The organism is Marinicella sediminis (assembly GCF_002000055.1).
Taxonomy (GTDB): domain Bacteria; phylum Pseudomonadota; class Gammaproteobacteria; order Xanthomonadales; family Marinicellaceae; genus Marinicella; species Marinicella sediminis.
In genome coordinates, this window is the sequence record NZ_MVBD01000014.1 from 1 (window position 1) to 57,671 (window position 57,671).

The 57,671-nt window shown below is 49.6% G+C and carries 57 protein-coding genes (1 of these 57 running past the window's edge); 15 read left to right on the forward strand and 42 right to left on the reverse strand.

Features of this window, described 5'->3' with window-relative positions; genetic code table 11:
• Positions 1 to 1,032 precede the first annotated feature (1,032 nt).
• The 4 genes from B0475_RS15415 to B0475_RS15430 form a co-directional block, all read right to left on the reverse strand.
• A complete protein-coding gene (locus B0475_RS15415) occupies positions 1,033 to 1,608 on the reverse strand; it encodes an ECF-type sigma factor (protein ID WP_077412787.1) in 576 nt (191 codons plus the stop codon).
• A gap of 27 nt (positions 1,609 to 1,635) precedes the next feature.
• Positions 1,636 to 3,468, reverse strand: a complete 1,833-nt coding sequence (gene glmS / locus B0475_RS15420) for a glutamine--fructose-6-phosphate transaminase (isomerizing) (RefSeq protein ID WP_077412788.1) — start codon at positions 3,466 to 3,468, stop codon at positions 1,636 to 1,638.
• Position 3,469: 1 nt separating this feature from the next.
• Complete coding sequence (gene glmU / locus B0475_RS15425) at positions 3,470 to 4,819, reverse strand: bifunctional UDP-N-acetylglucosamine diphosphorylase/glucosamine-1-phosphate N-acetyltransferase GlmU (protein WP_077412855.1); 1,350 nt, start codon at positions 4,817 to 4,819, stop codon at positions 3,470 to 3,472.
• A 188-nt stretch (positions 4,820 to 5,007) separates the two neighbouring features.
• On the reverse strand, positions 5,008 to 5,289 hold the full coding sequence (locus B0475_RS15430; protein WP_077412789.1) for a hypothetical protein: 282 nt from the start codon (positions 5,287 to 5,289) through the stop codon (positions 5,008 to 5,010).
• Between the two features lie 292 nt (positions 5,290 to 5,581).
• Here B0475_RS15430 and B0475_RS15435 point away from each other — a divergent pair, with 292 nt between their 5' ends.
• Genes B0475_RS15435 through B0475_RS15450 form a run of 4 tightly spaced genes read left to right on the forward strand, consistent with a single transcriptional unit; the run spans position 5,582 to position 8,649 of the window.
• Positions 5,582 to 5,935, forward strand: a complete 354-nt coding sequence (locus B0475_RS15435; protein WP_109862413.1) for a GntR family transcriptional regulator — start codon at positions 5,582 to 5,584, stop codon at positions 5,933 to 5,935.
• Positions 5,928 to 6,827, forward strand: a complete 900-nt coding sequence (locus B0475_RS15440) for an ABC transporter ATP-binding protein (RefSeq protein ID WP_077412791.1) — start codon at positions 5,928 to 5,930, stop codon at positions 6,825 to 6,827. The genes B0475_RS15435 and B0475_RS15440 overlap by 8 nt, the downstream gene beginning before the upstream one ends.
• Entirely contained in the window at positions 6,824 to 7,495 is a 672-nt protein-coding gene (locus tag B0475_RS15445) for an ABC transporter permease (protein ID WP_077412792.1), read from the forward strand. Before B0475_RS15440 ends, B0475_RS15445 begins: the two co-directional genes overlap by 4 nt.
• A gap of 8 nt (positions 7,496 to 7,503) precedes the next feature.
• Positions 7,504 to 8,649: an acyltransferase family protein gene (locus B0475_RS15450; protein ID WP_077412793.1), complete on the forward strand. Its 1,146-nt coding sequence runs from the start codon at positions 7,504 to 7,506 to the stop codon at positions 8,647 to 8,649.
• Here B0475_RS15450 and B0475_RS15455 read toward each other — a convergent pair.
• From B0475_RS15455 to B0475_RS15470, 4 genes are all read right to left on the reverse strand, one after another.
• A complete protein-coding gene (locus B0475_RS15455) occupies positions 8,629 to 8,967 on the reverse strand; it encodes a DUF1304 domain-containing protein (RefSeq protein WP_077412794.1) in 339 nt (112 codons plus the stop codon). The two genes, B0475_RS15450 and B0475_RS15455, sit on opposite strands and share 21 nt — an antisense overlap.
• 71 nt (positions 8,968 to 9,038) lie before the next feature.
• Positions 9,039 to 9,539, reverse strand: a complete 501-nt coding sequence (locus tag B0475_RS15460) for a GNAT family N-acetyltransferase (protein ID WP_077412795.1) — start codon at positions 9,537 to 9,539, stop codon at positions 9,039 to 9,041.
• Positions 9,532 to 10,359: an SDR family oxidoreductase gene (locus B0475_RS15465; RefSeq protein ID WP_077412796.1), complete on the reverse strand. Its 828-nt coding sequence runs from the start codon at positions 10,357 to 10,359 to the stop codon at positions 9,532 to 9,534. Before B0475_RS15465 ends, B0475_RS15460 begins: the two co-directional genes overlap by 8 nt.
• Before the next feature lie 263 nt (positions 10,360 to 10,622).
• On the reverse strand, positions 10,623 to 10,841 hold the full coding sequence (locus B0475_RS15470) for a TIGR02450 family Trp-rich protein (RefSeq protein WP_077412797.1): 219 nt from the start codon (positions 10,839 to 10,841) through the stop codon (positions 10,623 to 10,625).
• A 463-nt stretch (positions 10,842 to 11,304) separates the two neighbouring features.
• On the opposite strand from B0475_RS15470, the gene B0475_RS15480 reads away from it, so the two are divergent.
• Positions 11,305 to 12,198: an alpha/beta hydrolase gene (locus B0475_RS15480; RefSeq protein WP_077412799.1), complete on the forward strand. Its 894-nt coding sequence runs from the start codon at positions 11,305 to 11,307 to the stop codon at positions 12,196 to 12,198.
• 54 nt (positions 12,199 to 12,252) lie between these two features.
• On the opposite strand, the gene B0475_RS15485 is transcribed toward B0475_RS15480, so the two are convergent.
• The gene (locus tag B0475_RS15485; protein ID WP_077412800.1) at positions 12,253 to 13,359 is read right to left on the reverse strand and encodes a M12 family metallo-peptidase; all 1,107 of its coding nucleotides are present in this window, start codon (positions 13,357 to 13,359) and stop codon (positions 12,253 to 12,255) included.
• Between the two features lie 383 nt (positions 13,360 to 13,742).
• Here B0475_RS15485 and lexA point away from each other — a divergent pair, with 383 nt between their 5' ends.
• From lexA to B0475_RS15500, 3 genes are read left to right on the forward strand one after another with little or no spacing between them, the layout of a single operon-like run.
• Positions 13,743 to 14,363, forward strand: a complete 621-nt coding sequence (gene lexA, locus B0475_RS15490; RefSeq protein ID WP_198538332.1) for a transcriptional repressor LexA — start codon at positions 13,743 to 13,745, stop codon at positions 14,361 to 14,363.
• Positions 14,363 to 15,652 carry a putative DNA modification/repair radical SAM protein gene (locus tag B0475_RS15495; RefSeq protein ID WP_077412802.1) on the forward strand — a complete coding sequence of 430 codons (1,290 nt, stop codon included), beginning with the start codon at positions 14,363 to 14,365 and terminating at the stop codon, positions 15,650 to 15,652. Before lexA ends, B0475_RS15495 begins: the two co-directional genes overlap by 1 nt.
• Positions 15,649 to 16,536 (forward strand): TIGR03915 family putative DNA repair protein, encoded by an 888-nt coding sequence (locus B0475_RS15500; protein WP_077412803.1) that lies wholly within the window; start codon positions 15,649 to 15,651, stop codon positions 16,534 to 16,536. Before B0475_RS15495 ends, B0475_RS15500 begins: the two co-directional genes overlap by 4 nt.
• Here the strand turns inward: B0475_RS15500 and B0475_RS15505 are convergent.
• The 8 genes from B0475_RS15505 to B0475_RS15540 all read right to left on the reverse strand — a co-directional run bounded on the left by B0475_RS15505 (position 16,526) and on the right by B0475_RS15540 (position 26,826).
• Positions 16,526 to 17,362 carry an acyl-CoA thioester hydrolase/BAAT C-terminal domain-containing protein gene (locus B0475_RS15505; protein WP_077412804.1) on the reverse strand — a complete coding sequence of 279 codons (837 nt, stop codon included), beginning with the start codon at positions 17,360 to 17,362 and terminating at the stop codon, positions 16,526 to 16,528. The genes B0475_RS15500 and B0475_RS15505 overlap by 11 nt on opposite strands.
• A 106-nt stretch (positions 17,363 to 17,468) precedes the next feature.
• Positions 17,469 to 19,025 (reverse strand): exonuclease domain-containing protein, encoded by a 1,557-nt coding sequence (locus tag B0475_RS15510; protein ID WP_077412856.1) that lies wholly within the window; start codon positions 19,023 to 19,025, stop codon positions 17,469 to 17,471.
• Between the two features lie 211 nt (positions 19,026 to 19,236).
• Positions 19,237 to 21,135: a NosD domain-containing protein gene (locus B0475_RS15515; RefSeq protein WP_077412805.1), complete on the reverse strand. Its 1,899-nt coding sequence runs from the start codon at positions 21,133 to 21,135 to the stop codon at positions 19,237 to 19,239.
• A gap of 319 nt (positions 21,136 to 21,454) precedes the next feature.
• A complete protein-coding gene (locus tag B0475_RS15520) occupies positions 21,455 to 21,826 on the reverse strand; it encodes a hypothetical protein (RefSeq protein ID WP_077412806.1) in 372 nt (123 codons plus the stop codon).
• Positions 21,827 to 21,849: 23 nt separating this feature from the next.
• The gene (gene pip / locus B0475_RS15525; protein WP_157893012.1) at positions 21,850 to 22,797 is read right to left on the reverse strand and encodes a prolyl aminopeptidase; all 948 of its coding nucleotides are present in this window, start codon (positions 22,795 to 22,797) and stop codon (positions 21,850 to 21,852) included.
• A gap of 601 nt (positions 22,798 to 23,398) precedes the next feature.
• Positions 23,399 to 25,285 carry a NosD domain-containing protein gene (locus tag B0475_RS15530; RefSeq protein WP_077412808.1) on the reverse strand — a complete coding sequence of 629 codons (1,887 nt, stop codon included), beginning with the start codon at positions 25,283 to 25,285 and terminating at the stop codon, positions 23,399 to 23,401.
• Positions 25,286 to 25,440: 155 nt separating this feature from the next.
• Entirely contained in the window at positions 25,441 to 26,469 is a 1,029-nt protein-coding gene (locus B0475_RS15535) for a hypothetical protein (RefSeq protein ID WP_077412809.1), read from the reverse strand.
• Between the two features lie 30 nt (positions 26,470 to 26,499).
• Positions 26,500 to 26,826, reverse strand: a complete 327-nt coding sequence (locus B0475_RS15540; protein ID WP_077412810.1) for a hypothetical protein — start codon at positions 26,824 to 26,826, stop codon at positions 26,500 to 26,502.
• Positions 26,827 to 27,313: 487 nt separating this feature from the next.
• On the opposite strand from B0475_RS15540, the gene B0475_RS15545 reads away from it, so the two are divergent.
• Positions 27,314 to 27,991, forward strand: a complete 678-nt coding sequence (locus tag B0475_RS15545) for a zinc metallopeptidase (protein WP_077412811.1) — start codon at positions 27,314 to 27,316, stop codon at positions 27,989 to 27,991.
• Between the two features lie 143 nt (positions 27,992 to 28,134).
• On the opposite strand, the gene B0475_RS15550 is transcribed toward B0475_RS15545, so the two are convergent.
• The 20 genes from B0475_RS15550 to lptM all read right to left on the reverse strand — a co-directional run bounded on the left by B0475_RS15550 (position 28,135) and on the right by lptM (position 50,875).
• Positions 28,135 to 33,141: a choice-of-anchor Q domain-containing protein gene (locus B0475_RS15550; protein WP_077412812.1), complete on the reverse strand. Its 5,007-nt coding sequence runs from the start codon at positions 33,139 to 33,141 to the stop codon at positions 28,135 to 28,137.
• A 61-nt stretch (positions 33,142 to 33,202) separates the two neighbouring features.
• A complete protein-coding gene (locus B0475_RS15555) occupies positions 33,203 to 35,740 on the reverse strand; it encodes a serine/threonine-protein kinase (RefSeq protein WP_077412813.1) in 2,538 nt (845 codons plus the stop codon).
• Positions 35,737 to 36,294, reverse strand: a complete 558-nt coding sequence (locus B0475_RS15560) for an ECF-type sigma factor (protein WP_157893013.1) — start codon at positions 36,292 to 36,294, stop codon at positions 35,737 to 35,739. The genes B0475_RS15555 and B0475_RS15560 overlap by 4 nt, the downstream gene beginning before the upstream one ends.
• A 311-nt stretch (positions 36,295 to 36,605) precedes the next feature.
• Entirely contained in the window at positions 36,606 to 38,267 is a 1,662-nt protein-coding gene (locus B0475_RS15565) for an FG-GAP repeat protein (RefSeq protein WP_077412815.1), read from the reverse strand.
• 565 nt (positions 38,268 to 38,832) lie between these two features.
• Positions 38,833 to 39,879: a hypothetical protein gene (locus B0475_RS15570; RefSeq protein ID WP_077412816.1), complete on the reverse strand. Its 1,047-nt coding sequence runs from the start codon at positions 39,877 to 39,879 to the stop codon at positions 38,833 to 38,835.
• A gap of 234 nt (positions 39,880 to 40,113) precedes the next feature.
• Positions 40,114 to 40,515 carry a GFA family protein gene (locus B0475_RS15575; protein ID WP_077412817.1) on the reverse strand — a complete coding sequence of 134 codons (402 nt, stop codon included), beginning with the start codon at positions 40,513 to 40,515 and terminating at the stop codon, positions 40,114 to 40,116.
• 5 nt (positions 40,516 to 40,520) lie between these two features.
• Entirely contained in the window at positions 40,521 to 41,084 is a 564-nt protein-coding gene (locus B0475_RS15580) for a hypothetical protein (RefSeq protein ID WP_198538333.1), read from the reverse strand.
• A gap of 129 nt (positions 41,085 to 41,213) precedes the next feature.
• Complete coding sequence (locus B0475_RS15585; protein ID WP_077412819.1) at positions 41,214 to 41,636, reverse strand: F0F1 ATP synthase subunit epsilon; 423 nt, start codon at positions 41,634 to 41,636, stop codon at positions 41,214 to 41,216.
• Positions 41,637 to 41,647: 11 nt separating this feature from the next.
• A complete protein-coding gene (atpD, locus tag B0475_RS15590) occupies positions 41,648 to 43,063 on the reverse strand; it encodes a F0F1 ATP synthase subunit beta (RefSeq protein ID WP_077412820.1) in 1,416 nt (471 codons plus the stop codon).
• Between the two features lie 12 nt (positions 43,064 to 43,075).
• Positions 43,076 to 43,936: a F0F1 ATP synthase subunit gamma gene (gene atpG, locus B0475_RS15595; protein ID WP_077412821.1), complete on the reverse strand. Its 861-nt coding sequence runs from the start codon at positions 43,934 to 43,936 to the stop codon at positions 43,076 to 43,078.
• Positions 43,937 to 43,975: 39 nt separating this feature from the next.
• Entirely contained in the window at positions 43,976 to 45,523 is a 1,548-nt protein-coding gene (atpA, locus tag B0475_RS15600) for a F0F1 ATP synthase subunit alpha (RefSeq protein ID WP_077412822.1), read from the reverse strand.
• Positions 45,524 to 45,561: 38 nt separating this feature from the next.
• Positions 45,562 to 46,089: a F0F1 ATP synthase subunit delta gene (locus tag B0475_RS15605; protein WP_077412823.1), complete on the reverse strand. Its 528-nt coding sequence runs from the start codon at positions 46,087 to 46,089 to the stop codon at positions 45,562 to 45,564.
• A 1-nt stretch (position 46,090) separates the two neighbouring features.
• Positions 46,091 to 46,561, reverse strand: a complete 471-nt coding sequence (locus B0475_RS15610) for a F0F1 ATP synthase subunit B (RefSeq protein WP_077412824.1) — start codon at positions 46,559 to 46,561, stop codon at positions 46,091 to 46,093.
• A 39-nt stretch (positions 46,562 to 46,600) separates the two neighbouring features.
• Positions 46,601 to 46,876, reverse strand: coding sequence for a F0F1 ATP synthase subunit C (gene atpE, locus B0475_RS15615; protein WP_077412825.1), 276 nt, complete (start codon positions 46,874 to 46,876; stop codon positions 46,601 to 46,603).
• 40 nt (positions 46,877 to 46,916) lie between these two features.
• Positions 46,917 to 47,780 (reverse strand): F0F1 ATP synthase subunit A, encoded by an 864-nt coding sequence (gene atpB / locus B0475_RS15620; protein ID WP_077412826.1) that lies wholly within the window; start codon positions 47,778 to 47,780, stop codon positions 46,917 to 46,919.
• Between the two features lie 10 nt (positions 47,781 to 47,790).
• Positions 47,791 to 48,168 carry an ATP synthase subunit I gene (locus tag B0475_RS15625; protein ID WP_077412827.1) on the reverse strand — a complete coding sequence of 126 codons (378 nt, stop codon included), beginning with the start codon at positions 48,166 to 48,168 and terminating at the stop codon, positions 47,791 to 47,793.
• A 207-nt stretch (positions 48,169 to 48,375) separates the two neighbouring features.
• Entirely contained in the window at positions 48,376 to 49,275 is a 900-nt protein-coding gene (gene xerC, locus B0475_RS15630) for a tyrosine recombinase XerC (RefSeq protein WP_077412828.1), read from the reverse strand.
• Positions 49,253 to 49,939, reverse strand: coding sequence for a DUF484 family protein (locus B0475_RS15635; protein ID WP_077412829.1), 687 nt, complete (start codon positions 49,937 to 49,939; stop codon positions 49,253 to 49,255). The genes xerC and B0475_RS15635 overlap by 23 nt, the downstream gene beginning before the upstream one ends.
• Positions 49,932 to 50,708, reverse strand: a complete 777-nt coding sequence (dapF, locus tag B0475_RS15640) for a diaminopimelate epimerase (RefSeq protein ID WP_077412830.1) — start codon at positions 50,706 to 50,708, stop codon at positions 49,932 to 49,934. The genes B0475_RS15635 and dapF overlap by 8 nt, the downstream gene beginning before the upstream one ends.
• Entirely contained in the window at positions 50,705 to 50,875 is a 171-nt protein-coding gene (lptM, locus tag B0475_RS15645) for an LPS translocon maturation chaperone LptM (protein WP_077412831.1), read from the reverse strand. The genes dapF and lptM overlap by 4 nt, the downstream gene beginning before the upstream one ends.
• 72 nt (positions 50,876 to 50,947) lie before the next feature.
• Between lptM and B0475_RS15650 the strand changes: the two genes are divergently transcribed.
• The 4 genes from B0475_RS15650 to B0475_RS15665 are packed head-to-tail and all read left to right on the forward strand — an operon-like array spanning position 50,948 to position 54,089.
• Positions 50,948 to 51,607 carry an alpha/beta hydrolase gene (locus B0475_RS15650; RefSeq protein WP_077412832.1) on the forward strand — a complete coding sequence of 220 codons (660 nt, stop codon included), beginning with the start codon at positions 50,948 to 50,950 and terminating at the stop codon, positions 51,605 to 51,607.
• A complete protein-coding gene (locus B0475_RS15655; RefSeq protein WP_077412833.1) occupies positions 51,604 to 52,359 on the forward strand; it encodes a biotin--[acetyl-CoA-carboxylase] ligase in 756 nt (251 codons plus the stop codon). Before B0475_RS15650 ends, B0475_RS15655 begins: the two co-directional genes overlap by 4 nt.
• A 26-nt stretch (positions 52,360 to 52,385) precedes the next feature.
• Positions 52,386 to 53,045, forward strand: coding sequence for an SPOR domain-containing protein (locus B0475_RS15660; protein WP_157893015.1), 660 nt, complete (start codon positions 52,386 to 52,388; stop codon positions 53,043 to 53,045).
• 9 nt (positions 53,046 to 53,054) lie between these two features.
• Positions 53,055 to 54,089, forward strand: a complete 1,035-nt coding sequence (locus tag B0475_RS15665; protein WP_077412835.1) for a glycosyltransferase family 4 protein — start codon at positions 53,055 to 53,057, stop codon at positions 54,087 to 54,089.
• Positions 54,090 to 54,449: 360 nt separating this feature from the next.
• Here the strand turns inward: B0475_RS15665 and B0475_RS15670 are convergent, their stop codons facing one another.
• The 4 genes from B0475_RS15670 to B0475_RS15685 are packed head-to-tail and all read right to left on the reverse strand — an operon-like array spanning position 54,450 to position 56,243.
• A complete protein-coding gene (locus B0475_RS15670) occupies positions 54,450 to 54,764 on the reverse strand; it encodes a hypothetical protein (protein WP_077412836.1) in 315 nt (104 codons plus the stop codon).
• Between the two features lie 55 nt (positions 54,765 to 54,819).
• Complete coding sequence (locus tag B0475_RS15675; RefSeq protein WP_077412837.1) at positions 54,820 to 55,236, reverse strand: DUF6678 family protein; 417 nt, start codon at positions 55,234 to 55,236, stop codon at positions 54,820 to 54,822.
• Positions 55,237 to 55,273: 37 nt separating this feature from the next.
• Positions 55,274 to 55,699 carry a hypothetical protein gene (locus tag B0475_RS15680; RefSeq protein ID WP_198538334.1) on the reverse strand — a complete coding sequence of 142 codons (426 nt, stop codon included), beginning with the start codon at positions 55,697 to 55,699 and terminating at the stop codon, positions 55,274 to 55,276.
• A gap of 22 nt (positions 55,700 to 55,721) precedes the next feature.
• Positions 55,722 to 56,243, reverse strand: a complete 522-nt coding sequence (locus B0475_RS15685) for an HD domain-containing protein (RefSeq protein WP_077412839.1) — start codon at positions 56,241 to 56,243, stop codon at positions 55,722 to 55,724.
• A gap of 195 nt (positions 56,244 to 56,438) precedes the next feature.
• Between B0475_RS15685 and B0475_RS15690 the strand changes: the two genes are divergently transcribed.
• Both B0475_RS15690 and B0475_RS15695 read left to right on the forward strand, forming a co-directional pair.
• Positions 56,439 to 56,882 carry an SRPBCC family protein gene (locus tag B0475_RS15690; protein WP_077412840.1) on the forward strand — a complete coding sequence of 148 codons (444 nt, stop codon included), beginning with the start codon at positions 56,439 to 56,441 and terminating at the stop codon, positions 56,880 to 56,882.
• Positions 56,882 to 57,214, forward strand: a complete 333-nt coding sequence (locus B0475_RS15695; protein WP_198538335.1) for an ArsR/SmtB family transcription factor — start codon at positions 56,882 to 56,884, stop codon at positions 57,212 to 57,214. Before B0475_RS15690 ends, B0475_RS15695 begins: the two co-directional genes overlap by 1 nt.
• Positions 57,215 to 57,376: 162 nt before the next feature.
• Here the strand turns inward: B0475_RS15695 and B0475_RS15700 are convergent, their stop codons facing one another.
• Positions 57,377 to 57,671: the end of a glutathione S-transferase family protein gene (locus tag B0475_RS15700; protein WP_077412842.1), read on the reverse strand. The gene runs 326 nt beyond the window's last position; the window shows 295 of its 621 coding nt (coding positions 327-621); its start codon lies off the right edge, out of view; the stop codon is at positions 57,377 to 57,379.

A 57,671-nucleotide genomic window follows, 5' to 3' on the forward strand; every position in this document is an offset into this window, starting at 1 on the left:
TGTTGCCACTGCTGTTTATTCAAAGGATCGGATTTTTTCATGTCATCACCAGGCCACACGCAGCCCGCGGAAAAACGTTGCACAGTATAACCCAATTGATGGGCTAAACATGGGACTTCACTCACAGATAACGCCTTTTTAAGCAGTTACACAAAAATCCCATGTTGTTCAGAACTGAACCGCCGTTCTGAGTTGTTGGTACACACCATCCCTGACTCATCCCTGGGTAATGACTTCCTGTGATCCTTATCTCATGAAGCGCCCGGTGTGTGACGGGCGCTCACGGTCTTCCCTGATTCATCCCTGATCATTAACCATCCCTGCATTCCTTATGACAGCAGCCCTGGCTGGAGCCATTGTTGACTGTCATACCTTTATAAACGCAAAAACCTGGCAAAGCTTGTCAAAAATGTGAAGGTTTTTTACTGATTCTGGTCTGTACTGTATTTTTGCTGGCTGATCAACACAGCAAGCCTGTGCAACAACAGGGTGCCGGCCATTGATCTTTACCAGAGAGTGAATTCGGCGAGGTACGCCAATTCAGCTGATTCGGGTCCTTGTCTCATCCCTGAGCATTGTTTCCCTGTCTTCCTTAATTGACCTTTAACACATCCGCTGAAATGCGGACATTGATCCCGCATCCATGGCTCATCCCTGAGCAACATCTGTCCTTAATAGTCCCTTCGACAACAAAAGAAGAAGAAGGAGAAACTTTTGCTGTCTTACTTTGATAAACGCAATGCACAGAAAAACCTTGTCAAAAAAAATGATTTTTTATCAAAAGTGACGAAATGCAAATCTTCAGACCGACCCTCAGACGAGTTTAGCCGCTGGGAGAATAGGCGTCATGCGGTCTTGTCCCTGATTCACAGATGTGCCGGACATGCCATCCTGCACCCACTTAAGCCAGGCGTTCAGAACCGGTCAGCAGGCCCTGATGAAAAGATTGATCAATCCAGCTGTTTTTGTGGTTATCGCGAATAAACCTGACGTGTCAGACATTGACTCAATTTGCAGCCTGTCGGGGATGGCTTACTTGAATTGCATGAGAATCCAGGTCCTGGCAAATTGCCAGTTTCTGGAGATGGTAGATTCTGAAACTTCCATCACAGCAGCCATTTCAGGTATGGTCAATCCACCAAAGATTTTGTATTCAACCACGCTGGCTGCGTCTTCATCAATGGCTGACAACTGGGTGATCAGGTCATCCAGTTCAATCCAGTTGACGTTTTGCTGATCAGGCTCTTCAATGAATTCCTGAATCCTGTCCAGGGTGAGGTGTTGATGTTCTCCGCCCCTTTTATGACTGTGTTCTGCACGGTACTGATCGATGATCACACTGCGGATGACCTTGGCTGCTATGGCCAGAAACTGACTTTTGTTTTTCCAGTCCAGTGCTTTGTGATGATTCAGCTTGATGAATGCTTCGTTGACCACTTCAGTGGTTTGCAGTGCACTGGCAGATTTTGATTTCAATTGAAAATGGGCCAGTTTGTGAATATATGGATACAGGGATTCAATCAGCTTGTTCTCCACAGCACGGTCACCGTGCGACCACTGATCCAGCAGTAAAGTGATTTCTTCCTGAGGTATCCGGGATTGATTCATCTGATTACCATTCTGTTAGCCATATAATTATTCGACCGTGACCGACTTGGCCAGGTTCCTGGGTTGATCCACATCGGTGCCACGCAACACAGCTACATGATAAGACAACAGCTGTAAAGGGACGTTAAAAACGATGGGCGAAGTAAAAGAACCACTGGCTTCGAGTTCGATCAGGTGATTCACCCTGTTGGCCAGACCATGTTTTGACTTGTGATCAACAAAAGCATACAACTCACCGCCCCGGGCCCTGACCTCTTCAATGTTGGATTCCAGTTTTTCCAGCAGCTCATCATTGGGACAAACCGCGATCACCGGCATGTTCTCATCCACCAGCGCCAGTGGCCCGTGTTTCAGTTCACCGGCAGGATATCCTTCTGCATGGATGTAAGAAATCTCTTTCAATTTCAGAGCACCTTCCAGGGCAATCGGGTAATGCACCCCACGACCCAAAAACAGCGCATGATCACGGCGCACAATTTGCCGGGCAATCACCTCAATCTGGTCATTCAGCATTAAGGATTGGTTGATGATTCCTGGCAGGGTCCTCAATTGTTTGGCCAGATTGGTTCGAACAGCAGGATCGACCCCTTTGATCTCTGCCAATTTGAGGGTCAACAGCGCCAAAACTGTCAACTGTGTGGTCAGTGCTTTGGTCGACGCCACCCCGATTTCCGGGCCGGCATGGGTCAGGAAACACACATCAGTTTCTCTGTCCAGAGAAGAATTGGCCACATTACACACCGCAAAAGTGGATAAATAGCCCGCAGTTTTGGCAAACCTCAGGGCGGCCAGCGAATCTGCTGTTTCTCCAGATTGTGAAATGGTCAGAAACAAGGTGTCATCGGGCACCACGGGTTTACGGTAACGGTATTCACTGGCGATCTCTACCTGGGTGGGTATCTGGGTGATGGCTTCCAGCCAATAGCGGGCCACCAATCCGGCATGGTAGGAGGTACCACAGGCGATGATGTGTATGTTTTTTACTTTTTTCAAGATATCAGCGATGGGTTCATCAATGAAATATTTACACACCTGATCATTGTACAACCGACCAGCAATGGTGTTGGCTACTGCTGTGGGTTGCTCATGAATCTCTTTAAGCATGTAATGAGCAAAACCATCTTTACTCAGCGCATCAGATGACAGGTTGACGGTTTTCAGAGGCCGTTCAACAGGTTGTCCGGCGTGGTCATAAATCTCACAGCTGTGCTGGGTGATTTCTACCACATCACCTTCTTCCAGGTAATAAAACTGATCGGTTTCATTGATCAATGCCTGAACATCAGACGCCACATAATTTTCGTTATCACCCAAACCAACCACCAACGGACTGCCTTTTCTGGCTGCGATGATGCGGTCCGGATCGGACATACAGGTAATGGCCACGGCATAGGCACCTTCCAATTCTCCAATGGCCTGATGACTGGCCGCCGAAAAATCCTTACCCTGGGCCTGATAATAATGAATCAGGTGCACCAGGGTTTCGGTGTCCGTTTCAGATTTAAACACGTAACCGGCAGCCACCAATTTATCACGCAATGGGCGGTAGTTTTCAATGATGCCATTATGCACCACCGCAATGGCGTTATTCGAATCATGTGGGTGGGCATTGGCCGATGTGGGCTCACCATGCGTGGCCCATCGGGTGTGTCCAATTCCCACATGTCCACTCACTGGATGTTCAATCAGTTCCTGTTTGAGCTGAGACAGTTTGCCGGCCTGTTTACGTATCGCAATCTCATTTCCGGAGATGATGGCGATGCCGGCTGAATCATAACCCCGGTATTCAAGGGTCTGTAATCCATGAACAATGATGTCAACCACATTTCTATGGGCGCTGACTGCTACAATTCCACACATGTTATCTTTTTCCTGGTTTTTGCCAGTTGTCGACGGTTTTTTGCCGGCTTCTGGATAAGGTCAGTTGGTTATCCGGGGTGTCTCTGGTGATCGTTGAACCAGCCCCAATGGTGGCATTTTTGCCAATGGTGACCGGTGCCACCAGTTGACTGTCTGAACCAATAAACGCACCATCACCAATGGTGGTGGTGAACTTATTTACGCCATCATAATTACAAGTAATGGTGCCGGCACCCATATTGACACCTTCACCTATTTCAGCGTCGCCGAGGTAGCTGAGGTGACTGGCTTTGCTGTTTTGACCAAGCCGGGCCTTTTTGGTTTCCACAAAATTTCCAATCTTGCAGCCGGCAGCCAGTTGGGTACCAGGTCGCAAACGGGCAAAAGGCCCCATAGAACAGGCACCGGTGGTGGTCACGCCATCAAGCATGGTATGCGGTTCCACCACTGTTCCTGCCGCCAACCGGCAATTTTTCAGCACTGAATAAGCGCCAACCCTGACGTTGTCTCCGAGGGTCACTTTACCTTCCAACAGCACCCCTTTATCGATCACCACATCCTGGCCGCAATCCAGCTGACCACGCACATCTACCGAATGAGGCTTCAATAAACGCACACCCTGTCGCATCAGCTGCTCACGAATGCGTTGTTGCATCAGGTCTTCCAGCTCTGCCAGTTGAGCCATGTCATTGGCCCCTTTCACGGCATTGGCATCGGCCAGTTGTACCGCCTCGAAAGGTGTACCATCTTCTGCAGCCAACCCAATCACATCGGTCAGGTAGTATTCAGCCTGTTGGTTGTTATTGGACAGTCGAGCAAGCCACTGATCGAGTTTCGCCGCCGGTGCCTGAATGATGCCAGAATTGATTTCTTTGATGGCCAACTGCTCTGTTGAAGCATCTTTTTGTTCAACAATGGCCTCAATGTGTGCCCCATCACGAATGATGCGGCCATATCCTGTGGGATCACCCAAAGTAGCCGTGAGAACAAACTGACTGGCTGTGATGGCGGACAAATCTTCCGGCATCACCAATGGCGCATCTCCATAAAGTACCAACACATCTTCATCATCCCGAAAGAATGGCGTTGCTTGCCGGACCGCATGACCGGTTCCCAGCTGTTGTTGTTGCTCTGCCCAGTTGACCTGTTCATGTTGTAAATGTTGAATCAACTGATCTCCCTGATGACCAAACACCACGGTGATCTGAGCTGGTTTGAGTTGTTTGGCCAGCGACAAAACGTGATCCACCATTGCCAGTCCGGCTACTTCGTGGAGTACTTTGAGTTTGGCTGATCGCATCCGGGTGCCGGCTCCGGCAGCCAGGATAACCACATGCAATGGGTGGCTCACAGACACACTCCTGATGACTCTTGTGACAGGTTGAGTTGAAAAAAAGTTGACTTCAAAGCTTAAAACGGTTGTTTAAAAACAGTCATTATAAGTCATCTCAGCCGGAAGCCAAAGTGATAGCGGAATCAGCCAGCCGCAGGCAGGACAGCTGACCCTTGTGCAGGGTCAGAATGCACGGTCTGATTAACTTAACGAGGCCTCTGTCGGTACACCTGAATCACAATCTCAGTGAGGTCACTGTCTGCATCAGCCAGTAACTGCTCCAGAACCTTTTTTCTGGATGTGGTGTCCAGTCGCTCATAATAACGGAATGTACCTGGCATCTCGTTTTTCAGGTAATCAGTCAGGTCCTTGGTGGACTGGAAAGCAGGCAGCGGTTGTCCGGTGGCAAACAGACCTGTGTCATTGGTTTCTTGTGCCTGACTCAGGCTGCCAGACAGCAAGCAAACCAAAATAATCAATGTTCTCATGGTAAACCCTCTTAATTTAAACGCCTTTCTAATATGGATCATCACATTAGAGTAAAAAATCTAATTGCCCGGATCGGTTGCCCATTTTCTGCCTGAGGCCACCAACAGTCATTCTCTTTCCAGCAAACCCTGGAGAACAGTGAAGTCAATCATCCCGATTGAATCAGTTGCAACACATACAATAAAAACACTTGACACTTCGATCACTGTGTATATACTGTGCATACATAATATATACAGTAGTTACTCTATGGATGCTCACTTAATACTCTCTCAGAAAGACGGCCGACCCATGTACATACAAATCATGGAACAAATCAAACGCCTGGTAGCACAAGGTGATTGGCCCGCTGGCGAGAAAGTGCCATCCATCAGGGAATTGGCCGTGGCGACTCAAGTCAGTGTCATCACGGTTAAAAGGGCATACCAGGAACTGGAGCGGGCCGGCGTGATCATCACGCGGCACGGTATTGGTTCATTTGTGGCAGGCCACAAAGATTTAGGAGATCAAATCATGAAAGATGAAATAGACCAGCACCTGCTGAAGGCCATTCAACAAGCCAAAAGTTACGGAGTGACCATTGAGACATTGCTTGAACGCATCAAAACCTTGTCAGACGATCCCAGCGGAGGCGATCATGAATGATTACACTTTTCAATTTGATAAGGTGTCACGCCGCTACCCCCACTTTCAATTACAGGACATTAACCTCAAGCTGCCCACCGGCGGCATCATGGGCCTGATTGGCCCGAACGGCGCGGGTAAATCGACACTGATCAGGATCCTTATGGGCCTGATTGCTGCCGATGAGGGAACAGTGACTGTGTTGGGGCAACCCATCCCTGAGCAACAACAAGCGGCCAAACGCCATATCGGCTTTGCTTCAGAAGACATGCGACTGTATAAGAATGCCACCCTTGACTGGCACATGAGCCTGATCGGCCGTATTTACCCGGAGCAATGGGACAGCAAGTACGCCAATCACCTGCTGAAAGCTTTTGATCTGATTGCTGAGCAAAAAATCAAAGGCATGTCCCATGGTCAACGGGTCAAATCCGGCCTGCTGCTGATGCTGGCCAGGCATCCGAAGTTTCTGATCCTTGATGAACCCACCACTGGACTTGACCCCGTGGCCCGCAAGGAGGTACTGAATGAAATGATTGCGGTATTACAGGACGAGGAGCGCAGCATCCTGTTCTCTTCTCACAACACCCAGGATGTTGAGCAAATATCTGATCAAATCACCTTCATCGACCGGGGCACGCTGGTCAGTTCCAATGACAAGGAAAGCTTCATCGAGGAATGGCGTCGGGTACGCATGCGGACACCTGAAAACCTGATGCTACAAGCTGATGGCAACATCAAAGAGCTGATCAGACAGGGGGCCAACACAACCCTGTTGGTCCGGGGACTGACTGATCAGATGGTCACCGACTGGCAACAACAGGGGGCCACCATTCAACACATTGATTACCTGAGCCTGGAAGAAATATTTGTCGCTGAGGTTGAAGCCAAAAGACAAGGAGATAATTCATGAACCACATCATCAAAACCCTGGTCTTCAAAGACATCCAACTCAATCGCTTGCCATTGTTTATTTATCTGCTGCTTGGACTGAGCAGCCTGGTGATGCTGTCATCTGAAACACCAATACTGTTCTATGCCGGTGTGACCATCCTGCTGTCCGCCATCATCATCACCGGTGCGCAAATGGTCATCACCACCGTGACCAATGAACGCACCGATCAGGTTATGCCATTCATCATGAGCTTGCCCATTTCATTTCGCCAATACACCCATGCCAAGGTGTGTGCCAACCTGGGTGTTTTTCTGGTGTTCTGGCTACTGATGCTCGGCGGTCTGATGGTGGTGATCTTTGGTCAACCGCAGGTACCTGACGGCCTGGCAGTCTATGCGGTCATTCTGTTGCTTGAAATGTTGGCTGTGTTTTGCCTGGTACTGGCAGTGGGGCTGATTTCAGAATCACATGCCTGGACCATAGTGGTGATCTCGCTGACCAATGTGGCCTTGTCCATTTTCATGTTCTGGACCGCCAGTTTTGAGGGCATCCAGCAACACATGCAAACCGATGCAGTGGTGTGGAATCAGACCGCCGTCACCTTTGTGATCACAGAAGTGTTGATGATTGTGGCCTGCCTGATCCTGACTTATGTGATTCAGGGTCGTAAAAAAGACTTTGTTTAATCAAGGAGATGATGATGCACCAGACAGAAAATTTTCGCCGACTGCACCACATGGACAACCTGCGGGCCCTGGCCATGCTGTTGGGTGTGGTGTTCCACGCCAGCCTGGCTTACAGCCCGATGCTGCACTTTTTCTGGCTGTCATCAGACACCGAAAAGTCTGCCTCTATTGATGTGTTTGCCTGGTTTACCCACTTGTTCCGCATGCCACTGTTTTTTTTGATTGCTGGCTTTTTCGCTGTGTTCCTGTTGCACAAGCGGGGACTGACCGGTTTTTTGAGGAATCGGCTGCTGAGGGTGCTGACCCCGTTGTTGATCTTTTTACCCTTGGTGTTGTGGACCATGTACCTGGCCATCATCTGGGCCAGCCAAAACGTGGAAAACCCCTCTCCGGTACTGAATTTCATCTTTATGGCCATGGATTCCGAACAATCCTCTGAGCAACCCATCAGTACCGCTCACCTGTGGTTTTTGTATTACCTGTGTTTTTTCTATCTGATCACCGCGGTGTTCTGGAAGCTGGGTTTATACCAGTTGAAACAGACTGCGCTGTTGTTCAAACCCTGGGTGATGGTTGTACTGGTGCCGTTGTTGTTTGTTCCAGGGTTTTACCTGGTCAATGCCCCTCATCCGGCGCCGGAAGGTCTGCAGCCTTTATTCTGGCCGTTCATCCTCTACGGCTTGTTCTTCCTCATCGGCTCACTGTTGTACCATCATCAGCAGGCGATTGATCAACTGACTGGCTATCGCTGGTGGCTGCTGCTGGCCGGCCTGGCCAGTTACGGGTATTTTAACCACCGCGTACCGGCGGCTGAAGGAGATGTATTGATGGCCTTGTCAGAAAGCATCACTGCCTGGTATCTGACCTTGTGGTGCGTGATTGCAGGACAGCGATACCTCAATCAGCACAACCGTACATTTCGCTACATCGCTGATGCATCATACTGGATTTACCTGATTCACCTGCCATTACTGATGGTTATTCAATACGCCATGCTCGATACAGCCTGGAACCTGTGGTTGGAATTTAGCTTATCGGTCTTGCTGACCATGGTCATTGGCTTGCTCAGTTATGCCCTGCTGGTCAGGCACACGCCGATTGGCTGGATGCTCAATTGTAAAAGACCCAGGGCTTCAAAGCAACAACAGCATTAAGCCTACCGCTGCAGGCAGAGCCTGAATGAAAAAGATTTTTGGATTGGCTGTGACCGCGCCAAATACACCGGCAATCAACACACAAAGCAGAAAAAACAATTGCAGGTGGGTGCCGGCAGGTCCCAGCCACAAACCCCAGATCAACCCGACGGCCAGAAAGCCATTGTACAAACCCTGATTGGCCGCCAACACCCGGGTTTGTTCTGCCTGCTCGCGACTTTGCCCAAAGGCTTTTAACCCCAGTGGACTGGTCCACAAAAACATTTCCAGCACCATAAACCACAGGTGCAGCAATGCCACCAACCCAACCACAATCATCGTCACATCAACCACTGGTATTCCCCGGATAAAGTCAATCCATTAAACCCGGGAAGCCACGGGTTGTCAATTCAACGGCTGTTCAGATCCAGCACCTGTAAACTCACCATTTTGCCGTTATGGGTTTGCTGCGCCATTTCCTCAAACCCAAACCGTTGATGAAAACGTGCCGAGGGGCGGTTTGGGGGGTGCAGGTTGTATTCACAGGCCAACTGAACAATGCCCTCATGCTGTGCTGCCTGACACAGGTCCTGGTATAACTGAACACCCAACCCTTTGCCGGCCTGATTGCTGTTGATGACGATGCGGTCTATGTACCAGAAATCAGTCAATTGGGTGCTGAACCAGCGGTAATTGTCACTGGCATAATCAGCACCGGCCGGTAATACCAATAAGAAGCCAACAGGGACGTCAGGTTCCTCACAGATCACCCGATGGTAACAAGCCTGCTGATCCAGGTACACCAATTGCTGGTGATTCAGAGGACTGGTCCAGCGAACTTCCGCATCATTGAGGCTCAGAATCAAAGACAGGTCTGATGCGATCGCTGGCCGGATCACCACATCACTCATCAAGGTACAGATCGCGCATCAATTCTGTGGCGTCAGGAGCAAATTTATAGCGCTCAAAATCGTTGACACCCTGAGCCCTGAGGATGGCTTCATCCACCCAACTTTGCCCTGAAAATGACAGGTCATTGCTGTTGATGATGGCCAGAGCTGCCTCCGCCATGATCAACGGGGTCCTTGATTGCTGCATGATTTTTTCATCCAGGGCATATTGAACCGCCGCGGTGGCGATGGCCGTTTGAGGCCAGAGGGTAGAAGCCGATACCCCATCATCACGCAGCTCTTCGGCCAAACCGAGGGTCAGCAGCGTCATGCCATATTTGGACAAAGTGTAAGGAATGAACGGCTTGAGCCAATGCTTTTTCAGGTTCAGCGGCGGTGAAAGGCTGATGATGTGCGCCTGATCACTCTTTTTCAAATGTGGAATAGCGGCCTGTGCACAAACCAGTGACCCCCGTGTGTTGATCTCATGAATCAAATCAAAGCGCTTGACCGAAGTGTCCTGCAAACGGGTCAGCGAAATGGCACTGGCATTGTTGACCAGCACATCCAGTCCACCAAATTGTCTCACCGTCTGCTCCATGGCCTCCTGCACCCGGTCTTCATCACGCACATCAAGCTGAATAGCCAGGGCTTGACCGCCCGCGGCTTCCACCTCCTCGGCCACGCTGTGAATGGTACCTGGCAATTTGGCATGGGGTTCAGCGGTTTTTGCAGCAATCACCACATTCGCACCTGCAGCGCCACACAGCAGGGCTATTTCCCGGCCAATGCCCCGGCTGGCACCAGTGATGAAAATGGTTCTGTTTTTGAGTGATGACACAATGCCTCCTGATGATGAAAGTTATGAAACCAATATCATACCTGTTTTGATCTGTTGGGGGGAGGTTGGTGCCATTGAACGGTGGGTTTTATCAGGGGGTCAGCATCCTGTTGCGGTTTATTTCAACCGCTGGTAAGTGCTGCCCTTCAGCCGGGTCATGTACTGATCGCTGATCAGTTTTATTCATCCCCGACGACTGACTTCAGTCTTCAAGTCAGCTTTTGATGAACCCGAGCCGCTAACACGGTCAGGCCAACGCCCTTCTAATGCCAGCCGACACGCCACTGACTGTTGTCTTTGAGCTGCTGCCAGTCAATTTTAAACAGTTTGTGGGTGAGGATGGCTTCAATCTGACAAAACACGGGCTTACCCTTGGCATTGAGCTCGGCATTGACCACCATGAAATGTCGTTCTTTGAAGTCGGGAGTGAGTGAAGTCCATTTGCTGTTGAGTAGCTTTCTTGGATTGATTTTCTGTTGCATAAAGCACCTCATGTGATGAGCATTAAACACACAATCATTTCAGGGCTTTGAGCCATGGTTGGCCACTTCAGGATGACCACCTTGCTGAACAGTTGATCGAAATAACCAACCAAACCCCCTGAAAGTCATTCGAAACCTCACTCAATATCATAGGGTTTCAAGCCACATAATTCCAGCAGAAAATCAGCCATTGCATGTTCCTGAAAAAATCACCCGGTCCGGAGAAACCGGTTGTCAGGCGAGGCTGTGTTATCATGACTTATTTATCCACATCAATTCCATGAATCCATTGGAAAGGCTCCTGACTGTTCACAAGCAAACCATTCAGCTGTTCGGTTTGTTGACGGGTGCACTCACCTCTCCCATAACTTCGCAACTCATCATCAACTTTTATGCCTTGGTTTTTTACAGTTAAGACCATTCACTGCCCTGAATTTCACAGTCGCTTTGTTACATTGACCCGATGATTGTTTTCACCTCTATTTGGTTTAGGGCCCTGATGACCATGCTGTTGTGGATTGGTCTGACATGGTGTCATTCAATACAAGCCAATGGGCTGGCACTGTGGCCATTGAACACCAGTCTGAAAATCTCCCATCCGATTGAATCAAGCAAAAACATCCGCTATGGTCCGCTCAAACATCAGAAGTTGAATGTCTATGGCCAGAATGCGGATACCATTAAACCTGTGGTGATGTTTATTTATGGTGGCGGTTGGAACAAAGGCAAAAAAAATCACTACCATTTTGTTGCTGATGCCCTGGTCAGGCGCGGTTACCTGGTGGTCATCGCCGATTACATCAAATTTCCGGAAGGCCGCTTTCCGACATTCATTGAAGACATCGCCCAGGCGGTGGCCTGGACCAAAACCCACATTGCACAGTATGGCGGAGATCCAGAGCAGCTGTTTCTGACGGGTCACTCGGCAGGCGCCCATACCGGCGCACTGCTGATCAGTGATGCCAGTTACCTGAATGCGGTTGGTCTGCAACCCACAGACATCATGGGATTTGCCGGTCTGGCGGGCCCTTACAACTTCACCCCGGAGTATCACCGCTTCGTCAAAACATTTGGTCAGGCCAATTTTAAGCGCATGAAAGTCAATAACCACGTCAATGGCGATGAACCACCGGTGCTGTTGTTACACAGCCGCAATGACCGGGTGGTAGGCCAATTCAATTTCGACACCTTCAGAAACCAACTTCAGGCTCGGGGTGGCCAGGTGAAAGCGGTGTTGTTTGATGATCCGGGCCATGTCGGCATGGTCATGAAAATTCACCCGTGGTTTGCCGATGATGTCAATCTGACAGATCACATGGATGACTTTTTCCAAAGCCTGATGAACAAGGCACCATAAAATCGTGCTGACCAGACCCAGGTCATTATTCGGTCACAATTTGACTGATTTGCCTCACTGATTTGGCAACGTCAGATCAAAACCATTGTCAAAAATCAAATCGTTCACCCGTGCCCTGAAGTCGGCCGCGATGGGAACGGTTTGTTCCAATGATCTGGCGTTGTCACGTTCATCTTCTGTGCCAGTTGGCAAATTATTGAACAACACATCCGGATTGGAGAAATAGGGTCTTCTGGTACAGCCACTGCCACATTGGGCAGAATAAGACAACACCGTCCGGTATGAGCCATTGTGGTAGTGCCCATATGACCAGGGGAAAGACGCATTGGCCGGTGGGGTATTGCTGTTTTCCGGGTTGTGTTGCAGCCCAAGATTGTGACCAAATTCATGGGCGAATGACAAATTACCCACCGCACAGCCCCTGGCTGTAACCTGGAAGGCAAAACTTTCAAAACCCGGGCCCGGAGTGTTCATGACGTAACCACGGCCACAAGAACCACCGATGTTGTTGGCCAGCAAGGAAACCAAATCTGCCCCCACTGAGTCCCTGATCGCAGCCACAGTGGGGTCAGCCCTGACCCAGTTGAGGTCATCTGATGAACTGCCTGAATCATTGTAAGCAACCAGCTGAGCCCGAACCAACACACCTTCAGCATCAACCCCACTGTTGGAAAAAGACAGGTTCATGGCATCCACCGCAGCCTGTGCGGTGGCCTGAATACCGGCATCACCACCTGACGCATCTCTGGCCTCAGGCGTGTATACCACAAGTACATCAAATGAATCAGTGATGCCTCTGGTTGAAGTTGCCTCCGGCTGTGCAGCCGATACCGCTACATTAACCGGAACATCACCATCACACTCATGAAATGCTGCTGACTGCAAAGCAGCCACCCGCAACTGGCCCTCCCCGCTGGGAGATAACTCATAAACCGTGGACTTGGAATACAAAGCGCCGGCATAAAAACCATTCACCGCACTGATGATGAGCTGTTCTTCAGGTTGACCTTTTAAATGCCCGGACCAACTGTAACGCTGATCGCTGCGGATTTTCAAATCTTCGAACACCACCGTCACCAATACACCATCCGGTAATGTCACATCAAACTCTGCCACCCGGTTTGTCAATAACTGGTGATTCAGCTCAACCAGTGAAGCCACTTATTCAGTGGGGCTCAAGGAGCGGGAATCAACTGGAATAATCTTGCCAAACAGTTGCTCTGCGATGACCGCCGGTGTGGCACCCATCAATATCATCAACATCATTTTTTTCATGCTTGTTTCATCTGATACCTGATTGTCTCAGCCAGCCTTGGTCAAAGCATGCAGACTGTTTCATCAGTGACTTGGTCAAATAAAACCCCATTATGCGAGGTAAATGGTTCGTTGAACAGCGGTTTTCAGCAAAATCACATGATTCAAAGCAGAACGCTCAACGCAAACCCCCTTTGGTTCACGGAAACAACCCGACAGGTGGCCGTTTTTTATATCAGGTCAACAATGATGCCTTGTTTTTTCCCTGTATGTTCCCTATAATCAAACACATGTTGACCACCCGCGAACAAGACACCCTGGCGTTCATTGAACGTTACCTCAGGGAACATCAGAAGCCGCCCCGTCTGGTAGACATTGGCGAAGGCCTGGACATCAAAGCCATGGCCCACATTTCCCGCCTGCTAAAGGCACTGGAACAGAAAGGCTATATTCAGCGCAGCCGTGCCAACCGTGGTATTCATTTATTAAAAACCAGTGACCAACCATTGACTGGCCTGAGCATCAGTATGGAGCCCGGTGAATTGCCCGTGCTGGGCCGCATTGCAGCGGGTTCTCCGATCGAAGCAGTCAGTGATGATGAAAGCATCGACATCAATGCCATGCTTGCCGGTCAGGATCATTTTGTGCTTAAGGTTGAGGGCCAATCGATGCAGGATGTGGGCATCATGGATCAGGATTGGGTGGTGATCCGGGCCTGCCAGACGGCGCGAAATCATGAGATTGTGGCGGTGATGATCAATGGCTGGGAAACCACCCTGAAACGCATACAATACATCGATGAGCAAACCATCCGTCTGATTCCCGAAAACAGCACCATGGATGCGATGGAGTACCACCCGGATCAGCTGGCCATTCAGGGCGTTCTGGTGGGGCAGTTCCGCCGTTACTGATGAAACTGATTGATAAACTTGCGGTATTGGCCGATGCTGCCAAATACGATGCTTCTTGCGCCTCCAGTGGAACCAGCCACAGAAACTCCCTGGATGGCAAAGGCATCGGCTCAGCCGGCGGCACAGGGATTTGTCACAGCTACACACCAGATGGCCGTTGTGTGTCTCTGCTGAAAATCCTGCTGACCAACTTTTGTATTTATGAATGCAGTTACTGTGTCAACCGGGCATCCAGTCAGGTACGTAAAGCACGATTCAGTGTCGCTGAAGTGGTGAAACTGACATTGGATTTCTACCGCCGCAATTACATCGAAGGGTTGTTCCTCTCATCCGGTATCATCAACAACGAAGATTACACCATGGAACAACTGATCCTGGTGGCCAAAGACCTGCGCCTGAAACATGGTTTTCGTGGCTACATCCACCTGAAAACCATTCCGGACGCTTCACCTGAGTTGCTTAAAGAAGCCGGGCGCTATGCCGACCGCCTGAGCATCAACATTGAATTGCCGACGCAGCAGAGCCTACAGAAACTGGCCCCGGAAAAAAGCCTGCAAGGCATCACCAGTACCATGTCACGGCTCAAATCAGGCATTGAAGAGGCCAAAGAACAACACAAAAACCACACCCGGATCAGCAACCAAAAGACCCGCAGCCGGCTGGTGTTTGCGCCGGCAGGCCAGAGCTCTCAAATGATCATCGGTGCCGATGATTCCACCGATGGCACCATCCTCAAAACCACCGACCGGCTGTACAGCCGTTATCGCATGCGGCGGGTGTACTATTCGGCCTTCAGCCCGATACCGGATGCTTCATCGGCACTGCCCCTGCAGGCTCCACCATTGGTGCGGGAACACCGCTTGTATCAGGCGGACTGGTTGTTGCGGTTTTATGGCTTCCGTACCGATGAAATCGTGCCCACACAAGGCACTGATGCCGGCATGCTGGACCTGCACATTGACCCCAAACTGGCCTGGGCGATCCGCCACCGTGACTGGTTCCCGGTGAACATCAACCGGGCACCGCTGGAATTGCTGTTGCGGGTGCCCGGTATTGGTGCGCGCACCGCGTACAAAATCACCACGGTGAGAAAACACCGTCTGCTGAGGCTGGCTGATCTGCAAAAACTGAGGGTTCCTTTGAAAAAATGCCGGCCTTTTATCGAAACCCTGGACCACACCCCAAACAGCCAATTGCTCGAACATGACAACCTCAGGGCACAGTTTGTACCACCGGTCCAGCAGGAGCTCGCCTTGTTCCAGTCCACTGCATCGATGGTGTTTTCATGAACATCGACGGCGTGAGGGATTTCAAAACCTGGCGACAACACGCCAGGGATTTACTCAGGCAGCAGGTCCATCCGACGACCATCAACTGGGCTGGTGACCAACAGACTCAGCTGGCATTTGCCGAACCCATACAGATTCAGGAATCAACCAGTGCTTACCCACCCACCAAAACCCAGGTCCCGGCCAACTTTCTGAAGCTGGCCCGGGCTGCTGCCTGTTACCGCGACGATGACCGCTGGGCTTTGCTCTACAGCCTGTTGTGGCGCCTGACCCATGATGAGCCGCACTTGCTGCACCTGATCACTGATCCTGAAGTCCGTCGCTTGCGCCACATGGCCCAGGCCGTGCGCCGGGATGCGCATAAAATGCATGCCTTTGTGCGCTTTAAAAAACAGCAGATTGACGGGCAGGACTGGTATGTTGCGTGGTTCGAACCCAACCACCTGATTGTGCCTGACACGGCAGACTTTTTCATCCGCCGCTTCAACACCATGAACTGGTCCATCCTGACTCCGGATGCCTGTGCCCACTGGGATCAGCAACAACTGAAGTTAACCGAAGGCTGCGAAAAACCCACTGACATCGATTGCACTGGTGATGACATGGATGATTACTGGCGCCAGTACTATCGACACATCTTTAATCCGGCACGCTTGAAAACCCGGGCCATGCAAAGTGAAATGCCAAAGAAATACTGGCACAACCTGCCTGAAGCTGAACTGATCAATGAACTGACCCAGGGCTCAGGACAACTGACCGAACAGATGCTGCGCAATGCCACCCGGCACCCCGATCACTTGCGCCAAAAATCAAAACGCCTGCGCGAACAACAGGACCGCATCAGAGCCAAAAATGAGATCCTCAATCATCCCATCACTGAATGAACTGCTGGCGCAGGTATTCAATAATCCTGGGAAATTGAGTCAGCACCGAAGCATGATCACCGGACAAAGACCAATGTTCATAATCATGGCCAAACCGATGCTTTTTCAACCGTTCCATCACCAAATCAGACATCCGGGTTGACGGCCAGACCTCATCCTCCTGTGCTGATATCAGGATCACCGGTCCATTGATCCGTTCTACCGCAATCAACGCTGGATGATCATCACCAACATCCTCCAGCAAAACGGTGAATACCTGATGAATATCCCCAGTCATTCTTGGCACCACAATATCTGGTGTGGCTTTGACAAACTGGACTTCCTCACCCAGGTACATCCAGGATGAATGTTTCATCTCATAAGTCAATCCGGGAAAACTCACATGAGACGGCACCAGGGCAATCACCGCACCAATGTCCTGATAACGACTGGCCAGATTCAACACCAGCTCACCACCTTTGGAACCGCCAATCACTATGATTTTTTGGCCATCGATTTTTGCATTACCGGCGGTATCAACAATCAAAGCATGAATGGCATCAAGGGAAATACGGTCCAGTTGCTGTGAGGTGTTGGGCATACCAAAATAGCCCACCGCCAGAAAGGCAAAGCCGGCATTGATGAAATCATCCCTGACCGCTTTCCAGTGCTCACTGGCCCAGGCATTACCGCCTTCACTGCCACCAAACCCGACCACCAAAGGCTGTTGGTCACCATCACCCAGATACAGTTGTGCATCCAGCTGCCCATGTCCTTTCGGTGGGTTGGCACGGATCATCATCACAGTCATCAAACCAAGCAGTGTCCAAATCAGTCTGTTATTCATCAATAGGTGTCTCCAGTCAGGTTTTAATCAATCTAATTAAACATACATTTTAGAACAACAGTATGTGGTTGTAACCTCCCGGAAGTGATGGTTTACCCAAAATTTTTCACTCTGCTGATCTGAGCAGTGGATGCACATGAATGTGGTTCAGGCGGCGCTTTTCCGGGTCCAGTAAGAAACGCACCAGAATAAAGTAGATGTCCAGATCAAAAGCATCCAGACCCTCATCACACTCAAGCTGATGGCTTTCGGGCAACCTCGCTGCAGGCTGTTTTCTGACGACAAAACCTGCCTCCCTGAGCTGCTCTTCCGAATCAATGCCTCGTAAATAGACCCATTGATTGACCAGGTGAAATTGTGATGGCCTGTGTTCATCCGTAGACCGTTCTTCAACCAGTACCGCTTCCGGCCAGGGCCAGATTTTCTGTTGATAGCCATTGAGCGCACGAGCCAGTCGTTGGTTGTGATCAGCGTATGTTTCCTGACCACAACACACCCCCTGGCATTTTTTCAGCTGGTGCCTGAAACAGGACTTTTGGTTGCTGACTTTTTGGTTTTCGATGCCCAACACCTGATGACACAGCATGAAATGATCCGCCAATTTATGCAGCTTGTTGTGCACCTGTCGGCGGCTGCGGAACAGGCCATAGCTGTTTTGCACCAAATGGTCGGAGTCTTCCACATCAACCGCCACAATTTCCGGATAATCATAGCCCTCAGGGTGGTGTCTGATCACCAGGCGGTAGAGCTTGCGGACCCGTCGCAATCGCGAGTTATACAGCGGTTTGAGGGCTTTGACTTGTTGGCTTTCCAATAACTGGGCACCCAGGTCAGAGACCGTGCACTGATAGGTGATTGAGGCGATCGAGGCGCTCATTTTCAAGTCCTTGTGGTTCTGGTGGTCCTGGGAAAAATGACTCAACACCCGTTGTCTGATGTTGACGCTTTTACCGACATACAACAACACCTCCCGGGCATCATAAAAATGATACACCCCTGGTGATTTCGGCAAGGCATCCACATCGCTTTGCCTGATCTGTGATGGCAGGCTGTGTTCTTTGAGCAATTGCTGACAGGCCGCCTCAATATCCGCTGTGGTATGAATCTGTGTGGTTTTTAAGAAAAACCGGTGAATCATTTGTGCATCATCCAGCGCCCGGTGCCGGTTTTCGATGCTCAAGCCAAATCGCCTGATGATCTGGTCCAGCCCATGCCGGTTGAATTGCGGGTACAACATTCGACTGAGTTTCACTGAACACAGCGGTTTGTCCTGATAACTGATGCCTGAGCGTTTGAACTCCTGTTTCAGAAAACCATAATCAAAGCGCGCATGATGTGCCACCAGGGTGCGATCAGCCAGCACCGCCAGTAATTCATCAGCCAGCTCTGCAAAAGTGGGCGCGGCATTGACCATGGACTGGGTGATACCGGTCAGACGGGTGATGCCCGGTGGAATCGGGCGTTCAGGGTCTACAAAGCTTTGCCAGGATTTAATCAACTTGCCGTCTTCAACGATCAGCAAGCCGATTTCAATGATGCGGTGGTAGGTGGCCCGCCCGCCAGTGGTCTCGCAATCGAGCAACACCATGCGCGGTGGAAAGCCAGAAGAAAGCTGACCGGCTGATGCAGCATCCAGCCAGTCCAGTTGTGTGGATAAGGTCATGGTCAATGGATTTTTATTGACCATTCTAGCCAATGGCGGTGAATATTTTGTGTGCGGCTTAAGCTGTCAAATGGATTACGGACCTGTTGAATGACAAGCGGTCTTTGATCACCTGATCCCACAAACTTTTGCCACATTTATCTGACACCTTTCTGACAATTCAGCCAGAAAAGTGTCACTTGGTTGGTCTTTAACAGACCCCGGTTCAGCTTTATTGAATCAGGTATTGATCTTTGCTGGTAACCAAAGGATATTCATCAAAAGCATCCTGACCGGGCCATGGGTGATCTGCATCAGCCAAGCCATCACCGTTTTGGTCTGAATGGTTACCATCGATATAAAAATTACCCAAATAGCTGGTCAAATTTTGTCCCTGATATTGATAATTCACTGGGTCCTTGCCACGCCAGATGGCACGACTGGCATCATTGATGCATACCTCTCCGCCGGCAAAATCAAAATGATTGCGACTGAAGTAGTTGAACTCAGCATCATGTAACCGAAAAGCACAGTCCGGAAAATCAGCGCCTTCAAGACCCTGAAAATCATTGCCAATAAATTCGTTGCGTTCAGCAAAACCCAAAAACAACATGACCTGATTTTCAGTTACCAGGTTGTTTATGAACACATTGTTTCTGGTGTACCTGATGTTCATGCCATAGTCATTCTGATTCAGGTCATTGTCTGCGATCAGGGAATAATCTGTACCCGTTACGAACAGTCCCATCCAATTCTGATTGCTCTGGTTATCAGTAACTTCATTGTAGTAACCAGCATTCAGGTACAACGCATAAGAGGTGCCTGAAACAATGTTACTTGTCACCTTGACTCTGTTGGAGTTGGAAATCCATATACCACTGTATCCATTATCAATGGTCTGATTGTCAACGACCTCAAAATCTTCACTCAACCACAAGTGAATACCTGTAGATGAAACGTTGATTTGATGGTCTGAACTGATGTTTGCCTGAATAATTCCATTGTTTGACTCTACGACATAAATCCCGGCATCATCATTGGCTCGGATTTGATTACTGCGAATCACAACATCCTGGGCATTGTTGATGTATATACCGAATTCAGCCTGATGACTGATCTGGTTGTCTGTGAATTCACCACCGGTTATTTGTTCGGCATAGATGCCTTGCAATCCCCTGGCATCACACTCCAAACCACTGACCCTGATCTGATTCGCACCGGTTATCCTGACTGCCACATCCGGTACTCCATCGACCTCAGTTTCAGCACATTTGGTGTTGATCACCTGACCGTTATCAGCTCCGGCAGCATAAAAAACATCTGCTTCTGAGTCGGGGGCCAGGTTTTCCACCCCAAAACCACGAATGGTCACATCACTGGCCGTCACTTCAATGGTGTTGAGTGCTGTTGAGCCGCTGATGATACTGGACTCAGGACCATTGACTGACTCCACAGTCAGGGCTTTGTAAACCACCAGCGATTCAGGGTAAATTCCATCATCCACCAACACCCGGTCTCCGGGTACAGCCGCATCAATCGCTGCCTGTATGGACAGGTATTCCTGTGGTACCCGCAATGTGCTCACGGTAGATGGCACCACACGCACGGTGTAGTCTTCCGTTTCACCGGACAACATCGGCACACAAGGTTCGGTGTGGTCATCGAATCCGCCTCGGATACGCATCCTGGTCAATAACTCATCATCGCCAATTAAGTCACTCAGATCAACCTCAGCGGTGACAGTCTCGAAACCACTGTTGGTATACAGCCTTTCGGCATCACTGAATTGACCATCCTGATTCAAATCAATCCAGACCCGCCAATACAGTGGATAGGCTTCCATGGCCGGATGATCCATTTTACCTGGTATCAGTTCCAGATGGTTCACCCCTTCCTGCCACTCAATCACCTGACTGGTGTATTCAGCGTACCCAATGTATAAATGATCCTGATCACCGTAATTATTATGATGGCGACCAGATATGTGGCCAAATGGCATACTGGTGACCCCCTCAACCCACATCCACTGATTATCAATAGCACCCCCTTCACAATAGGTCTGTGACCATGACTTCAATGACAACAAACTCAGGGCGCAACACAGCACCACCGTCAGGTATTTTTTTTGCATAACATTTCCTCAAATTAAGAACAAAACAGACACCCAACCAGCCCACATCAAGACTTATCCGGAACGTCTTGTGTGGTTGAAAACAGCTCAATAAATGGAGCTGTTTCAGAACCGTTTGGATGAATTAATTATCGCATTGAGGGTTCGCAAAACCTGCGAATCATGACTTGATTGCTGAACAAATAGTTCATTTAATATCAATATGATAGGTACCGCTTAAATGAACTTTCAGCGATGGTTAAACATGCCCCATCAGGTCATCGCTGACGCCATTCCAAGCCTGGGCTGTGACCCATAGAAGGTGGTTTTTTTGTGGTACTCAGCTCCTCAGGTCACCACGCAACAGCCGGGTCACCCACACTGTGGCTTCGGTGATGATCACTGCACCTGTCAGTACACTCAACGCAATCACCAACAACTCAGGATTGAACCCTTCATCCACCAACCAGTTCACCACCAACAGCATCAGCAGTGCCGTCAGCCCATACATGACTTGTCTGAATCGTCTGAACACAATGGCACTCACATGCTGTTTGAACACAAAAATGCCGACAAACACCAGCCAACACATCAAGATGAAGCCCTGCAGGTATACCATCAGCACCAGTTCAAACATCCCTTCCAGTGAAGATAACCCGCCATGTCCCATGGCGTCGGTCACACTCAACAACAAGGCTGTCCCCGCAGGCATGGTGTACTGTCTTAGCGTACGCATCAGGTGGAAGACAAGCGTACCAACATCTCATCGGTGGCGCTGACCAGGGCGTGGGCCATGGCCGGTTCTTTGGAGGCATGACCGGCCCGGTCCACCACCGTCAATTGCGAATCAGGCAGGGCCTGGTGTAACAGATAGGCTTTTTCAGGTGGACAAAGCATGTCGTAACGGCCATTGACAATATAAACTGGCATACCTTTGAGCACTTCCAGGTGATCGGAAATCGGTCGGTCAGTGATGAAACAATCGTGCACACAGTAATGGGCTTCCAACACCCCCTGGTGGGAGTCAAAGTCATCATCCAACACCGGTACCGGGTTGTCCTGAATGGTGAAGCCAGCTTCTTCCCAACGCATCATTTCATAAGCCGCGCGATCCCGCACCGCCTCATCGCCGCTGGTCATCATGGCGTAATAGGTTTTGAGGATCTGATGCTGTTGTCCTTCCGGCACCAGGTTCCGGTAGCGCTCATAGGCTTCTGGATTGAACCGACTCAGGCCTTCCTGCCACAACCAACGGTTTTCTTCAGGAGTGCCAAAAAACACCCCACGCACGATCAGACCCAACACCCGGTCACGGTGCTCTTGAGCATAGACCAGACTCAACGTCGATCCCCAGGAACCACCAAACACCACCCACTGCTCAATGCCCAGGTGCTCACGGATGGTTTCGATGTCAGCCACCAGGTGAGCCGTGGTGTTGTCGCTCAGGTCACCCAATGGCCGTGACCGGTTACAGCCGCGCTGATCAAACAATATGATGTGGTATTGTTCCGGATCAAAAAAACACCGGTCATCCTCCCCACAGCCGGCACCCGGTCCACCATGCACAAACACCACCGGCATGCCGTGCGGATTACCACAGGTTTCGACATAGATGTCATGTACATCACTGACTGAGAGGTGAAAGACTTGGTTCGGTTCTATCGGTGGGTAGAGGGTTTTCATGGGGCTTCCTGGTTGGTTTTGGAAGCAACCATTATAATCAAATACAAAGTAACAATTCATCCATGACATTTGACCTGCTGATTTCACACCACCCAATGTCCTGTGGTGGCAGAAACCGTCACTACCTGCTTTTCCGGCTTCATTGCTACCAATGAATTTAATCATTGATAAGCCGGTGTTAGATGGTTGATTTCACCAATGATCAGAAAATGTTGACCCCTCTTTCAAATGACACCGGCTGAAGCCGGCGCTCCAAAGTGTTTACATTGATTAGAATTCATCGGTGAAAAACAAACTGTACTGGGACGTTGACTTCTCATGTTTAAATGAAATGAGTGTGATTGAGTTGACTCAATCAGATTTATACCAGATCACTTGACCAACCAACTACTTTCATTTTTTTCATCTTGCAACTCATTGACAAGGATGTTGAGGATAACTCAAGCCCTGAACACCTGGCTTACCGAGCCATTGCCAATCCTTCACACCTGTGAAAATGACCCACGTCCTTGTGGATCACATTCGAGGTAAAGAGACTCAGCCAGTCGTGCAGTGTATTGTCATTAATGGTCCATGGCACTTGGGCACTTGTATCACTTAGTTAGGGTTTTTGTAACAAATAGAATGACAAAAGTTGAGACAATGGACGGGTGTCAACAGTCGGCCCTCCGGAAACGGGATGTGTGAGCTCAGCAACCCCGTCACCATCCACATCAAAGTGATCTGCGTTGTGGTAGTAATTACCCAATTGGACAGTCCAGGTCTGCCCCCCGAATTCATAAGTGAATGAATCAACCGAAGTCCATGAACTTTGATCACTGGATGACAAACAGATCTTTCCGCCCTTTGTCCAATTGAATTCATTCAGATAGAACATATTGTTTGAGGACCGGGTTGCAAAGATTCGACAACGGGACGCGCCACCTACCATGTCATTGGCTGAGCTGTTTCCTGTGAATACATTTCCGTATGAAAATGTATACCTGATCATTCCAAAATTGTTGATCCACAGGTTATCGCTCACCAAACTTTGATCCATGCCTTCAGCCACCAAGGCATATTCTTGGTTCGTTTCAAAGGAATTTTCGTTAATTTCCAGATCGAATGAATCAAGGACATGAAGCCCAAAGTCAAAGCCGCCCTTCACGGTGTTGCCCCGGAATGTCACCAGATTGGACTCCTTCAGCAGCACCCCTTGATAACCAGAATCAGCAATCAGATTGTCCTGTACCAATGAGTTTTCAACTTGGGTGATGTACAACCCAAAGCTGCTGCTGCGATTGCACCGATTATTGGTTATCAGCAAATCGACAGAGTCACCAATACTCATACCCAATCTGTTGTCATCACACAGGTTGTTGGTAATCACATTGCCATTGGACGCTATCAGACTCAAACCTGCACTCAGGTTGTTATTCAAAACATTGTTTTCAATCAAACCGTCATCAACCAGTAAAAACCTGATTCCAGTTCTGCTGTGTCCATTTAAGGTGCTGTTGGTGATGTGAATGCCCGAGGACCGATCGGCGTAGACCCCCCTGGACCCCCTGTTCACACAATGCAACTGATCAATTTTCACATCATCTGCATGGTCGATGTGAATGTTGATGTAGTCGGTTTCAGCGGAAATTTCCGTTCCACAGTCCACATTTTTAATCAATCCCCGGTCTGCACCAGGGGTGTAATGAATACCTGCCAAATCAGCTTGGCGCTCACCGCTCAAATCAAACCCTTGGATGGTGACATCGGGTGCCATAACAACGATGGTTGGTTCAGTCAGCACCCCGGTGATGTTGGTGTTTGCAGGACCGTTAACTGAGGTCAACGTCAGCGGTTTGTCAATCAACAAACTTTCCGCATACACCCCATCTTGAACCACAATTTGATCTCCTGCGTGAGCCGCATCAATCGCCTCTTGAATGGAGCCATAAATGGCAGGCACATGCAAAACCGTTGCATCAATCGAAACCGTGTAGTCTTCCACTTCTCCGAGTCCAATGGAGCCACAAGAAGGCGCGTCCTCGAACAATCCCGATGAGACGCGCATGCGCGTGGTCAACTCGCCATCAACCACCAGTTCGGACAAGTCGATGGTTTCGACCAGCATGTCCACACCGCTGTGGGCCAACACCCGTTCATCAGGGGCAAATATCAGGTCCTGGTTGAAATCAATCCAGACCTGCCAATGTGACGGATAGGCATCCATCCAGGGCTGGTCAAAACGTCCCGGCACCAAGACCAGTTCATTCAAACCTGTTTGCCACTGAATGACTTGGTCAGTTTGGTCATCGTAACCGATATACAAGTGGTCTTGATCGCCATAATTGTTGTGGTAGGGCCCGGTGAAGTGGAAAAAATCACCACTCATCAGGGCATCAATCCACAGATAGTGATTGCCATAGGAACCATTTTCGCAATAATCAAGTTGCTGCGAATGCACATCTTGTCCACTGGCCAACAGCATCAGACACACACATTTTTTCAACATAATTTTTCCTCATTTTTTATTTGATTAAAATAAAAGACAGCCCGGATCTCAATGAGATTTAACCCGTTTTAGACCCTGGCTGACTGATCCATATGATCGCCTGATTGACTCGCAAAACCTGCGAATTCAGAGCTTTAAATCTTCTGCTTCCCTGCTCATTGCAAAGTCGCCAAAGCGGCCTCGAGCTGCGGCAATATGAATGACTTCTGTGTTAATTGTTCAACCGTTCGGTTGGGCCAAATCAAAGTGGCCACCGTCAAAAAATCAGCAATGCGTAATCGGCTGTTGTGGTTGATGCTTTTCAACCGATTAACGTATGCTGGGTTGGTGGCGATGTCGCGGTTGCGGTGATCCCGAACACCGCTGAGCACCCGTTGTAAATGGGTTTCATACCATTGATCCAGGTAACTGCGTGTGTAAATCGTGCCAGACTCGATGAGGAAGGCGCCTCTGAACTCAGGATCGGTGAATAACAACCAACTGTCACCCAGGTAATGTTCCAAATCAGCAGCCATCAACAAGGGATTGCCTTCGTAATACCAGGCATCACCCCATCGCGGATCTGGAATATCTCTGATGTTGTAACCACCCAATACAGTGGCCCTGACTTTGTGACTGAAACAACCAGCTCCCTGGCTGCAATTGGCACGGCTCAAGGCCAGAGTCAACTTATTGTGCTCACCACCGATCGCCACCACCAAAGGATTTGCAGCAGTGATGCCAGCGCAGTTTTGTCCCAACAACATCAACTTAGAGATCATGTCTGACTGATGCCAAACCTCAACCTGCGTCTCCCGCTCGTTGGCCCGCACAATGGCTTGCACCAATCGGTGGGCATTGGGGTCATTGTTGCTTGAACCCACGGCCAGCAAATTGATTCGTCCTGCGTGTTTTTTTGCCAAGCCCAACACCAAAGCCAGGTCTTGATACGCATTGGGGTCATCTCCGCCATTGACCTGACCACTGGCTTGTGGATCTCCTTGTTTCATAGGGCCCAAATCATCAAAATAAACCACATTGACTCGATTGTTTTTTACCCGACTACAAGGGTGTGATTGACCTATCATCAAAGGCAAGGTAAAGCCTTCATAAGTCACTGATTTGGTTTGCGAATTCACTGGGCTTAACACCCATACCATGAACCATGTCAGCCCAACCAAAAAGCCCTTATTGTATGACTTCATGTTCTTCTCCAATCGCTTTTCTCATCGGCTTCATTGTGCAATTAAATGAGCTATTTTGGGCTTGTTCCGTGAGCAGCCTTGTAAATAGACTTGTGCCGGTTCATTGGCAAACTTCGAAGCCATCAAAGCTGAATAGATTTGTTCAAAACCGCTGTTGTTGGGTTCCAAAACATACCAATCCTGTTGTGCACAATGATCAGGGTTAGATAAGGTGCCGCTGAATTTAACAAACACATGACATTCACTGCGGGCATATAGCCGACTGACGGTGGCATTGTTGGACCAACCCGCTGCATTAACCGACTCAGGTGTCAAAAATGCAGTTAAACAAAGTCCAAAGGTATATACTTTTTTCATGATTTTCCTCTATCAATTATGATCAGACATATTTAATCCAACTGCACTTAACAGGGTCAATGTCCCATGATGAAAATGTCAGGAACGCTAAAAAAAATGACGCTATTTTGAAAATCTCAGGAGAGCTGATGATCAGCTCGACCCGCTGACTTGATTAGGCAGATCATGCAGATATGGTGGTTTGACGAAGTCAAGAAGCCATAATGGAATGATCGATAAGCCGTGAGCGATAGCGAATCAGAGCGTCGAGCGCTTGATCACACGACATGATCACCGAGGCCTCGGTCTCTGTTCCAGACGAGACCCTAACTCCTCCATCCGTAGAGTCGGCATTCACTTTTGTCAGCAACAAAAGTGAATGAAGTCCCAAGGTCATTCCTATGACATGCTTAATGGCTCAATCGAAGACCTTTAAATAAGTAAACCGCCACTGATTTGTGTCAGGTCACTTGACCACCACAAAACTTCATAGTTAAATCCTTTGATCATGCCCATCGTACTCATCATCATCTTTATATTGATCATCTTTGGCCCTCAATTGTGGGTGAAGTATGTGCTGCGCAAACACAACGCCCAATTGGATCATCTGGACGGCACCGGTGGAGAGCTGGCCGTACACCTGATTGAACGTTTTGAGCTTGACGGTGTGCGGGTGGTCAAAGGCCAACCCGGCGAAGACCATTATGATCCACAAAACAAAGTGGTTTCGCTCAGCCCCGATCATTTTGATGGTAAATCACTCACCGCGGTTGCGGTAGCCGCCCATGAAGTGGGTCACGCCATCCAGTTCTGCCGTGAAGAACCCGTCAGTCGCCTGAGGGACAAATACCTGGGGAAAGCCTACCGCATCCGTCACTTTGGGGTGATGTTTCTCATGGCTGCGCCCTTTTTGGCAGTGGTATTCCGCATTCCTCATTTGGCTGTACTGACCATCATCATTGGACTGGCGACCATGATTGTTTCGGTGTTGATGCATGTGGCGGTGTTACCCGAAGAGTACGATGCCAGTTTCAACAAAGCCATGCCAATACTTTCTGAAGGCTACCTCAGCAGTGACCAGCTGCCGAAAGTACGCCAGATCCTCAAAGCCTGCGCCCTGACCTACGTCGCCGCAGCCATGGCCGACATCCTCAACCTGTGGCGCTGGATCCGGTTTATCAGATAGATTGGAATTGAAAAATCATGGCGATTTGCTGAACAGCTTGCAAAGACTTGGTGCAAAAGCCCATTGTGCAAGCAATGGGCTTTGAATTGTCAGTTTCTCCCTTGTTGTTAATGAGCGAACTGTTCCTTTGTACTGATCACTGTTTATTCAAATCCATTGGAAAAAATCTCTTCAACCACCAACACTTCAACCGCACCTGAATCACACAAAACATGCCCGTCCATATCGCCATCAGCTGGACGTGGTAAACCGCGTTGATCGACTGCTGCATCACAGTTGCTTAGTCCAATGTCTATGGCCACTGAACCCGATCGGGGTTTGTGGGTGGGTGTTTGTCCACCATAATCACCCAAAGGAAACAACATGGGATCGGTCGACAGCAGATCCAAACCATTGCCATTGCCACACCATTGACCCAGGACATTGTAACCAAAGCTGATGAACTGACCGTTTGTGGAGATCTGACAATCGTTGGCTGACAAGCCCGTCTCTGTGGCGCGTTGATTGCCACTGAGGATGCTCATATACACATCCAGCCGTGAGCCACTGTTCACCGACACACCGCCGGTGGTGAGCTGACTGATGTTTTCGGTGATGGTGCTGTTGAAAATACCCGCCGAGGCGTTGTTGGCCACAGCGATGCCAGCGGCCAGTGTTTCTGAACTGTTGTTGGAAACGGTGGTGTTTTGTAATTGGGCAAAGCCCCCCAAATACAGGCCACCGGCCAATGAATTTTGACCGTTTCCATCCAGTGCCTGGTTGTCAGTGATGCTCACTGAACGCAACATCAGCTGATCGCCCCGGTGGTGAATGCCGCCACCTGACAGGGCTTTGTTACCCGTCACCCAGACGTCTTCTAAAGTGACCTGAGCACCGGGACTGATGGACAGGCCACCACCGGAGAATTCGGTGAAGCCATCACGGATGGTCAGGCCACTGATGTGGGCATTGTTGCCACTGGAAACACTCAGGACCCGGCCGGCATTCATGCCTGAAAGCACCGTTTGATCGACGCCACTGCCGAGTAACCGGGTGTCATCAAAGATGTACCACTGACCCACATCGGGGTCCACCCGATGCACCTGAGTCCCCAGACCGATGCTTTGTTCACCGGGTAAACCATTGGCCAGTTGTAAAGCCGAGCGGAGCGAGCATTGGGGCATGTATTCACCCACTGCCGGGCAGGACAAACCATCCTCGCCACACAACAAGGCACATGAGGTGCTTTCATCCACCGCTGTGTTGACGATGATGTCACTGATCGGTGCGACAGAAACATCCAATGCGGCCGCATTGGGCAGCAAGGGATCATCCTGGTCCGCGGTTGTATCAACCATGATGAGGTAGCGATCTCCGGCTTGCTGAGTGTGATCCAATGAAACCGTCATGGGTATCACGGTCTGACTCCCTTGAGTTAAGGTGTTGATGGTGCATTGAAAGTCATCGCCATTGAGGTTGCATTGACCACCGGATGGGTTTTGCCAATTGATCACATTCAGTCGTTGATCCAGAATCAGTGATGTCGAGACATTGTTGGCATCCAGGGCCGAATTATTCTCGGCCGCCCGGTTGCGCAACACCACATCAAAGGTTAAATGATTCTGTATTCGGGAAACCACCTGGCTGCCTTCGATGCTGACCTGCACATCGGCCATGGGAATGGCATTGATTTGAAAGACCTCACACACTGTGGTTGATGTCGCTGTGGGCAGTTTAATGCCTTCCAAGAGAACCACATTATCCGTCACACAGACCTCCATATCGGCATCCTCAGTGTAGGTGTGTTGGATCACCAAATCAGCACCCCGTAAATCCGGCAACAAAGCGATGCCATCGATGCTGCCATCGGTGATGTCATCTTCATAGAGCATTTCACTGCCATCACCCAAGTCAATGCTGACCCAATACAAATCCACATCATCAATTTCATCCACCCGGAAGGTGAAATCTGTCGCATACCCACGGGCGATATTGATGGTGTTGTTGGCAATGCTTCGCGAGGCGACGCCTGACTCACGCAATGAGATCGTTGGCGGATCATTGACCGGTTGAACCACAATGGTGACTTCCGCCAGATTGGAACTTTCAATGCCATCATTGCTGATAAAGGTGAATGAATCGCTGCCATTGAAATCAGCTTCGGGGGTGTAGGTGTAAGGCTGGCCCAAGCCGTTGACCGCACCATCAAAAGCCAACGTGCCATGACTGGGCGGATCGATGATGGTGAAACTGAGGGTGTCCAGTGAACCATCAGGATCGGTGGCCAGCATGATGGATTGTCTGACCTGGTCTTCTGTGGCGAATAAGGTCACGCTTTCAGATATTGGTGGGCGGAAATTTCTCGACACATTGATGTTGACGGTGGCCGGTTCACTTTCGCTGGATTCAAAGCCATCACGTACCCGGAAAGTGAAACTGTCGGTGCCGGTGAACCCTTCATCAGATGCATACGTCACCATCGCAGTGTCATTGGACACATCCCGGTTGTATTCGATGACGCTGGTTTGAAACACATGCACCAGATCCAGTTGTTCATCGAGCACGAACATTTGATCAGCATTCACCCCGATCGCTCTGGGTCTGGAAAAATCTCCCAACACAAAACAGCGGGTGTCAGTGGGGCAGCTGGATTTGGCTTCCCCGGCAAAAAAACCGTCCGGACTGAAGCGCTGGATGCGCCCTTTGCTGCCGCCATCGCCGAACTGACCCCAATCTGCGGTATAGATGTTGCCATTGGGGTCCACATCGATGCCGCTCAATTGGTAAAACTGTCCTCGTCCATTGCCAGCACTGCCGCCACCCGAACAGGTCACGCCATCAATGCAGGTGAAGCCAAAACTCGCACCCCGCGTGATGTCACAGCCTGATCCTCCGGAACACCTGCCTAACCACCTGATGTCATTGCTGAGGATCAGATCGCCGTTGGCGTTGCGCTTGGGGGCTTTGATTTTGAATAAACGGTGGGCAGTGGACACCAGGATGTCACCCTCAGCGGTGAAGTTGATGTCCCGTGCCACGTCGCGGTCATCATCGACGCAGTTATTGCCATCACACAACTTGATCAACTGAAAACCTGGTGGGGCGGTATCCGGACAAGGACCTGGGTTGGTTGACGTACCGGGCAGATAGTTGGCAATGGGGTTGATGGGAATGGCGTCATGCAAATCAAACACCCAGACCCGATCGCAACCCGGAGACAGGTACATCACTTCGTCATCACTGATGTTGGCCGCATTGACCGAGCTCCAGGGTGCGTCTTCAGTGGTGTATTGTTGTACGGTTTGCAGGGTTTGTGCATCCAGGCGATAAATGATGGGGCGTTGAGGTTCATTAACCGGGTCATACGCCGTGTAAATCACTTCATTGCGTTCAGGGTGCACTTTCAGTCCAAAAATATCCGCCTTTCTGGGCATGTTTCTGTGCGTCACATATTGTCCATTTTCATCGAAGATGGCCACCCGATGATTGGCCAGAGGATTTTGGTTATCCGGATCACAGCCTGAATTGGTGCCCACATCCAGTACATAGGTGATCTTATCGTCGGTGGTGGTGACATAAGAGGGGTTGGCCACTTGCTCAGGTGGCCGGTCCCGGCAATCAGTGGACAGCTTAGGCAGTCGGAAATCATCAATGAAAAATGGCAACAAAGGTGATTTGAAAAAGCCGTTTTGCGGCAGTGTCTCAAGGTGAAAACTCAGCGGGTCACCATCGGGGTCAAAACCTTGTAAGGGGATTTGAACAAAATCAAAAGTTTGCGCATTGACGCTGTTGGCATCGGCCGATGGCAGCTGATTGGTGCCCTGTTGTTTGACGTTGATGATTTGAGTGACAGAGGCACTGTTGCCACTGGTGTCGGTGGCGGTCCAGATGACTTCGTTGATACCCCCCAACAACTCAACCCGCTCTCTGTTGAAGTTGTCGGTAAAAAAAGTCACGCCTGTGGCGGTGATGCTGATGTCGGGGTCACCCAAATCAAACACCTGAGGGACACCCATGCCCATACGTGAGATGTTGGTTTTGCCATCAACCAGGTTACCCTCAAAAGCCAGGCTGGGTGGGGCCACAATGATCGGGTCTATGGTGTCAACCACGGTGATGTTTTGCGTGAAGGTGGTTTCATTCCGCTCACCTTCGGCATTGGGGCCATTGTCTTTGGCGGTCCAGGTGTGGGTGCTTTGTTCATTCAGTGGCCAAAAGCCTTTCTCTGCGATCAGTTCGACCTGTCCATCACAGTTGTCCTCCACGATGAATGCCTGGCGCAGTACATCGCCATTGCTCAGGTTGGTGGCCACATTGAGTGAATCAAATGTGGTGCCACCAATGTCCACGGCTTCAAAAACGAAATCCTGACTGCCCAAGGCGCTGAATGTGGGCGCAAACAGATCCAACACACTGACTTTTTGATAATCGATGTTGATGGCACCACTGGGAAACGGATCAAACACTTCATTCAAAGCGGTACCCAGGGGAAATTTGCCCAACTCAATGCCGATGTTTAAAATGGTTTCAGCGGCTATTACACCGGCAGTGCCACCCAGATATTTTTCCACCCCTTTGGGCAAACCCGGAATGTAGATGAACACAAAATCAATCGGAGAGACCAGGGTTTCTGCTGTCCATTGTAGGTAATGGTTACCAACCGGCACCGTGTATTGGTCGTTTAAATCAGTGGTGATGTCGGTGCCAAAAGTATTGAAGTCAACCCGTGTGGCAGTGTTCCAGTGAAAAGTCGTGGGTGTGCCAAATGCACCCCAGTGCTGATCCCGCGAAGTCGGCACACTCAGAATGTTGTTGCGGTATTCAACTTCCCTTTCATGATCGACAGTGACACTGCAATTGTTGCCCGGGTTGAAAACAACATCTTCAGGCCGGTACAAGATGGGCGCACAACCCTTGAGCCCAAGGTTCAATGCATAGCTGGCAAGTGACGCTTCAAAACTGCCCACCAGCGCGGCGCCAAAAGCCGCGTTGTAAGCTACACCCTGGCCATAAACACACGCATCATTGATGGCATCACCCCGTTGTTCAAAGGCTTTTTCGCGATCAAACACTGCAGTTTGGGGGGGATTGGCGTAGGCCGGAGCGGCTAACAAACAACCCAGCACCAGGGTCACCCGGTTCAGGCGATTCAATCGTTTTGGTAAAGACATGTTGGCTTATTTCTCTGTGGCTCAGTGATATAGGCGTAAGCCATCAGTCTTTGGGATCATCTCATTCCAGTTTGTGCAATGCTTGTTGGGTTTTAACCGTTCGGGGATCTCCCGGTGGGAAGGCTTTGGTGGCATGGTTCAATACAGCTTGCCAGTGTGCTCTGGCTGTTTCAATATCGCCCAAACCGTGTGCAGCCTCACCCAGATCATAACGGGTCCAGACCGTGACCCAGCTGTCCGGACCATCCATTGTTTTGCGGGTCTCCCAGGTGTCATTGAGGATGTTTTGGGCCTGTTCAAACTGACCTTTGGCGTTGTAAACCCGACCCAGGCCCTGTTGTGCAGTCATCAGGATGTAGTCAGGTTGATCGCTGGCAGCCTGCATGATCTGTATGGCTTCGGTGTAGCTTTGTTCTGCCTCATCAAGCCGTCCGATACCCAACTGTCCCCGTCCCACCAGATTCAAATCATAAGCCACATAAGGGTGTGCGTTGCCACGGGCCCGGCGTTCAATCATCAACACCTCTTCAGACAATGGCAAAGCCTGCGCAAACTCCTCCAGCTGATTGTGTAGAAAGGCTTTCATTAACAGTATGCCAGCCAACTCAGGACTGTCAGCAGCATGCACTTGTCGGGCAGATTTGACCGCCACCACCAGGTGTTCTTTCGCCTCATCGGTGTGACCTGCCTGGGTCAAACCTCCAGCCAGGTTGGCATGACCATCAATCACTTTTGGGTGTCGCTCACCGAAGCTCAATTTGAGGATGCGCAACGCTTCACGGTAATGTCCAATGGCTTCATCAAACATCCCCTGATGATCATAGGCCATGGCGACGTAATTATGCGCCGTACCCACCCGGTCATGATCAGGGCCATGCAAAGCCGTCCGAATGGCCAGTGATTGTTGGTGATGGGATAGACACACCTCAAACTGGCTGGCGTTGCATGCCATAACGCCGAGGTTGTTGAGGGCTGTGGCCACCACCCTGTGGTATTGACCAAACCGCTTTGTGACGATGTCTTTGGCGAGGGTTGAATGGTGTTTGCTGTCCTCAGCACTGCCTGAATTGAACGTAATGTCTGCCATCAACAGATGTAAACCGGCCCGTTGCTCGACATCTTCGTCTTCGGTTCTGTCCAACCCGGCCAGGGCTTTTTCGATGGCTGCTTTGGCGTCCGGGTATTTCCCCAGCTTCAGGTAAGCCCGACCGATGGTTTGGTAGAGCTGGGTTTGTAATTCTGGTTCATCCGCCAGTTCTGATTCAATCTCCTTGAGGCCTTGATCCAACAATGCTTTGGGATCAATGGCTTGTCCTTGAGCCACCATGGGATTAGCCCGGTCAAATAAATTCACCATAAACCCGGAAACCCGATCAGACCGTTCTACCTGTGCCAGCACACGGCTTTGTTCAATGTCCAGTCGGTACAAATGAAACCCCAACAGCAACGACAGCACCGCAGTGAATGCAACGGCAGCAACCACTCCCCCGGTGTTTCTTTGACAAAACAAACGGACAGATTGCCAAAAACCAGGTGGCTTCATCAGGATGGGCTCATGATGAACAAACCGTTTGATGTCCTCAGCCAACAAGCTGACACTTTGGTACCTGTTGGCCGGATCAGCCTGACAACATGCCAATAAAATGGGGTCGATGACAGGATCGATCTTCGGGTTTAACTGACTCAATGGCGTAGGCTGTGCTTTGTGCAACAAATTGGCTATTTCTCCAATCGCCTTGTCTTGTAGTTCATGCGGCCCTTTCCCGCTGAGCAAATGATACAGCAGCACACCCAAGGCATACACATCTGTGGCCGTCGTCAATAAACCACCATTCAACTGTTCCGGAGAAGCGAATTGCGGGGTCATGATGCTGGTCATGGAGCCCGTATTGGCATGACCCTGGTCTTCATCGATCCATTTGGCAATGCCAAAGTCCAACAATTTCACTTGTCCCGAGTCATCAATCAACACATTGGCTGGTTTGATGTCCCGGTGCACGATCAGCCGCTGATGTGCAAACTGAACCGCCGCACACAAGTCAAGAAACAACGCCAGACGTTGGCGCTGATTGAGGTCATGTTTATTCGCATAACTGAGAATGTCTTCACCCTGAACATATTCCATCACCAGATAAGGCTGCACCGTTTCGTCATCACTTTGCCATTGCCCGCCATCCAGTAAAGTGGCAATATTCGGGTGCTGCAAACTGGCCAATACCTGACGCTCCTCAACAAACCGATGACGGAGGTTCTGCTGACCTGAGCGCATCAGTTTGATCGCCACCTGACGCTCATACTCGCCATCATCCCTTTGGGCCAGATACACATCCCCCATACCGCCACGGCCCAAAAGATTCAGCACCCGCCAGGAACCGATGCGTTCCGGTGGTTCTTCGTCAAACATTTGACTGGCTGAAACAACGGCAGATTCCACAGAATCTTGTTCAGACTGGTGTACCTTGAGCATGTCTTGCAGGGTGTTGAGCAACTCAGGGTGTTTGCTGGCAAAAGCATCAATGGCCTTGGCCTGCTCTGATTGAGGCAGCTGGATAATGGCCTGAAAATGCTCATCCAGGATGAGAAAGGATTGATTATTCATGGTTTAATTTGACTGCCTATCCAGGCCCTGGCGGTGATCAGGTCTCGTTTAATCGTGGCTTCACCCACTGCGAAATGTGTGGCCATTTCCTTCACCGTCATGCCACCAAAATAGTGGCATTCAATGACTTCAGCTTTTCTGGCATCCAGAGCAAGTAGCTGATTCAATGCGGCTTCCAAATCCAGAATTTCATAGCCATTGTGGGCCTCTTCGGCCAAATCAGCATGGATGTTCATGGTGATTTTCTGAGGGTTATTGCCGCGTTTTTGGGCATGACGTGAACGGGCTTCATCGACCAGGACATTGCGCATGACTTTGGCCATGATGGCCATCCAGGCCAAAGGTGAATGGGGCGATTGCTGACCTTTGAACCAGCGCATCACGGCCTCGTTAACCAATTCTGTGGTTTGAAAAGCCTGACCTGACTCCCGGCGCAATTGTCGCCGTGCCATGCGTTTGAGCTCCGGGTAGGCCTCATTGATCAACTCATCGGTAGTCCATGTGTTTTCATTGGTCTCAACGGGTCTTTCATCTGAGTTGTTTTCTTCTGTCATTAAAACCTGTGGCCAAAGATACGTGAGGCCAAAAGCACCACAGACCATTGAATTATGGAGTTTTATTAGTGTATCAGAAACCACAAGACAGATAAACACAGCCCCCTTCGACTTTGAGCTGTTGAAAAACAACGATACATTGAAGTCATTCTCCCAGGCAAACATTTTACCAGCCCATGGGATAGGAACACTGTACATCTGGAGGACTGTTGAACTGCTCGGGCCACCGACTTGGTTGGTGAACGAATAACGACTTATTAAGTCGTTCACTTGAACCATCAAAATGAAGTCCAGACATCATGTATCAATCCTTAATATCGCGGTTCAAAATTTTGTCGGCGGATCAAATCAGGATCCTGGAACAGCACCATGACCGAGTCGGGCGGGCCAGCGGCATTGAGCACAACTGAACTGATGAGCAAGTCGTTTTTGCCGTCCAGATCGGCATCACCAATGGTTAAAGCGGCCCCAAATCTTGTGTGCGCAGATACGACGCCCGGCTCATCTAAAAAACTCATATCAAAATCATCATAAGTACTCAAATCCAAACCGCTATCTGACCCATAGACAATACCAACCAGACCACTGTTTTCCAAATCACCGATGTCTTCATTAGGGATACCAATAACCAAATCGGCAAAATCATCAGCATTGAGGTCACCACAAGCCAGTGCTTTACCAAACTCATCACCTTGTTCAACAAGACCAGCTATTCCAGCGGTGTCCTGATGAATCATGATGTTCCTGGCATCACTTAAGCCACCGCCATTACCAGCCTGGTCTGACGCTGTGCCGTAGAGGATGTTCACCGCGCCGGCCATGTCCTGATCATTGAGCCGTTCTCCGGGAACCCCAATGGCCAAGTCATCATTACCATCGTTGTCAAAGTCACAGGCCGCCAACGAGTAAGCAAACCGGTCGCCCTCTTCACTGCCGCCAGCGATGCTGCCTGAGTCCTGGTTAAAGATTTGGCTGGCAACGTTGGTCAGGCCATTTTGATTGACATTGGGAACGCCTGTTTCCACACCGCGAAGCACATGCAAACTGCCGGCACGCTCCCCGCCCACCTGATCAGAAGGTGCTCCAATGGCCAGATCATCTATGCCATCTCCATTAAAGTCACCGGTTGCCAGGCTGTAGCCAAACTGTTCGCCTGGATTGGCGCCACTGGGAATTGAGGGGGTATCCTGACTGAACAGTTGTTGGTTGTTGGCAGACAGCTCAATGCGTGCTAAATTCATATTAAACTGCGAATCACCCATGACAATATTGACGGCGCCCGCAGCAACATCACCACCGATGGACTCACCGGGTACACCAATGGCCAAATCATCGGCGTTGTCACCATTGAAATCACCAGTAACCAAAGCAAAACCAAATAAATCAAAGGCTTCAACCGATTCAGAAATGCCGTCAATGTCCTGGTGTATTAGCACAAATGGCTCAGGATCGGATAATTCAGGATACAAATTATGGACCACACCGGCATTATCATCACCACTCAATTGTTCGCGAGGTGCGGCGATGATGAGATCCCACTTAAAATTTTCTGCGGTTTCACTGCCGCCAAACCTTCCTGCCGCAAGGGCATAACCAAAACCATCGTCATCCTCTTCACTGTCAGCAACATTCGGTGAGTTTTGGGTGTACAGAACATTGCTGCTGTCGGCGTAAGGCCCTTTACCGGGTGATAGCCTGATCTGGCTTACCGCACCGTTTTCAAGCAATCCATCCGAGCTGTAATTGGGGATACCAATGTATAAATACCCATCAACATGTTCTGTTGTGGTCTGCCCATTGGTGGTGGTGTATTGACCAGGCCGTATCAGTAAAGTATGACCAAATCTTGATTGAACTTGAGAATCGCCATCAATGAATGCAGCATCATGGGTGAATTGAATGTTGCCAACCAATGAAACACCATAACTTAGGTTGATCCACATCAAACCAATCAAACACCATTTTTTACCCATCACATCACGCTCCCATTGTTCATCAAATTTACCTGTTCACTTTTTATAGGCGGAAGCGGCCATCATTTGGGATCACCACAGCTGTATTTTCAATGACCTGATCTGGGGACCTGAGTCCTTTTTAAACCATGACGACCTGCTGTGACCAGCTTCTGAAAGTACGCCAGATCGCCATAGCCAGGCCTGATTTTAGTTGCTGCAAGCCAGACCCTCATCCCCATACCAATGAGTCTAATTCAAGTTTGCTCTGATAGCCTGACAATGATCAATCACGCTTTTTGTGAAGGTTCCGCAACCCCGCCAAAGCGCCTGTGACTGACAGAGCAATGAATAAATCAGCTGACTCCCATTGCAGTCAGTGGAAAGTACTGATCAGAATCATGAGATTGCCACACCACTGTCGTAGCTCGAAATGACCGCGATGTTGATACCTTATTCATGTGGGATGATTCAACTCGGTTTAACTGTCATGGCAGCTAGCCAAAGCCTGAATTAACTTCTGCTTTCTGCAGTGACCGCTGAAACCAATACCTTAACCTGGTCTGCGGTACCTGGTCATCACCATTTAAATTTCGATGAGCTCATAGTCAGGGCCCAAACGAAACATTTGGATCAAAGAACCTTTTAACACGGGTATAAACAATGCTTTGAGGTCACCAAATGTATATGCTGATTTGGTTTCCATGCCAACCAATACCTTACCTGGCTGACCATGTTCCACCAAGCCCTGAAGAAAACTGAGCAGCTCCTGGCGATTCAGCTCCTGACCATCAACGGCGAACACATCAGTTGATCGTTTTTCAACCACCGTATACTCATCCAGGGTTAATGTCGCATACAATCGATTGGCGGTGCTTTGTTGATTAATGATGCCATGACGTGTGAAAGTATCCAATAAGCCCTTGAGCACCAGGTTTTTCAATATCTGCTCAATGCGCTGTTGCTCATCAACTGAATACATGCTGTGAGACTTCTTCCATGGGATCCCCAGCGGTTTCACATCCCTGCCATACAAGCAAAACTGATCCAATTTCTTTTTTTCAGGTATGGTTTCTGTCACCTCATGCCGGGCGTCTTTGCTGCTGCCTTGCAAATCAATATGGAAATACCCCAGGGTGTGATAAATACAATGAGAACCAGGGATCTTATACATGCCATACCCATTGATCATCGGTATCCCAAGACGGTGTTCCCTGATGTTGTGTGGAAAAAAATGGAAACTCATCAACTCACTGAATCCTTGCTGCCTCAACTCACCCAAAAATGCGTCATAGGCTTGCTTGTGCAGTTTTCGCTGTGCCCGTTTTTTCAGACCGGCCAAATCTGCTTGACTGGGTTTTTCACGCGCCACCAGGGCGTGATCAATGCCCAGCTCTCTGAAGACACTTTCGATGTGTTCGGTGATGTATTGGGGCATGTGGTAACCGGTGCTTTGTTCTTCACTTTGGTAGTCACCAAAAACGGTAATCCCCATCCTGATTTGTTCTGCCAGGTCTTTGATGTTGACTTCGACCGCCACTTTGCCCTGAATGGCCGGGTCTGGTTCGTTTTTGGCTTCAACTTGAGAAAAAATCACTCCTGTCAGGCACAAGGCCAGTATCAGATAACGCATGTACACTCCTTTGATCTGTCAATTGGATGGGTTCGAGACATTATTTACCGCAGATCAGGCACAAAGTGAAGTGTTTTCTGTGACAACTGTCCGATTCAGGTATACCGAATATGCACTTTTATAAACCTCAATCAAACCAAGATCTGCAACATCTACCTGTGACACTGCTTGTGATTGTTCAGAGAGGCCTTGGCGCACGGCCAGACGCTGGAACGGGTTGAATGACAGCCATGATTAACCGGTAAACCCTTCCGGATGTTGTTTCCCATCATCGGCAATCTGATGCCAGGGGGCCTTGGAATCAACAAAGATGTGGTGGGCGACTTTCAGGTGCTTGATTCCTGTTGTAATCAATCCGGCCGGTACAAAATACCGCGCATCATCATTGTGTCCTGGCACCGTGGATCCACAGGTCTGACAAAACCAGGTTTGCCAGTCATGCCCGGGTTTTCGCCAGGAAGCAATGTTGTCTTGACCACTGAGCCAGGCCAATTGTTGTTTGGGGATTACCAACACGGCCATACCGAACACCCCCGATGCCCGTCGACAAATGGAACAATGGCACTGATAAATGTCCGCCTGATCGGCCTGGATGGTGAACGCCACCTGACCGCAGTTACAGGCTCCTTTAAGCATGGCTTTTACGATTCATTTTTTGATTGACTGAGCTTAGACAAATTGATGACCTCAAATGTTGACCTGACATCATCATAGGGAAGGGCAGGTAACTCATCGATATAAAACCTGACCTGAATGGTATCAGCATCCGAGTTACACATGATGTCTGTCTCGTACTTTGAGGCTCTTTGTAACATATAGACTTTTCCTGCTTCAAATGTGGTTTCAAGAACCACAGGGTGTTCACTGGTTAACATCACCCTGCCGCATTGTCCAAAACCCTGATTCAAACTCAACCCCAAAGTGTATGAACCAGCATCTAGCTCTATATATGTAGGTGACTGAGCAGATGTTTTGATGGAGTTGTTCAATTCAACACCATTGATACTGACCAGCTTGATAGGAAAATTTTTAACTGCGTGAAGCAGCAAAGCAGTACCATTTGTGTCAACATGGGTATCGGGTTTAATCACATACCCGTGATATTGAGGACTACCGCAGGCCACCAACACCAGGAATGACATGAGTGTCAGTACAGGTTTATCAGCCGTTTTTATCATGCGTTTGTATATTGGAGAAAGCTTCATCTGTTAGTGATCATCAGCTTGTCATGTTCTGGTGCTTCGATTATAAGCCTTATACGACAATCACGCCAATCGACAATAAAAAAGCCGACCCAAAGGCCGGCTTTTTCAAGAAAACAAATCGTTTTCGATTTATCTTTTGAGGTTCTTTTTCAAACGGGTGATGGCTTGAATCTGCGCCACGGCTTTGGCCAGTTCGGCCTGTACTTTGGCGAGGTCTTGTCGTTTGGACTTGTCCTTCAGCAAAGCTTCGGCTTCTTCTTTGGCCTGGATGGCAGCGGCTTCATCAATGTCATCAGCACGCAAGGCAGTGTCAGCCAACACAGAAACCAGGTATGGTTGTACCTCGAGGATACCACCGGAGACATAAAAGTCTTCTTCGGTACCGTCTTCCAGGTGGACGCGCACCTGGCCGGGTTTCAGTTGTGTGATCAACGGCGCATGTCTTGGGGCAATACCCAATTCACCGGCCACACCACTGGCTACGACCATGGTCACTTCGCCTGAATAAATGGCTTTTTCTGCACTGACGATATCACACTTAATGGTTGACATGATTATTTACCTCAAGCTGCTTCTTTTTCGGCCATTTTCTTGGCCTTTTCTAACACTTCATCAATGGTACCGGCCATGTAGAAAGCCTGTTCCGGAATGTGATCATACTCACCTTCAATGATGCCTTTGAAACCTCGGATGGTTTCACTCAGCGACACATAGGTACCTGGGGTACCGGTGAACACTTCTGCCACGAAGAAGGGTTGTGAAAAGAATTTCTCAACTTTACGTGCCCGGTATACCACCTGACGATCTTCTTCTGACAATTCATCCATACCCAAAATGGCGATGATGTCTTTCAGTTCTTTGTATCGTTGCAAGGTACCCTGTACAGCACGGGCGGTGTTGTAATGCTCTTCACCGACCATCAATGGATCCAATTGACGGGAAGTCGAATCCAGTGGATCAACCGCAGGGTAAATACCCAGCTCGGCAATCGAACGAGACAGTACCACAGTCGCGTCCAAGTGAGCAAAAGTGGTAGCTGGTGATGGATCGGTCAAATCATCGGCAGGTACATATACAGCCTGAATCGATGTAATCGAACCTTTCTTGGTAGAGGTAATACGCTCTTGTAATTTACCCATTTCCTCTGCCAGTGTTGGCTGATAACCCACCGCAGAAGGCATACGACCCAGCAGTGCAGATACTTCGGTACCCGCCAGGGTATAACGGTATATGTTATCAATGAATAACAGCACGTCACGACCTTCGTCACGGAAGTACTCAGCAATGGTCAATCCGGTCAGGGCCACACGGAGTCTGTTGCCTGGTGGCTCATTCATCTGACCATATACCATGGCCACTTTTGAATTTTCAAAATTGTCAATGTCAACAACACCAGCTTCTTGCATTTCAAAGTAGAAGTCATTACCTTCACGGGTACGCTCACCCACACCAGCAAATACCGACAGACCGGAGTGCTTGGTGGCGATGTTGTTAATCAGTTCCATCATGTTCACGGTTTTACCTACACCGGCACCACCGAACAAACCAATTTTGCCACCCTTGGCAAATGGACAAACCAAGTCGATCACTTTGATACCGGTTTCCAATACTTCGTCAGAAGCGGCTTGCTCATCATAAGCAGGAGCGTCACGGTGGATTTCCCAGTGCTCTTCGGCATTCACATCACCACACATGTCAATGGGCTCACCCAATACATTCATGATGCGACCCAGGGTTTTGTTACCCACAGGTACTGAAATGGCCGCGCCTGTGTTGCTGACGTTCAAACCACGTTTCAAACCGTCAGTTGAACCCAGTGCAATGGTTCTGACCACACCGTCACCCAGCTGTTGCTGAACTTCCAAAGTGGTGTTGGTTTCGGCTATTTTTAATGCATCATACAATTTGGGCACTGCGTCACGTGGAAACTCAACGTCTACCACCGCGCCGATGATTTGTACTATGTTACCTGAACTCATATCTGACTTCTCCTATACTGCGGCCGCGCCGCCGACAATTTCTGAAATTTCTTGGGTAATGGCTGCTTGTCTTGCTTTGTTGTAAATCAACTGCAAATCTTTGATCAAATCTGATGCATTATCAGATGCAGATTTCATCGCCACCATTCTTGAGGCATGCTCTGATGCCAAATTCTCTAAAACACCCTGGTAAACCAGAGATTCGATGTAGCGGTTCATCAGTTGATCCAGTACATCTTTGGCTTCCGGCTCATACAGGTAATCCCAGTTGTCTGAGATTTCCTCTTCTTCGGTTTCCGGCAAGGGTAATAACTGATCAACCGCAGGTTTTTGGGTCATGGTGTTGATGAAGTCGTTGTAAACCAGGTACACATGACTTAATTCACCATTGACATAGGCATCAAGCATGACTTTAACCACCCCAATCAATTTAGTCAGTTCGGGGGTGTCACCCAATGCAGATATGTTGGCTTTTAAATCCACATCGACGTTTTTGAAAGTCGAAGCGGCTTTATTACCAATCGTGACCACATCAATTTTTGCACCTTTTTGCTGCCAGTCACGCATGTGCATGACACATTTTTTGAACAAAATGGAGTTCAAACCACCACACAATCCACGATCAGTGGAAATGATGATGTAACCCACACGATCAGCCTGCTGATCATGCATGAACGGGTGTTTGTACTCTGGCGTCGCTTTGGCCAAATGACCAATCATTTGCTTGATTTTATGGGTGTAAGGTCGCGAGGCATTCATTTGATCCTGTGCCTTTTTGATCTTACTTGCTGAAACCATCTCCAAAGCGGTCGTCACTTTACGTGTCGAGGTGACGCTTTTGATCTTGGTTACAATTTCACTACCAACTGCCATAGTTATTACCTGTTTTTAGCCGTTTGATTTAAGCCGTATTTACCAGCTGCCTGTTTTTTTGAAATCTTCTACGCCGGCTTTCAGCTCAGCTTCGATTTCCTCATTGAAGTCACCGGATTCGTTCAGTGATTTCATGAAGTCAGCTTTGGTGTTGTTCATGTGGTCAATCAATGAATCTTCGAATGCACCGATTTGGTTCATTTCCACATCATCCATATAACCACGGTCGATGGCGAACAATGAGACAGCCATTTCAGCCACACTCATTGGAGAGTATTGCTTCTGTTTCATCAACTCGGTGACTCTTTGACCACGTTCCAGCTGGGCTCTGGTGGCATCATCCAAATCAGATGCAAACTGAGCAAAAGCCGCCAATTCACGGTATTGAGCCAGTGCCAAACGCACACCACCACCAAGCTTCTTAACGGCTTTGGTCTGTGCTGCACCACCCACACGAGATACCGACAAACCAGCATCAATCGCAGGACGAATACCTGAGTTAAACAGGTCAGTTCCCAGGAAGATCTGACCATCAGTGATCGAAATCACGTTGGTCGGTACAAAGGCGGATACGTCACCAGCCTGCGTTTCAATGATTGGCAGAGCGGTCAATGAACCGGTTTTGCCTTTGACTTCACCGTTGGTGAAACGCTCAACATAATCAGCATTAACCCGTGCGGCACGTTCCAGCAAACGTGAATGCAGATAGAATACATCACCAGGATAAGCTTCACGACCCGGAGGACGTTTCAACAGCAAAGATACTTGACGGTAAGCCCATGCTTGTTTGGTCAGGTCATCATAAATAATCAAACCATCTTCACCACGATCACGGTAATATTCACCCATCGCACAACCTGAGTAAGGAGCAATGTATTGCATGGCAGCCGAATCGGAAGCGGTTGCCGCAACAATGATGGTGTGATCCATGGCACCATGCTCTTCAAGTTTACGAACCATGGCAGCAACAGAAGATCGTTTTTGACCTATGGCTACGTAAATACAGATAACACCTGTGCCTTTTTGGTTGATGATGGCATCAATCGCCACCGCGGTTTTACCGGTTTGTCTGTCACCAATGATCAATTCACGCTGTCCACGTCCAATGGGCACCATGGCATCAATGGATTTCAGTCCGGTTTGTACCGGCTGGTCAACCGATTTACGGTCAATTACCCCTGGGGCAATTTTTTCAATTGGCGATGTCAGTTTAGCTTCAATCGGACCGTTGCCGTCAATGGGGTTACCCAATGAGTCAACCACACGGCCAATCAATTCAGGGCCAACAGGTACTTCAAGAATACGACCAGTACATTTGGCTTTGTCACCTTCTGAAATGTGTCCGTAATCACCCAGGATTACCGCACCGACTGAGTCTCTTTCCAGGTTCAACGCCAGGGCATAAGTGTCGCCTGGTAGCTCAATCATTTCACCTTGCATCGCATCGGCCAGGCCGTGGATGCGAACAATACCGTCCGAAGTACTGACAACAGTACCTTCAGTGCGGGCCTCTGACTGAACTTTAAAGTCCTTAATTCGATCTTTAATCAGTTCACTGATTTCTGATGGATTCAATGTCGTTTGCATTGCATTTCCTCGTATTCTCTTAAGTCTGCTGACTTAAATTAATTAAATAATTCTGTTTTCATTCGTTCAACTTTACCGCTCAGGGTGCCGTCAATCACCAAATCACCACAGTGAATTCTGGCACCGCCCATCAATGATTCATCGATGTGCGTTTGTAAGCTGATGTCTTTACCTGTTCGCTTGCTGAGGGCCACAGTCATGTTTTGCTTTTGTTCATCAGACAGCTCAACCGCTGAATAAACATCCACAGTTAATGACTGGGAATCCTGCTCCAGATAATGCTGGAACAAATCGGCCACTTCAGGCAATAAACTCAAACGGTCATTTTGCACCAACAGGTGAACAAAATTCTGGTAGGATTCGCTGGCATCATTGCCACAAACCAGATTGACCAGTTCTTCGTCTCGAACATCCGGACGACTGAAATAATTCAGAATCTGATCATCATGAGCCATTCCGGCTGCGACCAATAAGTTCTTGGACCACTGCTCCACAACCGACTCACTTTTGGCAAATTCAAATGCCGCTTTGGCATAGGGTCTTGCTAATGTGATGGGTTCGCTCATATCAGATCTCTTTGATTAAATCGTCCAGCAAATCGGCGTGCTTACCGGCATCAACTTCTTTAGAAATCAATTTTTCAGTTCCGGCAATGGCCAATGCAGACACCTGCTGACGCAAGGCTTCTTTGGCACGATTTGCTTCTTGTTCAATTTCAGCCTTGGCGGCGTTCATCTGGCGCTCTTTCTCTGCCAGGGCGTCGGCTTTGGCCTGATCCTTGATTTTGGTTGCCATTTGAGTGGCCTGGTCTTTGATGTGACTGGCTTGTTCTTTGGCTTCCACAATCAGGGTATCAACCTTGGCTTTGGCCTGATTCAGTTCTTTCTCAGCACGATCGCCGGCGGCCAGGCCGTCAGCGATCTTTTTCTCGCGCTCTTCCATGGCGCCCAGAATTTGCGGCCAGATGTACTTCATGGTGAACCAAATGACGGCAAAGAACACCAACATTTGGATGATTAAAGTGACATTTATGCTCATGTGTGTACTCCGACTAACGTTTAACTGACTGGCTTGTTATTAACCTGTTACTGCGGCCAGGAATGGATTCGCAAAGGTAAAGAACAGTGCAATACCCACGCCAATCATGGCAACCGCATCGACCAGACCCATCAGCAGGAAGTATTTACCTTGCAACATAGGGGCCAGTTCAGGTTGACGAGCAGATGCTTCCAGCAAGCGACCACCCAGGATACCCAGACCGATACCAGTACCAATTGCACTCAAGCCCAAAATCAACGCCACAGCAATGGCGGTCATGCCTTGAATATCAGCTACTAATGCTAAGTTTTCCATCGTTTTCTCCGATTTATATTTTAAAAAAATTCAATAAAAATTAATGTGAATCATGCTGCTCGTGGGCCATGTTCAAATAAACCACACTCAACATCATGAAAATATAAGCTTGCAGGGTGATGATCAATATGTGGAATAAGGCCCACACCAGCGCAAGTAAAAATTGTGCGATTGACATCACGCCACCACCGACACTGAATGCATCAGCCATACCGTAGTTCAATGTCAACACAGCGATGAGGATGAAGATCAACTCACCGGCATACATGTTTCCGAACAGTCGCAAGCCTAACGAGACAGGCTTGGCCACTGTTTCAACAATGTTCAGGAAAATGTTCGGTACCGCCAGGATGGTTTGCACCAGTAAATTGGGGCTTTCGAACGGGTGCGTGGCAAACTCCTTAAAGTATCCCAACGCAAATGGTTTCTTAACTGTAAAGCTGTAGTAAAACACCAGCAACATCACGCCAAATGACAGACCGAAGGTGATGTTCAGATCTGTTGACGGTACGACGCGCATGTACTCAATGCCCACCAGGGTTCCCAACCAGGGCAATAAGTCAACAGGGATCAGATCCATGAAATTCATCATGAATACCCAGATGAAAATACTCAGGGCCAATGGAGCAACAATTTTGCTGTTACCGTGGAAGATGTCTTTGACCTGGGCATCAATGAACCCAATGACCATCTCCAGAAGATTCTGGGTTTTACTGGGCACGCCTGACGAAGCCTTTTTGGCCACCCTGCGGAAAAACCAGATGTAAAGAACTGCCAGCAACAGGGTGTAAAACACACTGTCGGTGTTAATGGTCCAGAATGAGCTGTTTTCTACCAGCTCGGTGGTGTGATTTACCAGATGGTGTTCAATGTATCCACCAGCGCCGCCTTCGCCACTTGCCATTGTTACTTTCTCACTTAAATGATGTTAATAATGCCACCCAAAACGCCAATAGGGTGGCCATAAATCCAATCAATAAAGGCATCAACACGAAGTTATAGTTGGTCAAAGCCAGGTAAAACAGCAGGCCAATAACCACGAACTTGAGTATCTCGCCTTTAAACATCCTGCCAACCAAAGTTTTGGTATCGCCCATTGGCGCCACCACCAGCACAGTGAATACCAGAGAGCCCAAAGCGCTGATGATGGCGCCGGCTGCTGCTGATATGGCTGATTCTGAACCCTGCACAAAATAAAACAATGTAGCAATCAATGCACCAATAAGGACTTGATAGACAGGGATTTTAACAACTGTTTTCTTAACCTCTTGCAAGGTGATTTCTTTGGTCATTTCAGGCTTGGGTCAATCAAAAAACTGGCTTGGATGCGCGAGTCAATCTGATTGCCTCAACTAAAAGCGGGTGCATTATAATGGTTTAAATAAGGCAACGCAACGGTTTTAGGGCAAAATTAGCAATGATTGTTGTTGTCGATTTCAGCCCTGATCCACCGGCCGTTTTTCACATGCGCCACAGACTGTCTGAGTTGTTGATAAAGGTTATTTACGCTTTTTTCTGGCCCGTGGGTGCGCCTTGTCGTAAACCTGCGCGAGGTGTTGAAAATTCAGGTGGGTATAGATCTGGGTAGTGGCCAGATCGGCATGACCCAGCATTTCCTGCACACTGCGTAAATCTCCCGAAGATTCCAGCATGTGACTGGCAAACGAATGGCGCAGCAAATGCGGATACACCCGCTCCCACAGCCCTTGCTGCTGAGCCCAATTCTTAACCCGTGCCTGGATGCTTCTGGGCTTAAGCTGTCCGCCACGCTTACTGATGAACACATATGGCCCGCTGTGCTGATTCCACAACACACTGATCGGCTGCCATTGCTGTAGTGCACTGATCGCCTGTTGACCCACTGGCACCAACCGCTCCTTGCTGCCTTTGCCCAATACCCTTACCAATCCGGCATTCAAATCCAGGTCAGGCCACTGCAGGCCGCTGAGCTCGGACAAGCGCAATCCAGATGAATAGAACAATTCCAGTATGGCCTTGTCACGGATTGCCAACTCAGAATTCAGGGGGATTTCGAGCAATTGAAACAAGGTGTCCACATCCAGCACCTGCGGTAAGGTGCGTTTAATCCTCGGCGTGGAAACCAGTTCAACCGGGTTGTTTTCCAACACGCCCTCGCCCACAAAATAATCAAAAAAGTTTTTCAGGTGCGAGCGGTACCGGGCCAGCGATTTGGCAGCGAGTCCAGATGCCGAACGGGCCATCAGATAACTGCGCAGATCACTTTCGGTCAACCGACTGATGTTTTGCTGTTTGGCTTCAGACAAATGGTCAATGAAGTGACTCAGGTCGCGGCGGTTGGCGGACACCGTCAGCGGTGATAAGCGCCGGTGTTCAGCCAGGTGCTGAACATACTGCTCAAGACATGACCTGAGTTTCATCGCCTGAATGGGTTTGTTGAAAATAGTGACACAGAACACCGGTCAGTTTTTGCAGGATGTCGCTGGACGCATTGGGCGGGAATTTATCTTCTTCCTGACTGGCAAATGCCAGTAAACCAAATTCAGCCTGATTGCCGATGGGTAAAACAATGGCTGAACCAATCTGCTGCTCACCAAACAGGCTGTTCAGCTGTTCCGATTTCAAGCGGCCTGCCAAAGGTTCGGTTTTCATTTGAAACAGAGAAAACTGCTGCCTGATTGCAGCGGTCATCATGATCAGGTCATCATGCCGGTTATCACCTGCCAGCCCTTCAGGCAGCACCAATCGGGTGTGCTCACTGGGAAAACGTTCATGCAGTTGCTCAACAAATGCCGTCAGATAATGGGCTGCCGACACCCCTGTCAGATCGGTGAGCATATCCACCAGGCGATTCATCAAGGATTCACTTTGCTGGGCATTGCGGATCAATTGATTCAATTGCTTATTCAGGACCTGATTTTTGTCTTGCAAGATACGCAGCTGATGAGTGGTCAGGTTGGTCAGCTGACCTTTGGGCGAGGTCACTTTCAGCTGATTAAGCAATTGCGGGTGTTCGGCAAAAAATTCCGGATGGCTCTCCAGATAGGCTTTGATGTCTGTGGCTTTGATTTCTGACTCACTCATGATTGATTTGTCCTCTGTACACCAATCGGGCCGGGCCCGTTAGTTTGATTTTATCACAGTCCAGGTCGTAGTTGACCTGCACATCTCCTCCCGGCATGGATACCGTGATCGGGTTGCCGGTACCGAGCAATTGTCCGGCGGCAATGGCGGCGGCACAGGCACCGCTGCCGCATGCCAGGGTTTCCCCAACACCCCGCTCAATCACACGGATGCGGATGTGCTGATCATTGATGCGGCTGATGGCTTCGGTATTAACCCCCGATTCGTGGACCTGTCTCGCTTGCGCACTGATGGCCGGCAAGTCAGAAGCTTGCAGGTCTTCTGCCACATAAGCCCAATGGGGGTTGCCCAGATTGACATAATGCCCGTTTACCCCGGCAATGGTTTGTGCCTGCTGAGTGATTTTTTGTGCCAGCTCAACGCTGATGTGATCCTCATCCTGGTAACTGAGCGTCACTGGCCCACCGGCACCCATGATGGTTATCGGCTGATCCAGTTCACCCTGGCGGTACAGATAATGAGCAATGGCCCGCTGACCATTTCCACACTGTTCCGCTGCGCCACCATCGGCATTGTAAAACTGGTATTGGATGCCAGCGGGTTGTTGACTGAGCACAATCAACTGATCGAAGCCCACCCCATAGCGGCGATCGGCCCATTGCGCAATGAGTGCAGCGTTGAGTGTCAGTGGTGTTGCGCCATCTCGCCAGTCGAGCAACATGAAATCATTGCCCAGGCCATGGAGTTTCTCAAACGCCAAACTGATCAAGGGTTGGTTTCCTGGGCGGTTTGGGCGGCCGATTCAGCCGGCTCATCAGGAATGTATAAGTCTCCTTTGTTGCCACAGGCAGTCAATGCCAGTGCAAAAAATACCACACTGGTGAGGGTTTTGTTGATGGATTTAAGCCATGCGATTACGGGTTGTTTGTTTTTCATGATTGGGGTTACCTGGCGGATCTGTCACGGTATAATAGAACGCTTTGCTCAGGATAACAAGTCACAGTCATTATGTTAGATTTCATCACCCAAAAAACCGGCGACAACCCCGAACTGCTCATCATCTGGCTGCATGGCCTGGGCGCAGATGGCCATGACTTTGAGCCAGTGGTGCCTCAATTCGCCAATCCGGATTGCGCCATCCAGTTTATTTTTCCTCATGCACCAGTGCAACCGGTCACCATCAATGGTGGCATGCGCATGCGCTCCTGGTATGACATCAAAATGATGGATATCGGCAAAATGCCCGATGAAGACGGTATCCGCGAATCTGAACAACGGGTTATGGAATTGCTCAATGCCCAAATCGATGCCGGCTTCAAGCCCGCACAAATCATCCTCGCAGGTTTTTCTCAGGGTGGTGCCATTGCACTGCATACCGCAGTGCGTATGAAACACAAACTGGCTGGCGTGATCGCCCTCAGTTGTTACCTGCCCATGAATGATCGGCTCACCACTGAACAATCTGGAGCCAACCTTGAAACCCCATTTTTCATCGGTCATGGCAGTTTTGATCCGGTGGTACCCATGGACCTGGGTAAAAGCGCCTATGAAACCCTCAGTGCCGCCGGCTACCCAGTCAGTTGGCATGAGTATCCGTTGCAACATGGCGTATCCATGGATGAACTGGAAGACATCAAACGCTTTGTTTTGGGGTTGAATCGCACTTGAGCCATTTAACGGCCAGTCAACAACTGATCGCCCGGCATCACCCTGAAATCCAGGTCGACTGGGTTGAGACCATTGATTCTACCCAATCCAGGGTTCGACCCAACAGCTTATTGATCAGCGAACACCAGGGTGCCGGTGTCGGCCGCCGGGGCAATCACTGGCTAACCCCGTCAGGTCAGGCCATTTGCCTGTCATACCGGTTCACGCTACCGTTGACTGCCAATCAAATGCATGGCTACGCCCTGGTGGTCGGCCTGTCAATTGCCGCCACCATCCGGCACTTTGACCCGACAGCACAACCTGGCCTTAAATGGCCCAACGACCTGTATCACCAGGGCCAGAAATTTGGCGGTATATTGATCAACCTGCACACCAGCACCAACAACGGACTCGACATCACCGTTGGCATTGGCATCAATTGGACGCTTGACCAGACCCAGCTTGACTCAGTGAACCAGCCAGTGACCAACATACCGCTCAAACAGCCACCCGCCCGCGCTGAATTCATCAGCCAATTGATCACCCGCATCAAGACCAACAACCAACGATTCACACAGCGTGGCTGGCCGGCCTTTCTGTCTGATTGGTTGCCGCTGGATGTCTTGCTGGACCAGCTGATCACCGTTCAGCAAGATGGACAACAACACCAGGGCTTGTGTCAGGGGGTCGATGAACAAGGGCGGTTACTGGTATTGATCGATGGCCGAATGAAGCACTTCTCCGGTGGTCAAGTGAGCGTCAGGGCGATATAATTGCCGTTTTACTCAACCGGCAGCCAATGCGATACCTCTTTATAGTTTTGTTGATGGCCAATATTGCGTTCTTTGTCTGGACGCAACGCATTGCCCCGCCGGAAAAGAAAAGCTTTCAGGTGGTTGACCCAGGCGTGAAAGCCTTGCAACTGGTGGCCGAAGCCGAACCCGACAAACCCACCGAAAGCATCAACAACCAATCCAGCGTCAACGATGACGTCAAACAAATGTGCTTTTCTGCCGGGCCATTTGACATCGAAGCCAATGTCCATGCTGCCGCTGAGATCGTTAACCCAGTGGTGCTGAAATCCAATATCCGCAAAATCACCACCACCCAGGAAGCGGGCTACTGGGTATATCTGCCAGCCCTGTCGAGCCGGGCCGAAGCCCTGAAAAAAGGCCGTGAACTGGCTGCTGCTTTTGTTAAAGATTATTATGTGGTCACCTCGGGAGACAATGAAAATTCGATTTCCCTTGGTCTCTATCGCGAACCTTACAACGCCGACAGCCGGATTGCTGAACTGCAGAAAAAAGGCTTTCAGGTCAACAAAGAAATCCGCATTGAACAATGGCCGGAATTCTGGTTGGACTTCAGCGTCACTGAAACCCAGCTACCGGGTCTGCCGGATCTCAAAGCCTCATACCCTGATGTCAGTCAGAATGAAGTGATCTGCAAAAACAACTGACTCACCAGTATGGCCCGCATCCTGTTCGCCGACACCAGCCACCCCAAACCCTATGATTACCAGGACCTGGCCGCACTGGCCATGGGAGGCACCGAATCCAGCCTGCTGCGAACCGCCCGGATTCTGCAAGGCAACGGCCATCAGGTCACGGTGTTTCAACAAGCCCGCGAACTGGCCGATGAACAACACGGTGTGCGCCTCATCGGCCCTGACCAACTGGACAACACCCAAGCACCGGAACATGTGGTGGTGTTGCGCAAGTTTCCCCAACTGCTGCGCTTTCAGCAGCAGTTCCCTGAGGCCCGGCTGCACCTGTGGATTCACACCTACAAGAACTGGGAATATGTGCTCAAGCGCGGCTTTCGGCTGAAACAGCCCTGGCAACTGATCACCAACTCGCACACCCACGCAGCCCATTGTGACCGTCTGTTGCACAAAGGCTTCTTTGGCCGGCTGTACAGCCTGTTCAAGGCCAGGGTGCCCATCCACACCTGTTACAACCCGATCCCCGCTGAACTGGCCGCAAACCCCAAAACCGAACGCGACCCGAACAAGCTGCTGTTTCTGTCAGCACCCAACAAAGGCCTGGCCCAGGTGCTCAGAACTTTTCAACAGATCAACCGCCACCTCAAAGGCCTGCAGTTGTACGTCGCCAATCCGGGCTACCGCAAAGACCACCCCGAAGACATCCCCAACGTGCATTATCTGGGTGCCCTGCCGGCTGAACAGGTACGCAACCACCTGGCCACCAGCCTGTGTGTGTTCTACCCGCAAGACAGTTTTGCCGAGACCTTCGGCCTGATCTACGCCGAAGCCAATGCCTTGGGTACCCCGGTGATGGCCCACGACATCGGCGCAGCCCGCGAAATCCTGCATCCCAACAACCCCCTGATCAAAGCCCACGACAACTACCAGATCACCAAAACCCTGGTCCACTGGCAACGCCAATTGCCCGAAGTCAGCTACAGAAAGGAGTTCGACGAACCGGCGATTTATCAGCAATGGGCAACGGCGTTGAGTTTGAATTCAAACACCACCCATTGATTCAGCTTTGTCACAGATGAACAGGGTTTAACGTGGACTGAAGTCCACGCTCCAATCTATCGCTCTGTCACTGCCACATCAAAAACAGACAATGCAAACCAACAACAAAAAAATTGAATTCCAGGCTAAAAAAATAGGTGCACACCTCAATGCCCCAACAGAGGGCTTTGATATCATTAGCCCTAACATGGAGCGTCGACTTCAGTCGACGACATCAGCACAGCTGATCACCCGACCCACGAGCCACAACAACCGACGGAAGTCAGCAACATGAAAGACAGGACGAACCGGAAATGTTTCTTTATCTATGGGATGTGACGATGCGCTTGTTAAAACAACCCACCTAACTCAACCTGGCATTCAGGCCTTTTGAAAAATAAACACCAACGCCAAGGCAGCCACACCTGCAAAACCAATACATCGACCAACCAACTGACCATCAATCATCAAGTCATGATTCTCATAGCGCCCAAGCTCTTTTCCACTCAAGTCTTTAACCAGACCTTTTCCGAAGCTGGCTGTTTTTTCACCATCATTAGAATAAACGAATCCCTCCTCTCCATAGTCGTATTCACCCAGTCGGATGTGTTGCTCCACTTTTAGCCAGCCAATTCCATGCCTGGCAAAAGCAATGATCTTTCCATCCTTATCAATTATGGTGTTCATTTCAGGCATTGATATCAATTAACTCAAATGATTGATGAATATCGAATTTTCAAAAATGGAACCATCAGTGCCCTATGTAAGCGTATAACCTCAGCTTATTGTCATCCGCCACACACTTAAATTGACCCAGTGCATTGATGAAGTCTTCAATGGCGGTGATGTCCTGCTTGTAAAGCCTGTTCCCTGCTTTGAGGTTATCTCTGGAAATGCAGTCCTCAAACTCTGATGGAAACTCAATCCACTCAACCTCTTTGTATAAAATTGGCTCAGCAAAGAAGGGTTTGAAATCAGGCACATCAAAATATGTACTGTTCACCTCTTCTCCATAGACCAATTTGTAATTAACAAAAAAACCATCAGCCAATCGGTCACACAACGCAGCAATCAATTTATCCCACTTGGCATCACTCATGAACGAAGCGGAAAACTTGGATTTGATGAGTTTGTTGATGGCTTGTAAAGATGGTCTGTCGTGCTTCATTTATTGTTGGTTATGATCCAAGTGAATCAATTGTACATTATGGTTGATCTTCCCTGGAATGGTTCTTCCTCCACTCCATGATGTATTCACAAATTGGCCATGGCTCATATCCATCCAAACCCCAACACTCGAACCTGTATTCAAATTCATCTTGATGAATGTTCATGTCTTGGTGCAGCCTTTTAAACACTTCGTTCTGTGATGGATGCGATTGAAGATGAAATGACACATAATCATTCAAACCCTCGATCAGAAAACAACCCAACAAACGCTTTTCAGCCAGTGTGGTGTCTTCGTCTTGATAGAGCTTCAAATATGCTTCCAGCTCTTCGACACGGCAAGCCGTGTATTCAAAATCCTGATCATATTGATCAAACCTTGAGGCTGGATCCACACCCAGCTTGCGCAATACGCTGGCAGCGGCATCCATGGTAGGGTATTTGATTTGAGTGTCATCAACCATTTCGTTCATCCATCGACATATATCAACTTCGCACCAACCCATCCAACCGCTCCCACAAGTCATCACACAAGCCTTTGCGGAAAACCGCTTGCCTGAACGTCGGGTGTTCCTGCTGATACATGTTGAGTTTGTCCGTGCGGCCATGGTCCCCACAGGCCTGTACATTGGCCAGGCGGTCGGCGGTTTTCACCAACAGCGCGATTTCCAGTTCTCCGGTGACTTCAGCCATCAGCGCATAGGTTTTGAGTTTGCGCTCTTTACGATCCGCTCCGGGCTGATCACTGAGGATGCCCACGGCACCGGCCACCAATGAACCGAACTTGGTTTCGATTTGTTCGACGGTCACAGCGGTGTCTTCGACCACGTCATGCAGGTAACCAATCACCTGTGCCACATCGCCATAAGGTTTCAGCAAGGACACCACCGCATCCAAGTGGTAGGCATAAGGCTGATCGCCATAACGCTGCTCACCGTGGTGTTGGATGGCGAAGTTTCTGGCTTGTTCCACGATATTCAATGTCTTGCCCCCTTGAGTTCCACTCATGTCAGATAAACACACGTCGTTAACTGCTCATGTTATCACAGCTGTATCCAGCAGTTTCAATGAGGAATGATTTCTGAATGGGTCACATGAATGTGATCAAATGTAATTGTGCATTCAACAATATGCAACCTAATGGTTGCATATAGCTGTTCGCTGTGCTTTAATAATTTGACTCCATCACACGAGGCACACTCCATGCAAAACATCATCGAACGATCCATCCGTATCCAGGCTTCCAAAGCAGCCATTTATGCCGCACTCACTGAAGCTGACAAACTGACCCAATGGTTTCCCAGCAGCGTTGAAGGGGACTTGACCCCGGGCAGTCAGCCGCTGTTTGGCTTTGGCGAACACGGCAAAAGCCGGGTCAGTATCGTGGCTGCTGAGCCGCATCATTACTTTGCCTATCGCTGGGTTCCGGGGGCCAATCACTGCGAAGGTGATGTCTCGCTGGTGGCCACCACGCTGGTGGAGTTTCGCATCAGTGAGGCCGAAGGTGGCTTTTGTGAAGTAAAAGTCACCGAATCAGGCTTCAATGAATTACCGGCTGACATCAAAGCCGATGCATTCAAACAAAACAATCAGGGTTGGGATTACATGGTCAACCGCCTGGAACAATTATTCACTGAGGCCGCCTGATGCAGGCTCAGGTATTCAAAGCCATGGGCGATCCGGCCAGACTGACCTTGTTATCCCGCCTGGCCTCGGGTGAAGGCCACACCATCGGCTCCTTGTCAGAAAACCTCGGCATGAGCCGCCAGGGAGCGCGCAAACAATTGCAGGTGCTGGTAGCGGCTGAATTGATCGAGTTGCACAAAGTGGGCCGGGAAACCGAGGTCACCATCAACATCGGCCAACTGCAACAGGCCAGGGCCTTCATCCGTGAGCTGGAACGCCAGTGGGATCAACGCTTGTCCGCCCTCAAAGCTTTTGTCGAACAGACTGACCCATCATCAGAAGCTGATGGCTGAACATGGGTAGTGGCTGTTACGTGATACACAACCCCTGGAGGGTCGACTTCAATCGACGACATCAGCGCAGCTGAACACTCAACCCTCAAGCCACTGACAAAACCAACTGACTCGGCTTTCTCGCAGATCAATGTGGTGTGAAGATCTGAGACCAGGACTGCATCACTCAGCCTGTTCAAACACATCCGGGCGCATCGGCACATAACCTGGCAATTGTTCGATGCGCTGCAGCCACTGTCTAATGGCTGGATATGTGGTCAAATCAAAACCGCCTTCATGGGCCACATGGGTGTAGGCATACAGCGAAAGGTCAGCGATGGTCAGCTGCTCTCCACACAAAAACGGGGTTTGTGAAAGCTGTTGTTCCATCACCACCAGGGCTCGGTGGCCGCCTTCTTGTTTGGTCACGTATTCAGCCCGGCGATCATCCGGTAAACCCAGGTACAGATTGATGTAC

What these genes read in the sequence shown, in the direction of transcription:
- B0475_RS15415 (WP_077412787.1), bottom strand. Translation starts at nt 1,608, where the DNA reads ATGAATCAATCCCGGATACCTCAGGAAGAAATCACTTTACTGCTGGAT.
- glmS (WP_077412788.1), bottom strand. Translation starts at nt 3,468, where the DNA reads ATGTGTGGAATTGTAGCAGTCAGCGCCCATAGAAATGTGGTTGACATC.
- B0475_RS15430 (WP_077412789.1), bottom strand. Translation starts at nt 5,289, where the DNA reads ATGAGAACATTGATTATTTTGGTTTGCTTGCTGTCTGGCAGCCTGAGT.
- B0475_RS15435 (WP_109862413.1), top strand. Translation starts at nt 5,582, where the DNA reads ATGTACATACAAATCATGGAACAAATCAAACGCCTGGTAGCACAAGGT.
- B0475_RS15440 (WP_077412791.1), top strand. Translation starts at nt 5,928, where the DNA reads ATGAATGATTACACTTTTCAATTTGATAAGGTGTCACGCCGCTACCCC.
- B0475_RS15445 (WP_077412792.1), top strand. Translation starts at nt 6,824, where the DNA reads ATGAACCACATCATCAAAACCCTGGTCTTCAAAGACATCCAACTCAAT.
- B0475_RS15450 (WP_077412793.1), top strand. Translation starts at nt 7,504, where the DNA reads ATGATGATGCACCAGACAGAAAATTTTCGCCGACTGCACCACATGGAC.
- B0475_RS15455 (WP_077412794.1), bottom strand. Translation starts at nt 8,967, where the DNA reads ATGATTGTGGTTGGGTTGGTGGCATTGCTGCACCTGTGGTTTATGGTG.
- B0475_RS15460 (WP_077412795.1), bottom strand. Translation starts at nt 9,539, where the DNA reads ATGAGTGATGTGGTGATCCGGCCAGCGATCGCATCAGACCTGTCTTTG.
- B0475_RS15470 (WP_077412797.1), bottom strand. Translation starts at nt 10,841, where the DNA reads ATGCAACAGAAAATCAATCCAAGAAAGCTACTCAACAGCAAATGGACT.
- B0475_RS15480 (WP_077412799.1), top strand. Translation starts at nt 11,305, where the DNA reads ATGATTGTTTTCACCTCTATTTGGTTTAGGGCCCTGATGACCATGCTG.
- lexA (WP_198538332.1), top strand. Translation starts at nt 13,743, where the DNA reads ATGTTGACCACCCGCGAACAAGACACCCTGGCGTTCATTGAACGTTAC.
- B0475_RS15495 (WP_077412802.1), top strand. Translation starts at nt 14,363, where the DNA reads ATGAAACTGATTGATAAACTTGCGGTATTGGCCGATGCTGCCAAATAC.
- B0475_RS15500 (WP_077412803.1), top strand. Translation starts at nt 15,649, where the DNA reads ATGAACATCGACGGCGTGAGGGATTTCAAAACCTGGCGACAACACGCC.
- B0475_RS15505 (WP_077412804.1), bottom strand. Translation starts at nt 17,362, where the DNA reads ATGAATAACAGACTGATTTGGACACTGCTTGGTTTGATGACTGTGATG.
- B0475_RS15510 (WP_077412856.1), bottom strand. Translation starts at nt 19,025, where the DNA reads ATGACCTTATCCACACAACTGGACTGGCTGGATGCTGCATCAGCCGGT.
- B0475_RS15515 (WP_077412805.1), bottom strand. Translation starts at nt 21,135, where the DNA reads ATGCAAAAAAAATACCTGACGGTGGTGCTGTGTTGCGCCCTGAGTTTG.
- B0475_RS15520 (WP_077412806.1), bottom strand. Translation starts at nt 21,826, where the DNA reads ATGCCTGCGGGGACAGCCTTGTTGTTGAGTGTGACCGACGCCATGGGA.
- pip (WP_157893012.1), bottom strand. Translation starts at nt 22,797, where the DNA reads ATGAAAACCCTCTACCCACCGATAGAACCGAACCAAGTCTTTCACCTC.
- B0475_RS15530 (WP_077412808.1), bottom strand. Translation starts at nt 25,285, where the DNA reads ATGTTGAAAAAATGTGTGTGTCTGATGCTGTTGGCCAGTGGACAAGAT.
- B0475_RS15535 (WP_077412809.1), bottom strand. Translation starts at nt 26,469, where the DNA reads ATGAAGTCATACAATAAGGGCTTTTTGGTTGGGCTGACATGGTTCATG.
- B0475_RS15540 (WP_077412810.1), bottom strand. Translation starts at nt 26,826, where the DNA reads ATGAAAAAAGTATATACCTTTGGACTTTGTTTAACTGCATTTTTGACA.
- B0475_RS15545 (WP_077412811.1), top strand. Translation starts at nt 27,314, where the DNA reads ATGCCCATCGTACTCATCATCATCTTTATATTGATCATCTTTGGCCCT.
- B0475_RS15550 (WP_077412812.1), bottom strand. Translation starts at nt 33,141, where the DNA reads ATGTCTTTACCAAAACGATTGAATCGCCTGAACCGGGTGACCCTGGTG.
- B0475_RS15555 (WP_077412813.1), bottom strand. Translation starts at nt 35,740, where the DNA reads ATGAATAATCAATCCTTTCTCATCCTGGATGAGCATTTTCAGGCCATT.
- B0475_RS15560 (WP_157893013.1), bottom strand. Translation starts at nt 36,294, where the DNA reads ATGACAGAAGAAAACAACTCAGATGAAAGACCCGTTGAGACCAATGAA.
- B0475_RS15565 (WP_077412815.1), bottom strand. Translation starts at nt 38,267, where the DNA reads ATGGGTAAAAAATGGTGTTTGATTGGTTTGATGTGGATCAACCTAAGT.
- B0475_RS15570 (WP_077412816.1), bottom strand. Translation starts at nt 39,879, where the DNA reads ATGCGTTATCTGATACTGGCCTTGTGCCTGACAGGAGTGATTTTTTCT.
- B0475_RS15575 (WP_077412817.1), bottom strand. Translation starts at nt 40,515, where the DNA reads ATGCTTAAAGGAGCCTGTAACTGCGGTCAGGTGGCGTTCACCATCCAG.
- B0475_RS15580 (WP_198538333.1), bottom strand. Translation starts at nt 41,084, where the DNA reads ATGAAGCTTTCTCCAATATACAAACGCATGATAAAAACGGCTGATAAA.
- B0475_RS15585 (WP_077412819.1), bottom strand. Translation starts at nt 41,636, where the DNA reads ATGTCAACCATTAAGTGTGATATCGTCAGTGCAGAAAAAGCCATTTAT.
- atpD (WP_077412820.1), bottom strand. Translation starts at nt 43,063, where the DNA reads ATGAGTTCAGGTAACATAGTACAAATCATCGGCGCGGTGGTAGACGTT.
- atpG (WP_077412821.1), bottom strand. Translation starts at nt 43,936, where the DNA reads ATGGCAGTTGGTAGTGAAATTGTAACCAAGATCAAAAGCGTCACCTCG.
- atpA (WP_077412822.1), bottom strand. Translation starts at nt 45,523, where the DNA reads ATGCAAACGACATTGAATCCATCAGAAATCAGTGAACTGATTAAAGAT.
- B0475_RS15605 (WP_077412823.1), bottom strand. Translation starts at nt 46,089, where the DNA reads ATGAGCGAACCCATCACATTAGCAAGACCCTATGCCAAAGCGGCATTT.
- B0475_RS15610 (WP_077412824.1), bottom strand. Translation starts at nt 46,561, where the DNA reads ATGAGCATAAATGTCACTTTAATCATCCAAATGTTGGTGTTCTTTGCC.
- atpE (WP_077412825.1), bottom strand. Translation starts at nt 46,876, where the DNA reads ATGGAAAACTTAGCATTAGTAGCTGATATTCAAGGCATGACCGCCATT.
- atpB (WP_077412826.1), bottom strand. Translation starts at nt 47,780, where the DNA reads ATGGCAAGTGGCGAAGGCGGCGCTGGTGGATACATTGAACACCATCTG.
- B0475_RS15625 (WP_077412827.1), bottom strand. Translation starts at nt 48,168, where the DNA reads ATGACCAAAGAAATCACCTTGCAAGAGGTTAAGAAAACAGTTGTTAAA.
- xerC (WP_077412828.1), bottom strand. Translation starts at nt 49,275, where the DNA reads ATGAAACTCAGGTCATGTCTTGAGCAGTATGTTCAGCACCTGGCTGAA.
- B0475_RS15635 (WP_077412829.1), bottom strand. Translation starts at nt 49,939, where the DNA reads ATGAGTGAGTCAGAAATCAAAGCCACAGACATCAAAGCCTATCTGGAG.
- lptM (WP_077412831.1), bottom strand. Translation starts at nt 50,875, where the DNA reads ATGAAAAACAAACAACCCGTAATCGCATGGCTTAAATCCATCAACAAA.
- B0475_RS15650 (WP_077412832.1), top strand. Translation starts at nt 50,948, where the DNA reads ATGTTAGATTTCATCACCCAAAAAACCGGCGACAACCCCGAACTGCTC.
- B0475_RS15660 (WP_157893015.1), top strand. Translation starts at nt 52,386, where the DNA reads ATGCGATACCTCTTTATAGTTTTGTTGATGGCCAATATTGCGTTCTTT.
- B0475_RS15665 (WP_077412835.1), top strand. Translation starts at nt 53,055, where the DNA reads ATGGCCCGCATCCTGTTCGCCGACACCAGCCACCCCAAACCCTATGAT.
- B0475_RS15670 (WP_077412836.1), bottom strand. Translation starts at nt 54,764, where the DNA reads ATGCCTGAAATGAACACCATAATTGATAAGGATGGAAAGATCATTGCT.
- B0475_RS15675 (WP_077412837.1), bottom strand. Translation starts at nt 55,236, where the DNA reads ATGAAGCACGACAGACCATCTTTACAAGCCATCAACAAACTCATCAAA.
- B0475_RS15680 (WP_198538334.1), bottom strand. Translation starts at nt 55,699, where the DNA reads ATGGTTGATGACACTCAAATCAAATACCCTACCATGGATGCCGCTGCC.
- B0475_RS15685 (WP_077412839.1), bottom strand. Translation starts at nt 56,243, where the DNA reads ATGAGTGGAACTCAAGGGGGCAAGACATTGAATATCGTGGAACAAGCC.
- B0475_RS15690 (WP_077412840.1), top strand. Translation starts at nt 56,439, where the DNA reads ATGCAAAACATCATCGAACGATCCATCCGTATCCAGGCTTCCAAAGCA.
- B0475_RS15695 (WP_198538335.1), top strand. Translation starts at nt 56,882, where the DNA reads ATGCAGGCTCAGGTATTCAAAGCCATGGGCGATCCGGCCAGACTGACC.